Source organism: Telluria sp. LT1R51-2, assembly GCF_059685775.1.
Map to the genome: position 1 here is coordinate 3,669,360 of NZ_JCASIM010000001.1, position 56,115 is coordinate 3,725,474.

Annotated in this window: 54 protein-coding genes (2 of these 54 running past the window's edge); 21 read left to right on the forward strand and 33 right to left on the reverse strand. The window is 64.8% G+C overall.

The window, feature by feature from the left end:
* The 5 genes from AC56LH_RS16120 to AC56LH_RS16140 form a co-directional block, all read right to left on the reverse strand.
* A protein-coding gene (locus tag AC56LH_RS16120) for a methyl-accepting chemotaxis protein (protein ID WP_499647662.1) crosses the window boundary here: on the reverse strand, nt 1-1,727 show its 5' portion. The gene continues 529 nt to the left of window position 1, outside the view; the window shows 1,727 of its 2,256 coding nt (coding positions 1-1,727); the start codon lies at nt 1,725-1,727; its stop codon lies beyond the left edge, outside the window.
* A gap of 57 nt (nt 1,728-1,784) precedes the next feature.
* Nucleotides 1,785-2,330, reverse strand: a complete 546-nt coding sequence (locus tag AC56LH_RS16125; RefSeq protein ID WP_499647664.1) for a chemotaxis protein CheW — start codon at nt 2,328-2,330, stop codon at nt 1,785-1,787.
* Entirely contained in the window at nt 2,327-2,725 is a 399-nt protein-coding gene (locus AC56LH_RS16130; protein ID WP_499647666.1) for a response regulator, read from the reverse strand. The genes AC56LH_RS16125 and AC56LH_RS16130 overlap by 4 nt, the downstream gene beginning before the upstream one ends.
* Before the next feature lie 26 nt (nt 2,726-2,751).
* Nucleotides 2,752-3,147 carry a response regulator gene (locus AC56LH_RS16135; RefSeq protein ID WP_482896215.1) on the reverse strand — a complete coding sequence of 132 codons (396 nt, stop codon included), beginning with the start codon at nt 3,145-3,147 and terminating at the stop codon, nt 2,752-2,754.
* A 138-nt stretch (nt 3,148-3,285) separates the two neighbouring features.
* The gene (locus AC56LH_RS16140; RefSeq protein WP_036170087.1) at nt 3,286-3,438 is read right to left on the reverse strand and encodes a rubredoxin; all 153 of its coding nucleotides are present in this window, start codon (nt 3,436-3,438) and stop codon (nt 3,286-3,288) included.
* A 98-nt stretch (nt 3,439-3,536) separates the two neighbouring features.
* Here AC56LH_RS16140 and thiD point away from each other — a divergent pair, with 98 nt between their 5' ends.
* Both thiD and hemL read left to right on the forward strand, forming a co-directional pair.
* The gene (gene thiD / locus AC56LH_RS16145) at nt 3,537-4,346 is read left to right on the forward strand and encodes a bifunctional hydroxymethylpyrimidine kinase/phosphomethylpyrimidine kinase (RefSeq protein ID WP_258835643.1); all 810 of its coding nucleotides are present in this window, start codon (nt 3,537-3,539) and stop codon (nt 4,344-4,346) included.
* Between the two features lie 50 nt (nt 4,347-4,396).
* The gene (hemL, locus tag AC56LH_RS16150; RefSeq protein WP_499647668.1) at nt 4,397-5,695 is read left to right on the forward strand and encodes a glutamate-1-semialdehyde 2,1-aminomutase; all 1,299 of its coding nucleotides are present in this window, start codon (nt 4,397-4,399) and stop codon (nt 5,693-5,695) included.
* Nucleotides 5,696-5,713: 18 nt separating this feature from the next.
* Here the strand turns inward: hemL and corA are convergent, their stop codons facing one another.
* From corA to mpl, 8 genes are all read right to left on the reverse strand, one after another.
* Nucleotides 5,714-6,679 carry a magnesium/cobalt transporter CorA gene (corA, locus tag AC56LH_RS16155; protein ID WP_183556314.1) on the reverse strand — a complete coding sequence of 322 codons (966 nt, stop codon included), beginning with the start codon at nt 6,677-6,679 and terminating at the stop codon, nt 5,714-5,716.
* Between the two features lie 96 nt (nt 6,680-6,775).
* Nucleotides 6,776-7,534 (reverse strand): monofunctional biosynthetic peptidoglycan transglycosylase, encoded by a 759-nt coding sequence (mtgA, locus tag AC56LH_RS16160; RefSeq protein ID WP_499647670.1) that lies wholly within the window; start codon nt 7,532-7,534, stop codon nt 6,776-6,778.
* 12 nt (nt 7,535-7,546) lie between these two features.
* The gene (gene aroE / locus AC56LH_RS16165; RefSeq protein WP_499647672.1) at nt 7,547-8,362 is read right to left on the reverse strand and encodes a shikimate dehydrogenase; all 816 of its coding nucleotides are present in this window, start codon (nt 8,360-8,362) and stop codon (nt 7,547-7,549) included.
* Nucleotides 8,359-9,243 (reverse strand): energy transducer TonB, encoded by an 885-nt coding sequence (locus AC56LH_RS16170; protein WP_499581303.1) that lies wholly within the window; start codon nt 9,241-9,243, stop codon nt 8,359-8,361. The genes aroE and AC56LH_RS16170 overlap by 4 nt, the downstream gene beginning before the upstream one ends.
* A 177-nt stretch (nt 9,244-9,420) precedes the next feature.
* Complete coding sequence (locus AC56LH_RS16175) at nt 9,421-11,466, reverse strand: ribonuclease catalytic domain-containing protein (RefSeq protein ID WP_499647674.1); 2,046 nt, start codon at nt 11,464-11,466, stop codon at nt 9,421-9,423.
* A gap of 2 nt (nt 11,467-11,468) precedes the next feature.
* Nucleotides 11,469-12,056 (reverse strand): chorismate--pyruvate lyase family protein, encoded by a 588-nt coding sequence (locus AC56LH_RS16180; protein WP_499647676.1) that lies wholly within the window; start codon nt 12,054-12,056, stop codon nt 11,469-11,471.
* On the reverse strand, nt 12,053-12,670 hold the full coding sequence (locus tag AC56LH_RS16185; RefSeq protein ID WP_499647678.1) for a YqiA/YcfP family alpha/beta fold hydrolase: 618 nt from the start codon (nt 12,668-12,670) through the stop codon (nt 12,053-12,055). The genes AC56LH_RS16180 and AC56LH_RS16185 overlap by 4 nt, the downstream gene beginning before the upstream one ends.
* The gene (gene mpl, locus AC56LH_RS16190) at nt 12,667-14,085 is read right to left on the reverse strand and encodes a UDP-N-acetylmuramate:L-alanyl-gamma-D-glutamyl-meso-diaminopimelate ligase (protein WP_499648497.1); all 1,419 of its coding nucleotides are present in this window, start codon (nt 14,083-14,085) and stop codon (nt 12,667-12,669) included. The genes AC56LH_RS16185 and mpl overlap by 4 nt, the downstream gene beginning before the upstream one ends.
* Before the next feature lie 47 nt (nt 14,086-14,132).
* Between mpl and AC56LH_RS16195 the strand changes: the two genes are divergently transcribed.
* From AC56LH_RS16195 to AC56LH_RS16230, 8 genes are all read left to right on the forward strand, one after another.
* Entirely contained in the window at nt 14,133-14,765 is a 633-nt protein-coding gene (locus AC56LH_RS16195) for a hypothetical protein (RefSeq protein ID WP_499647680.1), read from the forward strand.
* Complete coding sequence (locus AC56LH_RS16200) at nt 14,762-15,328, forward strand: TlpA family protein disulfide reductase (protein WP_499647682.1); 567 nt, start codon at nt 14,762-14,764, stop codon at nt 15,326-15,328. The genes AC56LH_RS16195 and AC56LH_RS16200 overlap by 4 nt, the downstream gene beginning before the upstream one ends.
* A gap of 132 nt (nt 15,329-15,460) precedes the next feature.
* Nucleotides 15,461-15,892, forward strand: coding sequence for a type II 3-dehydroquinate dehydratase (gene aroQ, locus AC56LH_RS16205; protein ID WP_499647684.1), 432 nt, complete (start codon nt 15,461-15,463; stop codon nt 15,890-15,892).
* Nucleotides 15,893-15,986: 94 nt separating this feature from the next.
* Entirely contained in the window at nt 15,987-16,445 is a 459-nt protein-coding gene (gene accB / locus AC56LH_RS16210) for an acetyl-CoA carboxylase biotin carboxyl carrier protein (protein WP_499647686.1), read from the forward strand.
* Nucleotides 16,446-16,548: 103 nt separating this feature from the next.
* On the forward strand, nt 16,549-17,949 hold the full coding sequence (accC, locus tag AC56LH_RS16215) for an acetyl-CoA carboxylase biotin carboxylase subunit (RefSeq protein ID WP_499647688.1): 1,401 nt from the start codon (nt 16,549-16,551) through the stop codon (nt 17,947-17,949).
* Complete coding sequence (gene prmA, locus AC56LH_RS16220) at nt 17,946-18,905, forward strand: 50S ribosomal protein L11 methyltransferase (protein WP_499647690.1); 960 nt, start codon at nt 17,946-17,948, stop codon at nt 18,903-18,905. Before accC ends, prmA begins: the two co-directional genes overlap by 4 nt.
* 4 nt (nt 18,906-18,909) lie before the next feature.
* Nucleotides 18,910-19,986: a DUF3426 domain-containing protein gene (locus AC56LH_RS16225; protein ID WP_499647692.1), complete on the forward strand. Its 1,077-nt coding sequence runs from the start codon at nt 18,910-18,912 to the stop codon at nt 19,984-19,986.
* A 10-nt stretch (nt 19,987-19,996) separates the two neighbouring features.
* Entirely contained in the window at nt 19,997-20,938 is a 942-nt protein-coding gene (locus tag AC56LH_RS16230) for a carbohydrate kinase family protein (RefSeq protein WP_499647694.1), read from the forward strand.
* A gap of 78 nt (nt 20,939-21,016) precedes the next feature.
* On the opposite strand, the gene AC56LH_RS16235 is transcribed toward AC56LH_RS16230, so the two are convergent.
* Nucleotides 21,017-21,547 carry a YggT family protein gene (locus AC56LH_RS16235; RefSeq protein ID WP_499647696.1) on the reverse strand — a complete coding sequence of 177 codons (531 nt, stop codon included), beginning with the start codon at nt 21,545-21,547 and terminating at the stop codon, nt 21,017-21,019.
* Between the two features lie 116 nt (nt 21,548-21,663).
* Nucleotides 21,664-22,146: a histone gene (locus AC56LH_RS16240; protein ID WP_499647698.1), complete on the reverse strand. Its 483-nt coding sequence runs from the start codon at nt 22,144-22,146 to the stop codon at nt 21,664-21,666.
* Here AC56LH_RS16240 and AC56LH_RS16245 point away from each other — a divergent pair.
* On the forward strand, nt 22,127-23,206 hold the full coding sequence (locus AC56LH_RS16245) for a hypothetical protein (protein WP_499647700.1): 1,080 nt from the start codon (nt 22,127-22,129) through the stop codon (nt 23,204-23,206). The genes AC56LH_RS16240 and AC56LH_RS16245 overlap by 20 nt on opposite strands.
* 674 nt (nt 23,207-23,880) lie before the next feature.
* Here AC56LH_RS16245 and AC56LH_RS16250 read toward each other — a convergent pair.
* Both AC56LH_RS16250 and AC56LH_RS16255 read right to left on the reverse strand, forming a co-directional pair.
* Nucleotides 23,881-25,596 carry a PQQ-dependent sugar dehydrogenase gene (locus AC56LH_RS16250; protein ID WP_499647702.1) on the reverse strand — a complete coding sequence of 572 codons (1,716 nt, stop codon included), beginning with the start codon at nt 25,594-25,596 and terminating at the stop codon, nt 23,881-23,883.
* A gap of 52 nt (nt 25,597-25,648) precedes the next feature.
* On the reverse strand, nt 25,649-26,332 hold the full coding sequence (locus AC56LH_RS16255) for a helix-turn-helix transcriptional regulator (protein WP_499647704.1): 684 nt from the start codon (nt 26,330-26,332) through the stop codon (nt 25,649-25,651).
* 74 nt (nt 26,333-26,406) lie between these two features.
* On the opposite strand from AC56LH_RS16255, the gene AC56LH_RS16260 reads away from it, so the two are divergent.
* On the forward strand, nt 26,407-26,832 hold the full coding sequence (locus AC56LH_RS16260) for a VOC family protein (RefSeq protein ID WP_499647706.1): 426 nt from the start codon (nt 26,407-26,409) through the stop codon (nt 26,830-26,832).
* An 82-nt stretch (nt 26,833-26,914) separates the two neighbouring features.
* Here the strand turns inward: AC56LH_RS16260 and AC56LH_RS16265 are convergent, their stop codons facing one another.
* The 9 genes from AC56LH_RS16265 to AC56LH_RS16305 all read right to left on the reverse strand — a co-directional run bounded on the left by AC56LH_RS16265 (nt 26,915) and on the right by AC56LH_RS16305 (nt 38,670).
* The gene (locus tag AC56LH_RS16265) at nt 26,915-28,021 is read right to left on the reverse strand and encodes a ribonucleotide-diphosphate reductase subunit beta (protein ID WP_482896238.1); all 1,107 of its coding nucleotides are present in this window, start codon (nt 28,019-28,021) and stop codon (nt 26,915-26,917) included.
* A gap of 156 nt (nt 28,022-28,177) precedes the next feature.
* Nucleotides 28,178-31,123, reverse strand: a complete 2,946-nt coding sequence (locus AC56LH_RS16270) for a ribonucleoside-diphosphate reductase subunit alpha (RefSeq protein ID WP_499647708.1) — start codon at nt 31,121-31,123, stop codon at nt 28,178-28,180.
* A 497-nt stretch (nt 31,124-31,620) separates the two neighbouring features.
* Nucleotides 31,621-33,081 (reverse strand): sigma-54-dependent transcriptional regulator, encoded by a 1,461-nt coding sequence (locus tag AC56LH_RS16275; RefSeq protein WP_499647709.1) that lies wholly within the window; start codon nt 33,079-33,081, stop codon nt 31,621-31,623.
* An 18-nt stretch (nt 33,082-33,099) separates the two neighbouring features.
* A complete protein-coding gene (locus tag AC56LH_RS16280; protein WP_499647711.1) occupies nt 33,100-34,785 on the reverse strand; it encodes a sensor histidine kinase in 1,686 nt (561 codons plus the stop codon).
* Nucleotides 34,786-34,798: 13 nt separating this feature from the next.
* Nucleotides 34,799-35,047 (reverse strand): PP0621 family protein, encoded by a 249-nt coding sequence (locus AC56LH_RS16285; protein ID WP_499647713.1) that lies wholly within the window; start codon nt 35,045-35,047, stop codon nt 34,799-34,801.
* A complete protein-coding gene (locus AC56LH_RS16290) occupies nt 35,047-35,850 on the reverse strand; it encodes a cytochrome C assembly family protein (protein ID WP_499647715.1) in 804 nt (267 codons plus the stop codon). The genes AC56LH_RS16285 and AC56LH_RS16290 overlap by 1 nt, the downstream gene beginning before the upstream one ends.
* A gap of 160 nt (nt 35,851-36,010) precedes the next feature.
* On the reverse strand, nt 36,011-36,808 hold the full coding sequence (locus AC56LH_RS16295; protein WP_499647717.1) for an ABC transporter ATP-binding protein: 798 nt from the start codon (nt 36,806-36,808) through the stop codon (nt 36,011-36,013).
* 1 nt (nt 36,809) lies between these two features.
* Entirely contained in the window at nt 36,810-37,679 is an 870-nt protein-coding gene (locus AC56LH_RS16300; RefSeq protein ID WP_499647719.1) for an ABC transporter permease, read from the reverse strand.
* Between the two features lie 13 nt (nt 37,680-37,692).
* Nucleotides 37,693-38,670 (reverse strand): ABC transporter substrate-binding protein, encoded by a 978-nt coding sequence (locus tag AC56LH_RS16305; protein WP_499647721.1) that lies wholly within the window; start codon nt 38,668-38,670, stop codon nt 37,693-37,695.
* Nucleotides 38,671-38,959: 289 nt separating this feature from the next.
* Here AC56LH_RS16305 and ffh point away from each other — a divergent pair, with 289 nt between their 5' ends.
* Entirely contained in the window at nt 38,960-40,327 is a 1,368-nt protein-coding gene (ffh, locus tag AC56LH_RS16310) for a signal recognition particle protein (protein ID WP_482896243.1), read from the forward strand.
* A 233-nt stretch (nt 40,328-40,560) separates the two neighbouring features.
* Nucleotides 40,561-40,977 carry an SWIB/MDM2 domain-containing protein gene (locus AC56LH_RS16315; protein WP_183556557.1) on the forward strand — a complete coding sequence of 139 codons (417 nt, stop codon included), beginning with the start codon at nt 40,561-40,563 and terminating at the stop codon, nt 40,975-40,977.
* Nucleotides 40,978-41,076: 99 nt separating this feature from the next.
* Here the strand turns inward: AC56LH_RS16315 and AC56LH_RS16320 are convergent, their stop codons facing one another.
* The 4 genes from AC56LH_RS16320 to AC56LH_RS16335 all read right to left on the reverse strand — a co-directional run bounded on the left by AC56LH_RS16320 (nt 41,077) and on the right by AC56LH_RS16335 (nt 46,353).
* Nucleotides 41,077-42,450 carry an alkaline phosphatase gene (locus AC56LH_RS16320; RefSeq protein WP_499647723.1) on the reverse strand — a complete coding sequence of 458 codons (1,374 nt, stop codon included), beginning with the start codon at nt 42,448-42,450 and terminating at the stop codon, nt 41,077-41,079.
* A gap of 16 nt (nt 42,451-42,466) precedes the next feature.
* A complete protein-coding gene (locus AC56LH_RS16325) occupies nt 42,467-43,918 on the reverse strand; it encodes an alkaline phosphatase (RefSeq protein WP_499647725.1) in 1,452 nt (483 codons plus the stop codon).
* A gap of 93 nt (nt 43,919-44,011) precedes the next feature.
* Nucleotides 44,012-44,635 (reverse strand): lytic transglycosylase domain-containing protein, encoded by a 624-nt coding sequence (locus tag AC56LH_RS16330; protein WP_499647727.1) that lies wholly within the window; start codon nt 44,633-44,635, stop codon nt 44,012-44,014.
* The gene (locus tag AC56LH_RS16335; protein ID WP_499647729.1) at nt 44,635-46,353 is read right to left on the reverse strand and encodes a proline--tRNA ligase; all 1,719 of its coding nucleotides are present in this window, start codon (nt 46,351-46,353) and stop codon (nt 44,635-44,637) included. The genes AC56LH_RS16330 and AC56LH_RS16335 overlap by 1 nt, the downstream gene beginning before the upstream one ends.
* A gap of 226 nt (nt 46,354-46,579) precedes the next feature.
* Between AC56LH_RS16335 and AC56LH_RS16340 the strand changes: the two genes are divergently transcribed.
* From AC56LH_RS16340 to AC56LH_RS16350, 3 genes are all read left to right on the forward strand, one after another.
* Nucleotides 46,580-47,215, forward strand: a complete 636-nt coding sequence (locus AC56LH_RS16340; protein WP_499647731.1) for an RNA pyrophosphohydrolase — start codon at nt 46,580-46,582, stop codon at nt 47,213-47,215.
* Between the two features lie 72 nt (nt 47,216-47,287).
* A complete protein-coding gene (locus tag AC56LH_RS16345; protein WP_499647733.1) occupies nt 47,288-48,793 on the forward strand; it encodes an aspartyl protease family protein in 1,506 nt (501 codons plus the stop codon).
* Nucleotides 48,794-48,873: 80 nt separating this feature from the next.
* A complete protein-coding gene (locus AC56LH_RS16350) occupies nt 48,874-49,302 on the forward strand; it encodes a DUF1841 family protein (protein WP_183556282.1) in 429 nt (142 codons plus the stop codon).
* A gap of 23 nt (nt 49,303-49,325) precedes the next feature.
* Here the strand turns inward: AC56LH_RS16350 and AC56LH_RS16355 are convergent, their stop codons facing one another.
* The 3 genes from AC56LH_RS16355 to AC56LH_RS16365 form a co-directional block, all read right to left on the reverse strand.
* The gene (locus AC56LH_RS16355; RefSeq protein WP_499647735.1) at nt 49,326-50,846 is read right to left on the reverse strand and encodes a SulP family inorganic anion transporter; all 1,521 of its coding nucleotides are present in this window, start codon (nt 50,844-50,846) and stop codon (nt 49,326-49,328) included.
* Nucleotides 50,847-50,920: 74 nt separating this feature from the next.
* Nucleotides 50,921-51,259: a c-type cytochrome gene (locus tag AC56LH_RS16360; RefSeq protein ID WP_499647736.1), complete on the reverse strand. Its 339-nt coding sequence runs from the start codon at nt 51,257-51,259 to the stop codon at nt 50,921-50,923.
* A gap of 8 nt (nt 51,260-51,267) precedes the next feature.
* Complete coding sequence (locus AC56LH_RS16365; RefSeq protein WP_499647738.1) at nt 51,268-51,618, reverse strand: c-type cytochrome; 351 nt, start codon at nt 51,616-51,618, stop codon at nt 51,268-51,270.
* Between the two features lie 177 nt (nt 51,619-51,795).
* On the opposite strand from AC56LH_RS16365, the gene AC56LH_RS16370 reads away from it, so the two are divergent.
* The 4 genes from AC56LH_RS16370 to AC56LH_RS16385 all read left to right on the forward strand — a co-directional run.
* Nucleotides 51,796-52,653, forward strand: coding sequence for an AAA family ATPase (locus tag AC56LH_RS16370; protein ID WP_499647740.1), 858 nt, complete (start codon nt 51,796-51,798; stop codon nt 52,651-52,653).
* A 25-nt stretch (nt 52,654-52,678) separates the two neighbouring features.
* Nucleotides 52,679-53,848 (forward strand): vWA domain-containing protein, encoded by a 1,170-nt coding sequence (locus tag AC56LH_RS16375; RefSeq protein WP_499647742.1) that lies wholly within the window; start codon nt 52,679-52,681, stop codon nt 53,846-53,848.
* A gap of 71 nt (nt 53,849-53,919) precedes the next feature.
* Nucleotides 53,920-55,110, forward strand: a complete 1,191-nt coding sequence (locus AC56LH_RS16380) for a cation:proton antiporter (RefSeq protein WP_499647744.1) — start codon at nt 53,920-53,922, stop codon at nt 55,108-55,110.
* Nucleotides 55,100-56,115, forward strand: partial view of a YbdK family carboxylate-amine ligase gene (locus AC56LH_RS16385; RefSeq protein ID WP_499647746.1) — the 5' portion only. It continues 112 nt past the right edge of the window; the window shows 1,016 of its 1,128 coding nt (coding positions 1-1,016); the start codon lies at nt 55,100-55,102; the stop codon falls past the right edge of the window. The genes AC56LH_RS16380 and AC56LH_RS16385 overlap by 11 nt, the downstream gene beginning before the upstream one ends.

Sequence of the window (56,115 nt, forward strand, 5' to 3'; positions counted from 1 at the left end):
GACGATTCGCCCAGGCGCTTGATGCGCTTGGAGGTTTCCTGGATCTGCTCGCGGATCTCCTGCATGCCCTCGATCGCATTCTGCACCGCGGTCGAGCCCTGCGCTGCCGCTGCCACCGACTGGCGCGCCACGTCGGCCGATTCCAGCGCTGAACGCGACACATCGGTAATCAGGCCGGCCAGGCGCAGCGTCGTGGTCGACGCATCCTGAATCTCGCGCGACTGCTGCTCGGCCGCGCCCAGCAGCTCGGTCGAGACGTCCTGCGCACCGTTCGATGCGCGCGCCACCTGCTCCGCCGTGCGGATGACCCGCACGACCAGCTCGCGCAGTTCTTCGACCGTGTAGTTGACCGAGTCGGCAATCGCGCCGGTGATGTCTTCCGACACCGTCGCCTGCACCGTCAGGTCGCCGTCGGCGACGTCCTGCAGCTCGTTCATCAGGCGCAAAATGGCGGCCTGGTTCTGTTCATTGGTGGCCTTGGCTTCTTCTTCCTTGGTCTGCGCCAGGTGGCGCATCGCTTCGGCTTCCTGGCGGCGCCCTTCGGCGGCCGCGGCGCGTTCACGCGACGCCTGCAGCATGGCGCGGGTGGTGCCCAGGGCGGCCAGCAGCGTGAATATGCCGGCGCCGATGGACAGCCAGAACCACGGGCTGATGTCGGCCTGGTCGCGCTGGTAATCCATGTGCAGCTTGGCGAGCATCACGCGCAGCGGCTCACTGTCGCGCGAAATCAGGCGCTCGGCGGCGCGTGCGCCGGCGTAGCTGGTCAGGTTGCCGATCAGCGGCGTGACGGTCTTGACGTACTCGCGTAGGCTGTCGCGGGTGCGCGACAGGCGCACGCGCAGCTCCAGGTCGGTCAGCGGCGCCAGGCCATAGCGGCCACCACCATCGAGCAGGCCGTCGACCAGCGCCTGGACCGAGGCGATGTCGCCCAGGATGTAGGTCACCGCGTTCTGGGTCGAACCCGGCGTGTTGAAGGTCTGGGCGCCGGCCGTCAGGCGCTGGGTCACCGACAGCAGGCTCAGTGCCGCCACCTGGCGCCGGGCGTCGGTGGATTCGTCGCGCTGCAGGCGTTCGGCAATGGCGATCAGCTCGGGGCCCACTTCTTCGTACTGGACCAGGCTCGCGCCGAACGCAATCAGGTTGCGCCGGTTGCCGAGAATGTTGGCGGCGGCCTTGGACGAGCGGTTCCACAGCACGATCGCCTTTTGCAGGTCGTCGGCGCGCGCGCCGCTGGCAGCGGGAATGCGGCCGGTGGGCGACTGGCCGCCACGGGCCAGCAGATCGAGCTCGCGACCCAGTTCGGCGCGGCTTTCCTCCACCTGGAAGAACGCCTGCGCATCGCCGCGCAGCGCGATCGGCGCCGCCTTGGCGAAACGCTGCGAGTGCATCACAGCGTCACCGGCCACCTGGCTTTGCCCGGCCAGGCGGGCGTCGCTGGCAGCGTTCTGCCACATCGCCAGCACGGTCAGCACCGCACCGGCGGCAACGGCCCCCAGCAGCAGGCGCAGGCGATTCGGCTGGAAGCTGCTGCCCATCAGCGTGGCGCGCATGTCGCCCGTGCCATCGGTGGCGGCGTCGTCACGGCCACGAAAGCCGCCCAGGCGGCGCGCCGCTGCGGCAGCCGACCCACTGGCTGCCGCGTCGGGCGCCGCAGCGTCGGCGACGGGGGCCGGCGTGACCGGCCGCACCGCGTCATCGGCTGCGCCACCCCTGGCGAAGACATTCATGGTCAATTTCGAGGCGAATCCCATTCCGGCTCCCTGTGCTGCAATAAGTGTGTTCGGTTAGCGTGCAATGTGCAGGAAGCGCTCTTCGCGCACCAGCGCCGCCAGCGACAGCGGCATCCATGTGTTGCCCTCAAGGTCGCGCAGGGCCTCGCCGTCGCGCGTCATCGTCCCCGCATGGCGCAAGCCATACACCGAGGACGCCAGCAGCGCGCAATTCAAGCCCAGGCTTGGGGCGAACACCAGCAGGCGCGGCGTGCTGCCAGCGGCTGCCGGCGTGGTGGCCACGTGCCCGTCATCGAGATAGCGGGCCAGGTCGATCACCCCCAGCAGGCTGCCGCGCACATTGGCCAGCCCCAGATACCAGGGGCGGGTCAGCGGCACGGGCGTGACCGGCACGGGCGCGACGATCTCGCCCACTTCGGCCAGGTCGACCAGGTAGCGCGCGCCGCCGATGGCCAGGCCAAGCTGCGCCACGCTGGCGCCGGCGCCGTTCTTCGCTGCCTGCATCCGTTCGAGCAGCTGCTCCTGGTACAGGCGCAGGCGGGTGCGCCGCGCCGCGGGATCGCGGCGGCCAGCACGTTCGTCCGCGCCGCCGGTGGTCATGCCTTCACGCTGCCGGCAGCGTCGGCCGGCACCGCCAGCGCGGCGATGGCAGCCAGCAGGCGCGCCGGATCGACCGGTTTGACCAGGTATTCCCTGGCGCCCTGGCGCATGCCCCAGATCCGGTCGGTTTCCTGGTCCTTGCTGCTGCAGATGATGATCGGCAGCGCTGCCAGTTCCGGATCGCGCGAAATGGCGCGCGTCACCTGGAAGCCGTTGGTGCCGGGCATGACCACGTCCATCAGGATCAGCTGCGGGCGCTCGGCGCGAATGCGCTCGATCGCTTCGTCGCCACTGACGGCGGTGCATACGGTAAAGCCGTTCTTGACCAGGATGTCGGTCAGGTACAGGCGTTCGGTCGGCGAATCGTCGACGATGAGAATCTTTTCAATGGCCACGCAGGGCTCCAGCGTTGGTTGAATCGTCAGCCTGCCGCCTGCGCATGCTCGCGCACGGCCGCCAGCAGGCTGTCTTTGGTAAAGGGTTTGGTCAGGTAGGCGCTGGCGCCGACCATCGCGCCGCGCGCGCGGTCGAACAGGCCGTCCTTGGACGAGAGCATCAGCACCGGAGTCGCGTGAAAACGCACGCTCTTCTTGATCAGCGCGCAGGTCTGGTAGCCGTCGAGACGCGGCATCAGGATGTCGCAAAACACGAGCGCAGGATGGTGGTCGTTGATCTTGGCGAGCGCGTCGAAGCCATCGTCGGCCAGCACCACGTGGTAGCCCGCCTGGGTCAGGAAAATCTCTGCTGACCGGCGGATCGTGCTGCTGTCATCGATCACCATGATGGTCAGGCTTGATGATTGCGGCGATGTCGTCATGGTCGTTTCACTTCGGCTTGAAGTGCCACGATAGCATAACGAATCTTTCTTGTGCGCAAAGTGTTGCAGGGAGTCAACTACACGTTTGCGATGGCATCCGGGGCTTGCCAAGATGCCATGCAAGCGCAACAACAGGTGTTATATCGCTGTCATTTCAAAGTCGTCCTTGCGTGCGCCGCACTCGGGACAGGTCCAGTTCATCGGTACGTCGGCCCAGCGGGTGCCGGGCGCAATGCCGTCCTCCGGTGCGCCGGCGGCTTCATCGTAGACCCAACCGCAGATCAGGCACATCCAGGTCAGGAACGGGGCGGTGGATTCAGTACTCACGGTGTTGATCCTTGTATCTAGTAAAATGTGGAATCAGAATCCGGCATCTTAATCTACCCGTCGTGCAAAACCAACCGTTACCCCTCATCCTGAGTTTTGGCGTCTGCGATCCCGTCGGCGCGCTGGGCGTGCAGTCGGACGTCGCCGCCTTCGCCGCCCTCGGGTGCCACGGGCTGTCGGCCATTGCAGGCCTGCTGGTATCCGACAGCGCCCGCGTCGAGCACATGTATGAGCTCGACAGCGACTGGATGGCCGAACAGGCGCGCGCGCTGCTCGAAGACATGCCGATCGCCGCCTTCAAGGTCGGCGCCGTGGGCACCGCGCTGCATTTGGCCGCCATTGCCGAGATCGTGTCCGACTACCCGGACGCGCCGCTGATCCTCGACCCGTTCCTGTCCGCCCTGCCCGACGCCGGTATGGGCGACGAAGAAATGCTGATGGCCCTGCGTTCCATTCTGGCGCCGCAAGCCACTGCCCTGATCCTGTCGCAGGCCGAACTGGGCCGCATGGCCGAGCTGTGGCGCGATGGCGGCGACGCCGATCCCGGCAACCTCGACGAAGACGTGGCCGAACTGACCTCGTCCGGCCTGCAGTACGTACTTGTAACGGGCACGCGCGACACGGCCGGTGCCTGCTCGAACCGCCTGTTCGACACCAGCGGCGAAGTCGCGCGGGTCGACTGGCAGCATCTGCCCGGCCCGTTCCTGGGCGCCGGCAATACCTATTCGGCCGCGTTCACCGCCCTGATGGCGCGCGGCATGGATGCGCCGACCGCGCTGGCCGTGGCGCAGGAATACACCACCGGCGCGCTCGAGAACGCACAACGCTTCGGGATGGGCAAATTCATTCCCGCCAAATTCTTCCGTCCCTGAGTTTCAAGCGCGCTGCGCGGGACGGTCTTTCCTCTTCTTGAAACGTCAACATGACCACTGAACAAGCCACCTCGCGCAACGACACCCTGTTTGCCCGTGCCCAACTGACCACGCCCGGCGGCGTCAATTCGCCGGTGCGCGCCTTCCGCTCGGTCGGCGGCACCCCGCGCTTCATCACGCGCGCCCTCGGCCCGCACTTCTGGGACGCCGACGGCAAGCGCTACATCGACTACATCGGCTCATGGGGCCCGGCCATCCTGGGCCACGCCCGCCCCGAAGTAGTGTCGGCCGTCCAGGCCGCCGCCGCCAACGGCCTGTCGTTCGGCGCGCCGACCGAAGGCGAAATCGAGATCGCCGAAGAAATCTGCCGCCTGCTGCCATCGATCGAGCAGGTGCGCCTGGTCTCGTCCGGCACCGAAGCGACGATGAGTGCGCTGCGCCTGGCGCGTGGCGCCACGGGCCGCGACAAGATCGTCAAGTTCGAAGGCTGCTACCACGGCCACGCCGATTCGCTGCTGGTCAAAGCCGGCAGCGGCCTGCTCACCTTCGGCAATCCGACCTCGGCCGGCGTGCCGGAAGACTTCGTCAAGCACACGCTCGTGCTCGACTACAACGACGTGGCGCAACTGGAAGACGCATTCGCGACGATGGGCGACGAGATCGCCTGCGTGATCGTCGAACCGGTGGCCGGCAACATGAACCTGATCCGCGCCACGCCTGCATTCCTGCAGAGCATGCGCGACCTGTGCACGAAGCACGGCGCCGTGCTGATCTTCGACGAAGTGATGTGCGGCTTCCGCGTGGGCCTGCAAGGCGCGCAGGGCATGTACGGCATCCAGCCCGACCTGACCGCACTGGGCAAGGTCATCGGCGGCGGCATGCCGGTGGCGGCCTTCGGCGGGCGCGCCGAGCTGATGCAGAAGATGGCGCCGATCGGCCCGGTGTACCAAGCCGGCACGCTGTCGGGCAATCCGGTGGCGGTGGCGGCGGGCATGACGACCCTGAAGCTGATCCAGGAAGCCGGGTTCTACGAGCGCCTGAGCGCCACGGCGAACCGCCTGGTGGCCGGCTTGAGCGACGCTGCGCGCGAAGCGGACATCGACTTCTGCGGCGACGCCGTGGGCGGCATGTTCGGCATGTACTTCTCGAAGGAAGTCCCGGGCAGCTACAGCGAAATGATGGCCGGCGACAAGGAGCGCTTCAACCGCTTCTTCCACGGCATGCTGGACGAAGGCGTGTACTTTGCCCCGGCGATGTTCGAGGCGGGCTTCGTGTCGATCCAGCACGACGACGCAGCGATCGACGAAACCATCGAAGCGGCGCGGCGCGTGTTCAAGCGGATCGGCTGACCCGCAGGGCTGGCTGGCTTACTTCAGCCAGCCACGCCTTCTGAAATACCACAGCGGCGCCACGCCGCAGCCGATCATCAACGCGATGGCGAACGGATAGCCGAAGCGCCATTGCAGCTCGGGCAGCACGGCGAAGTTCATGCCGTAGACGCTGGCGATCAGGGTCGGCGGCAGGAACGCGACCGAGGCCACCGAGAAGATCTTGATGATCTTGTTCTGGTTGATGTTGATGAAGCCGACCGTGGCGTCCATCAGGAAGTTCACCTTGTCGAACAGGAACGACGTGTGCCCGTCGAGCGACTCGATGTCGCGCAGGATCTGGCGCGCTTCCTCGAACTGGTCCGAGTTCAGCAGGCGCCCGCGCATCAGGAAGCTGACTGCGCGGCGCGTGTCCATCATGTTGCGGCGGATGCGGCCGTTCAAGTCTTCCTCGTGCGCGATCGCGTTCAGCGCGGCGGCCGCGTCCTGGTCGGTAAATTCCTTTTGCAGCACGCGGGTCGAGACTTCTTCGAGGCTTTCGTAGATGCCCTCGAGCGAGTCGGCCGAATACTCGGCGTCGGTCGCGTACAGGTCGAGCAGCACGTCCATGTAGTCTTCGATCGAGCCGGGCCGCGAACGGGCGCGCATGCGCACCAGGCGGAACACCGGCAAGTCGTCGTTGTGCACCGAAAACAGGATTTTGCCCGACAGGATGAACGCCACCGTGATCACGCGCGACGGCCCGTCTTCTTCTTCCAGCAAAAAGTCGGTGCGCAGGTGCAGGTCGCCATTTTCGGCTTCGTAGTAACGCGCCGATGCTTCGATGTCCTGGACTTCGTCTTCGCCCGGCAGGATCACGTTGTACTTGGCCTTGACCCAGACGCGCTCTTCTTCGCTCGGGTCGGTCAGGTCGACCCAGACCGGCGCCACGCTCTCGAGTTCCTCACGGGATTCGATCGTGACCTGGTTCAGGCGGCCGTTCTGTAGGACGAATACATTGATCATGCGCTGGGTCTCGCTATTCTTGGCCGGTCGACAAAAGTAGCGCAAGTGTAACCGTTTGCCCGCCGTGGAGCCAACTCCGGCGCCACAAACGCGCGTTTACGGCCGCTCGTCGGCACGCGGCACGTCAGCCGACGGGATCCGGCGCTGGATCGTGCTGGTGCGGCGCTCCAGATAGCGGGTCGAGCGGTTCTTGTCGTAGAAGCGCGGATTGGGCAGCATCACGGCCAGGCGCGCGGCTTGCGCCGTGCTCAGCTTGGCGGCGGACGTCTTGAAGTAATAGCGCGCCGCCGCTTCGGCGCCGAACACGCCACGGCCGAACTCGGCCACGTTGAGGTAGATTTCCAGGATGCGCTGCTTGCTCATCACGGTCTCGAGCATCAAGGCGATGATCGTTTCCTGGCCTTTGCGCAGATAGCTGCGCGAGCCGGACAGGAACAGGTTCTTGGCCAGTTGCTGCGTGATGGTCGAGCCGCCGCCGGCCAGCTTGCCCCGGCGTTCATTGCGCTCGTAGGCCCGCTCGATCGCTTTGATGTCCACACCATAGTGCTCGTTGAAATTGGCGTCTTCGGACGCCACCACCGCGCGTTTCAGGTTGTACGAAATCCGCTCGTACGGCACCCACTCGTGCTTGAGCGTGGCGTCGGGATTGGTTTCGCGCAGTACCGACAATTGCGCGCGCATGAAGCTGGTCGAGCCAGGATCGACCTGCGAATACCAGCACACCATCACGAAGAAATACAGCTGGACCAGCAGCACGAGCAGCAGCGGCCCCAGAAAAATCCACTTGATCCAGCGCCGCTTCGCTGATCCCTTCGCTGGTGCCTTCGTTGATCCCTTCGTGCGCGATGTAGCCACGGGTTACCCCTGTTATTGTGATTGACGCATCGATGCCAGCACGTGCGCCGTGCCCGGCCGCTTGCCTCGCCACAGCACGAACGCTTCGGCGGCCTGCTCTACCAGCATGCCCAGGCCGTCGCGCACGGCGGCGCCGTGACCGGCAGCGAACTCCATGAACACGGTTGGCTTGTTTCCATACATCATATCCAACGCGAGCGTGTCCGGGCCGAATACCGTCGCCGGCACCGGCGGCACGGCGGCGTCCAGGCTGGCCGACGTCGCATTGATGATCACGTCGAACGGGCCATCGACATCGGCAAAGCTGCTGACCGTCAGGCGCGCCCCGTGGTCGGCAAATTCCGCCACCAGCGCCTCGGCGGTGGCGAGCGTACGGTTGGCAATGACGATCTGGCGCGGGCCGGCATCGAGCAACGGCAGCAGCGCGCCGCGGGCCGCACCACCGGCACCCAGGAGCAGCACGCGCTTGCCGTCCAGCGACACCCCCGCATTGCGCACGATGTCGGCCACCAGGCCCACGCCGTCGGTGTTGTCGCCGACGATCTCGCCGCCATCGAACACCAGCGTATTGACGGCGCCGGCCGCCTGCGCGCGCGGGGTCAGCCGCGTGGCCAGGCGCGCGGCTTCGAGCTTGAAGGGCACGGTGACGTTGGCGCCCTTGTAGCCGTCATCGATCAAGCGCGCCACCGTGGCGGCAAAGCCATCGACGGGCGCCAGGCACTGTTCATACTGGAGATCATCGCCCAGCTCTGCAGCATATTGCGCGTGGATCCGGGGCGACTTGCTGTGCGCAATCGGGTTGCCGATAACGCAGTAACGGTCGGTCATGGCGAGGCATTTCCCAGGGTTGCACGCAGGCTGTCTTCGCGGGTGAACTGGAAGCGCGTAAACACTTCCCACAAATCGTCCTTGCCCTTGGTGCGCATATTGGCCGGGAACGCGCCGTATGGCGCCGAGCGGCGCACGATGTCGAGCGCCGCCTTGTCGAGCGCAGGATTGCCCGAGCTGCGCTCGACCTTCGGGCCGCCATCCTTCAGGTACAGCGTGCCGTCCTGATAGACGGGGATGTACACCACCAGCTCGCCATACAGCTTCTTGCCGGCCTGCTGCGGGAAGTTCAGCGTGCCGACTTCCTCGATCCGCTTCTGCATCGCCTTGTAGTACAGCGCATACCCGGCCTCGCGCGTGCTCGGCGTGATCTTCGTGCGTTTCGGGCGGCGGTTTTCTTCTTCGATGCGCTCGAAGATTTCGGCGGCGCTGCGCGAGATGGCGCGCGACGTGTCGAGGTTGTCCTCGCCCGTGCGCGACGGGTCCGGCTTTTCCCGTTCGGTGACCGGTGGCGCGGTGAAGCTCGACGTGCGGGCGCGCGTGACCACGTTCTGCTGGATCTGCTCGAGCGCGGCGATGCGGCGCTGCAGGGCCTTGATGCTGTCGCCGTCCTCGACCTTGCGCAGGTCGGGCAGCGGCGACTTGGCGCGGCCGGCTTCTGCGGTACCACCACCGTCCAGATTGGCCTGGGCCAGTGCATCGGCCTTGGCCGGTGCCCGGTCGTGCTTGGCGTTGACCAGGATGACTTCGAGGCCCGGGTCGGCCGGTGTCTGGCGGAACGTTTCAGGCGCAGCAAAGCGCACCGCCAGCAGCGCCGCGTGGGCTGCCACCGATACGGCCAGGGCAATGATCAGGGGACGGTTATGTAGGAGAGACTTCACGCGCTGCGGGTGAGAATTGAATCGGAGAATTGATTCATTCTAACCTGAGGCGAACCCATAGGGGGAGGTGGAATTGGCGTGCGACACAACGTGGTGTGTTCGACAATATCAGCCGAATAACAGGGGTTGTCATGCAGTTACGCATGGCAGCGACTGCATGCCATGCGTAACACGCGATCAAGGCGCAGGTTGCGCAGTCTCGCCCGCGTCGCCCGTATCCACCACGGCAACCGCGCCTTCGGCTTCCACCGCTTCGGCCGCTGCCGCTTCGCCGGTGTCGGCTTCCGTGTCCTCTTCATCAGCGACGGCCGCATCTGGCGCCGTGCTCGCCACTTCCAGCAAACGCGCCTCGAGATTCAGTTCGATCTCGTCCCAGCGCACGATGTCGAGCGTGACCTGCGCGCCACGCGCCACCTGCGACATGCCCGGCAAACGCACCACCAGCGGCACGTCGGTCAGGCGCACGAGCTCGTCCTTGAGCACGACGGCATCGACCATCTTGACGCCCTCCTGCCCCAGCCAGCGCAGGCACCAGTAGCGCTCCATATTCTGCTGGAACTCGTTGTAGGCCGCGTACGCCGCGTCGAAGCTCGACACGATCGAGAACAGCGTCGCATCGCGGTGCTTGAACGGCGCGACGAGCGGCGCGGTGACGCCGTTTTCGGCGGCCGCGATGATCTGCCACTGGTTGACCAGGTCGGTATAGCGGCGCAGCGGCGACGTGCTCCATGCGTACTGGTCCACGCCCAGGCCCTGGTGCGGCGCGGCGTGCGTGACCATGCGCACCTGCATCTTGGCGGCCCAGCCGCCGGCGCCCGGCCCTTGCGAGCGGTAGATGCCCGGCACGCCCGAGTCGTGCAGCAGCTTGCCCCAGGTGCTGTTGGCAAAGATCATCAGCTCGGCGACGATCTTGTCGAGCGGCGCGCCGCGCTTGCGGCGCACGATCGAGACCACGTCGTCTTCGACGTAGAAATTGAAGTCCATGCGGTTGGCTTGCTCGGGCTTCAGGCCAAAGGCTTCGCGCTTTGCCATGCGGCCGGCTTCGAGCTGCAAGGCCCACTGCCACAACTGGCCCAGTTCTTCCTTGTGCGGATACTCGCCCTCGCCGCTCTGGAGGGTTTCCTCATTCACCAGGTCATCCAGGTCGTTATGACGCAGATTGCTCTTGATCGGCACCAGCTCGGCGCGCGTCGTCGTCGAGATGACGCTCCAGTCTTCGGGATTGAGCACGGCGTACAGCGACAGCGCCGGGCAATCGTTGCCCTCGGCCAGCGTGAACGCGTTGACCACCTCGTCCGGCAGCATCGTGATCTTGTCGCCCGGCATATACACGGTCGACATGCGCGCGCGGGCGATCTTGTCGATCGCATCGTCCGGCCGCACGGCCAGGCCCGGCGCAGCGATATGGATACCCACGCGCACCGTGCCATCGTCGAGCTTGACGACAGAGAACGCATCGTCGATCTCGGTCGTGGTCACGTCGTCGATCGAGAATGCAGCGACGTCGGCGCGCGGCAGGTCGGTCGGCGCTTTTGGTACGTCCACCGGCGCAAAGCCGGCGCCGCGCGGGAAGTTCTCGAACAGGAAGCGGCCCATGTGCAGGTCTTTGGGCGAGGCCAGGCCGCCGACGTCCAGCATCAGGCGCGCCGCACTCACCTTCAAATCATCGGCCGCGGCCTCGAACGCCTTGTATTCGATCGTGTTCTTGTCCGGCTTGAACAGCAGCTGGTGCACGAGCGGCTGCATCGATTCGGGCAGCTTGCCGGCTTTCAGCTCATCGACATAGCCGGCCTGGATGATGGCCTGCTGTTTTTTCTTTTCGATGCCGGCCAGCGCAGCCTTGAGCGACGCTTCCGGCGCGGCCTTGTAGCGGCCACGGCCCTTCTTGTAGAAGTAGATCGGCGAGCCGTGCAGCGTCAGCACGAGGCCGGCCGCTTCGTGCGGCAGCGGCGCGTGGCCGAAGTATTCGGCGCCCAGCTCGGCAAAGCCGAATTCTTCTTCGCCCGCGACTTCCCACAGGAACTCGAGGTCTACGTCGGCCGCCACGGCCTTGGCCGCGTCCATCAGCTCTTGCGGGCCGGGCTTTTCAAATTGCAGCAGGACGTCGCGCGTCTTGACCTTGGTGCGCTTGCCGCTGGCCAGTTCGACCTGGTATGCCTCGCCGGCTTGCGACAGGATGGCGCCGACCTTGAAGTCGCCCGATTCCTCAAAAAATACATTCATGATTATTCTGTGTTGTTCGTGGTTGCGCCCGCTCCCAGACTGAGCACCGCCGGCAAGAATACCTCGGTGACCAGGAGCAGGCCTTGACGGCGGCGATAGACGCAGCGCCGCGCATGGTAAATCAGCTGTTGGACGCCTGCGCCGCCGATGGCCGCGTGCGCGCGGCGCACCAGCGGATGGTCGGCGCCCAGGCGCGCAAATTCAAGTGATCCGCGCCGCACGAGCGGATCGTAAAACAGGGTCGAGCCGAGCGAGCGCTCACCCAGCGCCGAAAACAGCGGCCAGTCGCTCGCGTCGGCGTCTAGCGGCACGACCGTGTGGGCAAAGACCACCGGCGTGCCGTCGCAGACGAGCAGCACTTCGCGTTCCCATACCCGTTGTGGCCGCGCCAGGCCAATCGCCGCCGCTTCGTCGGCCAGGCACACGGCACTGTGCTGGTGCAGGCGCCGCACGCGAAACGCGTCGCTGCTGGCGACCAGGCGCGCGGTCAGCGAGCCGGGCGTGATGAGCCAGTCGTGCATTGGTGGAGAAGCACGCACGGCGCGCGCATGCGGCTGCCAGGCGGCCAGGCGCAGCGAACGGTTCCTCACTGCGTCGGGTCTCCACCTGCGGGGCCGTCGACGTCCATGCCGCAGAACGCCAGCACCTCGTCGACGTAGATGGGGAATTCCGACACCGCATGGTCGCTGCCGTAGATCACGTGCTGGCGCGCGCCTGCGTAGTGCGCCACCATGTCGCGGTAGTCGAGCACTTCGTCGCCGGTGGCGGCCAGCAAGAGATACCGCTCGGGCTGCGTGATGGCCGCGACGCGCAGCGCCTTGAGTTCATCGATGTACTCGGGGCGAAACTCGAACGGTTCGTCCGAATGCCAGTTGGTCGTCACGCCGATATGGTGTTCGAGGTTGCGGGTCGGGTCGACCGACGGATTGATCACGACGGCCGGCACGCCAAGGCGCTCGGCCAGCGCGCACGCGTAAAAGCCACCGAGCGACGAGCCGACGATGGCGAGATTGCCCGGTGCATGCTGCGCGGCCAGCTCCAGCGCCAGCGCGAACGCGGCCTTTGGCGACGCCGGCAACTGCGGGCAGATCAGGCGGTCGAGCAGGCCACGCTCTTCGAGCGCCGCCTGTACGACCTGCGCCTTCATCGATTTGGGCGACGAGCGAAAGCCGTGCAGATAAAGAAGGTACGGTGCCGACGTCATGGCGCCAGCGCGTCCAGCAGCTTCTGGTGCACGCCGCCGAAGCCGCCGTTGCTCATGACCAGGATATGGTCGCCCGGCTGCGCCTGCTGCACGATGGCCTGCACCATATAGTCGATCTGGTCGAAGCTGTGCGCGATCATGCCCATCGGCTTGAAGGCATCGGCCAGCGACCAGCCCAGCGCCTGCTGGCTGCCGAAGCCGAACACCAGGTCGGCATCCTTCAGGCTGCCCGGCAGCGCATCCTTCATCGCGCCCAGCTTCATCGTGTTCGAGCGCGGCTCGAGCACGGCCAGGATCCGGCCCGAACCTTGCGCGCCCAGCTTCTGGCGCAGGCCGCCGACCGTGGTGGCGATCGCCGTCGGGTGGTGCGCGAAGTCGTCGTAGACGGTGATGTTATTGACCACGCCGCGCACTTCCATGCGGCGCTTGACGTTCTCGAAGCGGGACAGCGATTCGATGGCCTGCGCGACCGGCACGCCGACGTGGCGCGCCGCAGCGATGGCGGCCAGCGCGTTCGAGCGGTTGTGCTTGCCAGTCAGGTCCCAGTGCACGGTGCCTTGCGGCGCGCCCTTGAAGATGACATCGAAGCTGGCGCCGCCCGGATGCTCGACCATCGTCCAGTCGACGCCATCGGCGCCGCCAAAGCTTTCCTTGTCGCTCCAGCAACCGCGCTTGAGCACGCGCCCGATCGATGCTTCGTCGCCATTGACGACCAGGCGGCCCACGCCCGGCACGGTGCGCACCAGGTGGTGGAACTGGGTTTCGATGGCGCCGATATCCGGGAAGATGTCGGCGTGGTCGTATTCCAGGTTGTTCAGCACGGCCGTTTTGGCGTGGTAGTGCACGAACTTGCTGCGCTTGTCGAAGAATGCGGTGTCGTACTCATCGGCTTCGATGACGAAGAAGTTCGATGGCTTGTCGCCATGCAGGCGCGCCGAGACGCCGAAGTTCATCGGCACGCCGCCGATCAGGAAGCCTGGCGCATAGCCGGCATCTTCCAGGATCCAGGCCAGCATCGACGTCGTGGTGGTCTTGCCGTGCGTGCCGGCCACGGCCAGCACCCATTTTTCGCGCAGGATATGCTCGCCGATCCACTGCGGGCCCGACATATAGGGCAGGCCGCGGTTCAGGATTTCCTCGATCAGCGGATTTCCGCGCGTCATCACATTACCGATCACATACAGATCGGGATTCAGCGACACCTGCTCCGGGCCATAGCCCTGGATCAACTCGATGCCTTGCGCCTGCAACTGGGTGCTCATCGGCGGATAGACGTTGGCGTCGCAACCGGTCACGCGATGACCGGCTTCCTTGGCCAGGACCGCCAGGCCACCCATGAAGGTGCCGCAAATGCCGAGAATATGAATGTGCATGGGAAGGTGCGCTGGTGCGATGTAAATGGACGAAACCGGGATTCTACCCGAGGCGCTGCCAAATTAAGGTTCAGAGTATGATCTGGATCATGATGCCGAACTTGAACAACGATCTTATTCAATTGCGCGCAGAGATCGCCCTCGTGGCTGCGCGCATGGTTGCCCAGGATGGCGCCGACATCGATACCGCGCGCCGCAAGGCGGCCCGCCAGGTGCTCGGCGTGAACCAGCCTGTCCCCAATATGATGCCCGACGACATCCAGGTCGAAGACGAAGTGCGCAAGTACCTGGCGCTGTTCGGCGGCCCGGACCACAGCAAGCGCCTGGCGCAATTGCGCACCACGGCGCTGCAGGTGATGGAGGCGCTGGCCGACTTCAATCCGTACGTCACCGGCCCGGTGCTGCAAGGCACCGCCGGCGAGCACGACGATATCCATCTGCAATTGTTCGCCGACAGCGCGAAAGAAGTGCAGATCTATCTGCTGAATCGCAATGTTAATATCGAGATCTCGGAAACCCCGCATTTCAAGGGGGGGCGCCATGCGCCCGTCGAGACCGTCAGTTTCCCGTGGATGAAGGAAACTGTGCATGCGCAATTGTTTGAATACCAAGACCTGCGCGGCGCGCTCAAGCCGCGCGCGGATGGCCGCCCGCAGCGTCTCGACGCTGCCGGCCTGCGTGCGCTGATCGCTGCCGACTCAACACTGGAACAGAACGAATGAACAAGAAACATCTGGCCACCTATGTGGCAGTGGCCGCGCTGTTTGGCGTGATGGGCGCTGTCGTTGCGCTCTATAAGAAGGCGCCGGCCCCCGTCTCCCCGCAGATCAGTACGACTGCCGGCGCTGGTGCGGTGACCAATGCCGTCACCAATCTGTATGGGCAATCGCTCAACAACCTGGCGGGCGAACCGCAGCCGCTGGCGCAGTGGAAGGGCAAGCCCCTGCTGGTGAATTTCTGGGCCACCTGGTGCGGCCCTTGCGTGCAGGAAATGCCGGAGCTGTCGCACCTGGCAGGCGAAGACAAGGGCAAGCATTTCAATGTGATCGGGATCGGCATCGATTCGCCGACCAATATGAGCGAATTCGCTGCCAAGCACCAGATCGCTTATCCACTCTACGTGGCCGGCATGGGCGGGACCGAGCTGTCGAAGGAATTGGGCAACACGATGGGCGGCTTGCCGTACACTGTGCTGATCGGCGCCGATGGACAGGTACTCAAGACGTATATTGGCAAGCTCAAGTTCGACGAATTGCGCGCTGACCTGGCAAAATTGAACGGTTGATTGTGCGTTTAACGAACGATCGTACGATTTGCAATTGCGGCCAATTTCGGCTAATCACCAGCAATTTTACCGCTTGCCAACAGCCGAGCTAGGCGGCACAATGCCTGACTTTCGGGCTACCAGACTCTCATTATGGCGAAAAAGCTACTGCTTCTCAACGGCCCCAACCTCAATTTATTGGGGACGCGCGAGCCTGCAGTCTACGGCACGACGACACTGGCCGACATCGAGAACGCAGCAGTTGAACAAGCCATGCATGCCGGCGCAGCACTGGAGCATTTCCAGAGCAACCATGAGGGCGCCCTGATCGATCGCATCCACGCCGCACGTAATGAAGGCGTGGATTTTATCGTGATCAATCCTGGTGGCTTGACCCACACCAGCGTAGCACTGCGCGATGCGTTCGCGTCGGTGGCCATTCCATTCGTCGAGGTGCACGTGTCGAACGTGCATGCCCGCGAATCGTTCCGGCAGCATTCCTACCTCTCCGGCATCGCGCGCGGCGTGATCTGCGGACTGGGGGCGCACGGATACAGGTTTGCCATCGACTTCGCACTTAAATAGCGTTAATCTACGTCAACTTCATGTATCAGCGGCCGTGCGGCGTGTTTGACGCGCCGGCCTGCTCTCTAAAACGAATAATTCCAAGGGGTTTCACATGGATCTACGAAAACTCAAGACCTTGATCGACCTGGTCGCTGAATCGGACATCGCCGAACTCGAAGTGACCGAAGGCGAAAGCAAGGTCCGCATCGTCAAGTCGTCCGCTGTTGGCCAGGGTCAGATGATGATGATGCCGCAACAAGGCGTGCAACAATTCGCGGCGCCAGCCCCGGCTGCTGCGCCTGTCGCTGCAGCGCCGGTCGTGGCTCCCGAGCCAACCGGCCACGTCGTCAAGTCGCCGATGGTCGGTACCTTCTACCGTTCGTCCGCACCGGGCGCTGCCGCGTTTGTCGAAGTGGGCGCGAACATCAAGGAAGGCGAAACGCTGTGCATCATCGAAGCGATGAAGCTCCTGAACGAAATCGACGCCGATGTCTCGGGCGTTGTCACCAAGATCCTCGTGGAAAACGGCCAGCCGGTCGAATTCGGCCAGCCGCTGTTCGTGATTGGCTAAAGCCTCAAGCTGGGCGGCAGTCCTGCCACCAGCTCACCCATGACGTGTCCGGCGCCGCTTGTCTTTCAGCTGCGCCGGTTTTCACTGAACCACCGGACCAACCATGTTTGAAAAAATCCTCATCGCCAACCGTGGTGAAATCGCGCTGCGTATCCAGCGCGCCTGCCGCGAGCTGGGCATCAAGACGGTCGTCGTGCACTCCGAGGCCGACAAGGACGCCAAGTACGTGAAACTGGCGGACGAGTCGGTCTGCATCGGCCCGGCGCAGTCGAGCCTCAGCTATCTGAACATGCCCGCGATCATCAGCGCGGCCGAAGTGACCGACGCCGAAGCGATCCACCCGGGCTACGGCTTCCTGTCCGAAAACGCCGACTTCGCCGAGCGCGTCGAGAAATCGGGCTTCGTCTTCATCGGCCCGCGTTCCGAATCGATCCGCCTGATGGGCGACAAGGTCTCGGCCAAACAGGCCATGATCCGCGCCGGCGTGCCGTGCGTGCCAGGCTCGGACGGCGCCCTGCCGGACGACCCGAAAGAAATCGTGCAGACGGCGCGCCGCGTTGGCTACCCGGTCATCATCAAGGCTGCCGGCGGCGGCGGCGGACGCGGCATGCGCGTGGTGCACACCGAAGCGGCCCTGATCAACGCCGTGGCGATGACCAAGGCCGAAGCCGGCGCTGCATTCGGCAATCCGGAAGTCTATATGGAGAAGTATCTGGAAAATCCGCGTCACGTGGAAATCCAGATCCTGGCCGACGAACACAAAAACGCCGTCTGGCTCGGCGAGCGCGATTGCTCGATGCAGCGCCGCCACCAGAAGGTCATCGAAGAAGCGCCGGCACCGGGCATCCCGCGCAAGCTGATCGAAAAGATCGGTGACCGCTGCGCCGAAGCGTGCCGCAAGATCGGCTATCGCGGCGCCGGCACCTTCGAATTCCTGTACGAGAATGGCGAGTTCTACTTCATCGAAATGAACACGCGTATCCAGGTCGAGCATCCGGTGACCGAAATGATCACCGGGATCGACATCGTCCAGGAACAGATCCGCATTGCCTGCGGCGAAAAGCTGCGGTTCCGCCAGCGTGACATCATGCTGTCGGGTCACTCGATCGAGTGCCGCATCAATGCCGAAGACCCGTTCAAGTTCACGCCGTCGCCGGGCCGCATCACCAGCTGGCATCCGCCGGGTGGCCCTGGTATCCGCGTCGACTCGCACTCGTACGCCGGCTACTACGTGCCGCCGCACTACGACTCGATGATCGGCAAGGTCATCGCGTATGGCGCCACGCGCGAGCAGGCGATTCGCCGCATGCAGATCGCGCTGTCCGAAATGGTGGTCGAGGGTATCCTGACCAATATTCCGCTGCACCGCGAACTGATGGTCGACGCCCGCTTCATCGAAGGCGGCACCAACATCCACTACCTGGAGCAGAAACTGGCTGCCAAGCCCGACCTGCCGAAGGAAACCGCGCTGTCGGCCAAATCGGAAGTCAAGGTGAACGAATGAGCTGGACTGAAGTCGTCATCGAACTGGCACGCGAACACGCCGAAGCGCTGTCGGACGCCCTGATGGAAGCCGGCGCGCTGTCGGTGTCGGTGGAAGACGCCGACGAAGGCACCGAAGACGAAAAACCGCTGTTCGGCGAGCCGGGCATGGAGCCGACCGAAGCGGCCTGGGACCATAGCCGTGTTGTCGCGTTGACGGATGCCGATGCCGACCAGCTGGCGATCGTCACCGAGGCCGCGCAAGCGATCAATCTGCCCGTCGTGCCGGCGTTCACCACCCGCAAGGTGGAAGACGCCGACTGGGTGCGCCTGACGCAATCGCAGTTCGAACCGATCCACATCGGCACCAATATCTGGGTCGTGCCGAGCTGGCACGTGGCACCAGACCCGAACGGCCTGATTCTCGAGCTGGACCCGGGCCTGGCGTTCGGCACCGGCAGCCATCCGACGACGCGCCTGTGCATGGAGTGGCTCGAAGCCCATCCTGCGCCGGGCAAGTCGGTGCTGGACTACGGCTGCGGCTCGGGCATCCTGGCGATGGTGGCCAAGAAACTGGGCGCGCAGGACGTGGCCGGTGTCGACATCGATCCGCAGGCGATCGAATCGGCCCGCGCCAACGCCGAGCGCAACAACGTCGCCATCGACTTCTACCTGCCTGACACGTTTGCCGCTTCCGGCAATGCGCGCCATGCAAGCGGCAAGTTCGACATCGTCGTGGCCAACATCCTGTCGAGCCCATTGAAGCTGATGGCGCCGATGCTGGCTGGCCGCGTGGCCGATGGCGGTTCGCTCGTGCTGTCGGGCGTGCTGGCACGCCAGGCCGACGAAGTGGCTGCCGCCTACGCGCCATTCATCAAGCTGGGCGTCTGGGCCGAGCAGGATGGCTGGGTGGCCCTGCACGGCACGCTGGGCCAGGACACACCGCCGGCACGCATTGCCACTGCCACTGCCGGCTAAAGGCATGGCGCTCGCCACACAATGCCCCCACTGCGGCACGCAGTTCCGCGTCGCCGCGGACCAGCTCAAGCTGCGTGGGGGCATCGTGCGTTGTGGCGCATGCCAGCAGATTTTTGACGGGAACAGCGCGCTGATCGATCTGGCGACCGGGCCTGCACCGGTTGTTACGGCGCCTGCCGATGCAGCGGCTGACGACTCTCCCACTACTTCTTCCCCTCCCGTTGACGAGACGCCCGCCGAGACACTTGCGCCGGTGAGTGAGCCGGTTGCGCAGCAGGAACCGGCGCCGACGCCGGCATCAACGCCCGAACCGGACACCCTCCCCGTCCCCGAACCAAGCCGCGAACACACGGCAGACTCGATCGGCCCGCCGACCCTGCTGCTGCGTGAATCGTCGGGCGGCTCGCCGCCGATCGTATCGAACGTGCCCGCCTCGCCGCGCAACCGCGCCGCCGAAGCGCGCGCGCGCCGCGTGAAGGCCGCACCACCGCGCATCGACGAGGCGCCCAAACCACCACCACCGCCGCCAAAGCCAAAGCCGACGCCGAAGCCGGACATCGATGAACCCGAGTTCGTGCGCAGCACGCGCCAGCGCGAAGCCTCCGGCAAGACGACGCGCATCGCGCTGGCCGTCGGCAGCGTGCTGCTGCTGATTGCGCTGGTCGTGCAGGCGGCCGTGAGCTTTCGCGACGTGCTGGCGGCGCGCCATCCGGGCATCCGACCGGCCTTGGTCTCGACCTGCGCCCTGTTCGGCTGCAGCGTGAACCTGCCGGCGCGGCCCGAGCAGCTGGTCATCGAGACCGGTGAACTCATCACGCTGGGCGGCAACGCCTATACCTTCAGCACCGTGCTGCGCAACCAGGGCGACATGGCGCTGGCCTGGCCCAGCCTCGAACTGACGCTGAACGACCTTGACGACAAGCCGCTGGTGCGCCGCGTGTTCGCCCCGCGCGATTACGCAGGCGCCGCGGCTGCCGCGCCCACGGGGTTTGCCGCACGCGGCGAGCAGCAGGTGCGCATCCATTTCAGGCTGGAGGGCGCAGAGCCATCCGGCTACCACATCGCAGTGTTCTATCCATGAAAGCCACACCATGACCAAAACCGCCCTAATCTGCGGCTCGCTCGCGTTCGACAAAATCATGCAGTACCACGGCCGCTTCGGCGACACGCTGCTGGCCGACCAGCTGCACCGCGTGAACGTGTCGTTCCTGGTGCCGACACTGCGCACCGAATACGGCGGCTGCGCGGCCAACATCGCGTACAACCTCAAGCAGCTGGGCGGCGAGCCGTTGATGATGGGCACGCTGGGCCAGGACGGCAGCGACTACCTCAAGCGCATGCAGGAACAGGGGCTTGAGACGCGCGGCATCCGCACGATCCCCGAGGCCTACACCGCGCAGTGCTTCGTCACGGCCGACCAGGACAACAACCAGATCAACGCCTTCCACCCGGGCGCGATGGAATACTCGAACCAGAACAACGTGGCCGACCAGGGCGCGATTCGCGTGGCGATCATCTCGCCGGACGGCCGCGACGGCATGATCAAGCACGCGCGCGACTGCGCCGAACAGAAGGTCCCGTTCATGTTCGACCCGGGCCAGCAACTGCCGATGTTCTCGGGCGAAGAGCTGATCACGTTCATCGACCAGGCCAGCTACCTGGCGTGCAACGACTATGAATTCGAAATGGTCATGGACCGCACGGGCCTGAGCCAGGCCGACATCGCGGCGCGCCTGGAGGCGTTGATCATCACGCGCGGCGAAGCCGGTTCGGACATCTACGCGGGCGGCGAGCACTTCAAGATTCCAGCCGTGACGGCAACGACCGTGGTCGACCCGACCGGCTGCGGCGACGCCTACCGCGCGGGTCTGCTGTTCGGCATCACCAATGACCTGGACTGGGCCACCAGCGGGCGCATCGCCAGCCTGCTGGGCGCAATCAAGATCGCCTCGGCCGGTGGCCAGAACCACCGGTTCACGGCGCAGGAATTCGACGCGCAGTTCGAGCAGGCGTTTGGCAGCAAGTTCCGTTAAGGCGAAGGCGCCGCTGGCGCCGCGCATGACATAAAAAAAGGCCTCTGCATGCAGAGGCCTTTTTTGCGATCAGGTGGTTCAAACGTACCCGAACACCTGCCGCAGCACGAACAGCAGGATCTGGATCAGCACGAGCGCCACCAGCACCGACAGGTCCATGCCGCCGATCGGCTTGACGACACGCCGGATGGGCCGCAGCAACGGCTGATTGAGCGCGTGCACGAACGGCGCCAGCGGCGCGTTCGGATTGACCCAGCTGAAGATCGCTTCGATGATCAACAGCGCCATGAAGCCGTACAGAATCCAGGTCAGGAAGCGGTGCAGCGCGTACAGCAACATCGTCTCGCCGCTGGCGCCGGCCAGCAGCAGCACCGTGCTGGCCACCAGGACCACCAGGAAGGCGCCGATGAAGCTTGCCCAGTCGTAGCCGCGGGTGCCGGGCACCACGCGCCGCAGCGGCATCACCAGCCAGTCGGTGATGGTGTGGACGAACTGGCGAATCTGGTCGGGAAGACGCACGCGGATGGCATTCGTCCAGAAGCGCAACAACAGCACCCCACCCAGCAGGCCTGCAACGATATCGACGATAAACTGAAGAATGGGCAGCACGGACTCTCCTCAAAAAAAAACCGCTGTGCGAAGGATCACACAGCGGCATTGTGCCTGAAGCGCGCCCTGCTTGCCATGCTGCACGAGGCGCATGGCAAGCAGGGCGACGTTGGCGATTACGGACGGCTGCTGGTCGGGAACGGCCAGGCGGTTGGCGCGATCACGCTTTTTGCTGGCGTGGTCGCAGCTGCTGCCGGTGCGGCGGCAGGCGTGTCGCCCGCTTTCGCATCAGCCGCTGCCGGCTTGGTGGCTGCCTTCTTGGCGGCTGGCTTTTTCGCTTCCGGCTTGGCGTCGGCTTTCACGTCCGCTTTGACGTCGGCTTTCGCGTCGGCTTTGGTGTCAGCTTTCATGTCCGCTTTGACGTCCGGCGTCGTGTCGACCTTGACGTCGGCCTTGGCGGCGACTGGCTTGGTGACAGCTGGCTTGGCCGCGACGGTCTTGGTAGCGACGGTCTTGGTAGCAGCTGGCTTGGCAGCGACAGTCTTCGTCGCAGCAGTCTTGGCAACAGCAGGCTTGGCGGCAGCGGTCGTGGTGGCAGCAGCCTTGGTCACGGCTGGCGTGGCTTTTTTCACGACCGGTTTGGCCGCAGCGCTGGTCACGGTTGCTTTTTTCGCAACCGCCTTGGTCGCCGTCGTTTTACTGGCTACTGGCTTGGCGGCGGCTTTGGTCACGGTCGCTTTTTGCGCCGCAGGTTTTGCCGTTGCTTTGGTCGTGGCGGCTTTTTTGGTCACCGGTTTGGCGGCGGTCTTGCTGGTACTCGCTGTTTTAGCGACCGGCTTGGCTGCTGCTTTGGTGGTGCTTTTCTTTACTGCCGTTTTGGTTGCTGGCTTGGCTGCTGATTTGGCGGTCGATTTAACCGGCGATTTAGCAGTCGACTTGGTGGTCGATTTAGCCGTCGACTTGGTCGTGGCCTTGGCCGTCGTTTTCTTGGCTGCAGGTTTGGCCGCTGGCTTGGCTGCGGCTTTCTTTGCTGCTGGCTTGGCCGCTGGTTTGGCTGCAGCTTTCTTTGCTGCCGGCTTGGCGGCTGGCTTGGCTGCCGCTTTCTTCGCTGCCGGCTTGGCCGCTGGTTTGGCTGCTGCCTTCTTTGCTGCTGGCTTGGCGGCCGTCTTGGTGACTGACTTGGTCGCCGATTTAGTCGCTGACTTGGTTGCCGAGTTAGTTGCCGACTTGGTGGCTGACTTGGTGGCCGTCTTGGTGGCCGGCTTTGCTGTCGATTTCGAAGCAGTTTTCTTTACGGTCGGCTTGGCTGCAGTTTTAGCGGCGGTTTTCTTTACCGTCGTCTTGGCTGCAGTTTTAGGAGCGGCTTTCTTTACTGCTGGCTTTGCTGCAGTCTTGGCGGTTGATTTAACCGTTGCCTTGGCGGCAGTCGTTTTGGTGGCCGTGGTTTTGGTCGCGGCAGTTTTGGTTGCAGTGGTTTTCTTTGCAACAGGTTTTGCCGTGGTTTTTGCTGCTGGCTTGCTCACTGCCCGGGTTGCCGGCTTGGCTGCCGCCTTGGCGGTGGTCTTGGCCGTGGTGGTGGTCGCGGCTTTTTTCGCGACTGGTTTCTCTGCTGCAGCCTTTGCGGTCGACTTCGTCGTGGACGAAGGCGCGCTCTTCACTGCTGCCTTTACAACTGTTTTTTTAGCGGTTGCCATTTTAATTCTCCTTCATCTGCGATGAGAAATACGCTCAGGGTTTAAAACCCGCCAGGTCGTTGTTGACCGGCGAGTTATTCATCGGCGCAAACCGTTTTCGATATGCGCCAATGAATCCGGCACCGGCTGAACTGCTGCAACTCCTCACAGTTGCAGCGCTTCAGCCAACGTCGACAGGTTACTGTTCCAGCGTCGTCACATCGCTACCCTTGCGGGTGCGAAAAGAAAAAGCCGCCTTGCCTGAGCAATTGGTCAGGCAAGGCGGCTTGTTCTTTTCGCTTCGCGTCCGTGCATACTGTTTGGTTCAGCGCTCTATTATTCGATCGATTTGCCCGATGCCCGCGACAATATCACATCTTCTCGATTTGACAAATTCAATCGCGTAAAGTACGTGGATTCTTTGTGTGCGCGCAACCGTGAATCGGAAACAAGTCGCGCTCCACGATCAAGCAAATAAGCAAGCGCGCCTGAATTGACGGGGATTCTGCAAATGACCTTTGATTAACGCGCGCGTTTCAACCCGGCGTTGAATCGACTCAGAAATCGAACGGTCGGAACCAATAGATACTGTCGCTGACGCTGCCGCGTTCGGCAATATAGCCGGCCGGGTTCGGCAATTGACGAATACCGAATGGAACCGATCGTTCAGTTGTCGCGCCAGGCCGTCCAGAGCAAGGCATGCCGCGTGTGCGCTTCACATCAGCGTCGCGGCGCCACGCGCCACAGCGTGCCGCCGGCATCGTCGACCACCAGCAGCGCGCCATCGCGCGCGACTTCGACTGCGGCCGGCCGCCCCCACACATCGCGGTCGCTGACCACCATGCCGCTCATGAAGTCCTGGTACTGCCCGGTGGGCACCCCGTTCTTCATGAACACGCGCACGACCTTGTAGCCGGTGCGCACGCCACGGTTCCACGAGCCGTGCAGCGCCACGAACACATCGCCCTCGTACTCTTTCGGGAACGCACTCGTCGCACCCTTGGGCGCGTGGTACACCACCATGCCCAGCGGCGCCGAGTGCGCCTGCAGCAGCACGTCGGGCGTGATCGTCTTGCCCTTCAGGTCGGGCCGGTGACCCGCCAGGCGCGGGTCTTCGTTGTCGCCGATGTAGTACCACGGCCAGCCATAGAAGCCGCCCTGCTTCACGCGCGTGAGGTAGTCCGGCGGCAGGTTGTCGCCCAGCGCATCGCGCTCGTTCACATTGCACATGACGTCGCCCGTGGCCGGCAGCACCAGAAAGCCCACGCAGTTGCGCAGGCCGGTTGCGAAGGTGCGGCGGTTCTTGCCATCCGGGTCGAACGCCATGACGGTGGCGCGGTCCGTCTCGACACCCCAGGCGCCCCCCACGCCGTGCTCGCGCTCCCACTGCGCCAGCGGCACGGGCGGCGTGCGCCCGATGTCGGCCGCGACGTTGGTGGCCGAGCCAATCGACAGCAGCAGCGTCTTGCCGTCCTTCGAGAACGCCAGCGTGCGCGTCGTGTGCCCGCCGCTGGTCTCGGACAGTTCGGCAATCACGGTTTCGGGCGCGGCGCGCGCCGTCAGGTCGCCGTTGCGGTACGGGATGCGCACGACCGAATTGACGCCGGCCACGTACAGATACTGCGGATTGGCGCCGCTCGGCCAGAACGCCATGCCGTATGGGCGCGCCAGGCCGGTGGCGAACACGCCGGCGCTGTCGGCCTTCTTGCCATCGCGCGAGCGCAGCACCTTGATCGCGCCCGCGCCGGTCGCGGCCAGGAACACGTCGCCATTCGGCGCGCGCAGGGCCACGCGCGGCTTGTCGGCGTCCTGCGCGAACACGCTGACCGTAAAGCCGGGCATCACGGCCGGCAGCGTGCCGTTCGGGCGCGCCTGCACGCGCGCGCTGTTGCCGGCGCTGTCCGTGGCAAACGGCGCGGCCAGGTCGGTCGGCTTGATGTGCCAGATCTTGCCGGGCTGGTTTTCGGCCCACGCGCCAGCGCGGGAGGCAGGTTGTGCATCGGCTTTCGCAAGGGCTGGCGCGGCGGCGGTAGTTGCAGCTGCAGCGCCCTGCAGGCTGGCCAGGTAATCTATCAGCGCGCCGCGCTGTTTTGCGTCCGGCACGCCGACAGGCATCATCGTGCCGGGCACGCGCTTGGCCGGGTCGAGCAGGAACACGTCGAGTTCGTCGCGCGTCCACACGGTGCCGCCCGCGCCGGCCTTGGCCAGCGCCGCCGAATAATTGAACCCGGCGACACCCGCCGCCTTGCGCCCGACAACGCCGAATAGGCCGGGACCCGCCAGCTGCGACATCCCGGTATCGACCGTGTGGCAGCTGGCGCAGTTGTTCTGGAAAATGGTGCGGCCGGCGGCCACCTGGGGCGCAGCGTGGGCGACTGAAACCGTCGCCAGGCCAGCGAGCATGAGGGCGGGCAGCAGCGTGGTGTGGGCGTTCAAGGGTTTCTCCTGGTCAGGCTTGAAAGATCGCCATCATAGGGTATGCGCGCCGTTACGTCGCGTCGAGAATCGCCTGGTAGTCGCGCAACAACGCTGCCCGCCGCGGCCGGAAACTGGCGCCCGTTGGCGCGAGCTTCGCGATGCGCTCGGCGCGGAACATGCGAAAGTCCTCGCGCAGGCAGCATCGCGCCAGCACGACCAGCGTCCCGTCCAGATACACGATGGCCAGCGGCCAGATGGTGCGCTTGCTGGCCGCGCCGTGGCGGTCGCGGTAATCGATCGCCAGCGCCTCTTCGCGCCAGCAGCAGGCGCGGATCGTGGCCATGTCGGGCAGGCTGGAAAAGCGCTGGCCGAAACGGTGGACCTGCGACACCGCATGCAGCAGATGCTGCTGGCCGAGCGAAGGCAGGGTTGCCGCCACCTTGGCCAGCACCGCGTCGGCCGCACTGGCCAGCGCCGGGTCGCCCATCTGCCGTACTTCGGCCAGGCCGAGTGTCAGCGCTTCGATCTCGATGCGGCTGAACGTGTGCGGGCGCAGCGTGCCGTCGTCGACCAGCGTGTAGCCAAAACCGCGCTCGCCGCCAATCTCGGCACCGCCCGCGCGCAGGGTCTCGATGTCACGGTAGACCGAGCGCACCGAGACGCCGGTGTCGTGCGAGAGCTGCGCTGCCGTGACGGGGGGCGGCAGGCGGCGAAGTGCATCGAGCAGGCGAAACAGGCGCTGTGGACGGGACATCGGCAACTGACAAAAAGTGGCAGGAGGGATTGCTATCGTAGCACCTGTCTTCCAACCCTCATCAGGAGTTCTTCATGTCCGTTCAGGCAGTCACCCATCTCAACTTCCAAGGCCAGGCGCGCGCCGCGCTGGCCTTCTATCAACAGGTCTTTGGCGGCCAGCTGATGCAGTTCACTTACCGGGATGCGGGCCGCACCGCGAATGAGGCAGACCTGGACCTGATCGTCTGGGGCCAGGTCGAGGCGCCCAACGGCTTTCGCATCATGGCCTTCGATGTGGCGGTGGACAAGCCATGGCACCAGGGAGAAAACGCGTTCTACGTCTCGCTGCGCGGGGACACGCAGGAAGAAATCCAGGCCCTGTGGAACAAGCTGGTCGATGGCGCGGCGATCGTACAGGGACTCGCGCCCTCCAGCTGGTCACCGATGTACGGCATGGTGAAGGACCGGTTTGGCATCGCGTGGGTCGTCGATGTGGTGGAACACGCCCGCGTCGCCTGACGCGCAAACAACAAAAAAGCCCGGCTGATCCAACGCCGGGCTGTTTGTTTGTGGCTGACGCAGGGCGATCGACGCCCCCGCATCAATCCCAGCTCAGCGTGCCGCCAGTCTGGTACTCGGTCACGCGCGTCTCGAAGAAGTTACGCTCTTTCTTCAGGTCGATCATTTCGCTCATCCACGGGAACGGGTTTTCTTCGTTCGGGAACAGCGGCTCGAGGCCGATCTGCACCGCGCGGCGGTTGGCGATGAAGCGCAGGTAACCCTTGAACATCGGGGCGTTCAGGCCCAGGACGCCGCGTGGCATCGTGTCTTCGGCGTAGCGGTATTCGAGGTCGACGGCTTCGATGAACAGGGCCTTGATCTCTTCGCGGAATTCCGGCGTCCACAGCTGCGGGTTTTCCATCTTGATCGTGTTGATCACGTCGATGCCGAAGTTCACGTGCATCGATTCGTCGCGCAGGATGTACTGGTACTGCTCGGCCGCGCCGGTCATCTTGTTCTGGCGGCCCAGCGCCAGGATCTGCGTGAAGCCGACGTAGAAGAACAGGCCTTCCATCAGGCAGGCGAAGACGATGATCGACTTGAGCAGCTTCTGGTCGTTTTCGGTCGTGCCGGTCTTGAACTCAGGGTCGGTCAGCGTGTCGATGAACGGGATCAGGAACTGGTCCTTGTCGTGGATCGACTTGACTTCGTTGTAGGCGTTGAAGATCTCGGCTTCGTCCAGGCCCAGCGACTCGACGATGTACTGGTAAGCGTGCGTGTGGATCGCTTCCTCGAACGCCTGGCGCAGCAGGTACTGGCGGCATTCGGGGGCCGTGATGTGGCGGTAGGTGCCCAGCACGATATTGTTCGCGGCGAGCGAGTCGGCCGTGACAAAGAAGCCCAGGTTGCGCTTGACCAGGCGGCGCTCGTCTTCCGACAGGCCGTTCGGGCTCTTCCACAGTTCGATGTCGCGCTGCATGTTCACTTCTTGCGGCATCCAGTGGTTCGCGCAGCCGGCCAGGTACTTGTCCCATGCCCATTTGTACTTGAATGGCACGAGCTGGTTCACATCGGTCTGACCGTTGATGATGCGCTTGTCGTCGGCATTGACGCGCTTTGCCACTTCGGCGGCAGGCACGATGGCGAGGTTGGTGTCGGCTTGCGGAGCGCTTGGTGCGCTGGTTGGTTCGTCGTCCCAGTTAAGCATGGTGGTCCCTTCTGTGGTGCGCTGGCGCAGAGGCTGCGGCCCGGGCACGTTGATGCATTGGTTATTCGTGTTGTCGGCGACTGACGCCGTGGTACTTGCCGGAGAGCGAGCCGGCCTTGCAGGCGGCTCGCCTCCTTTACTCAGTGACTGCGAGGATTACTGGCAGGCTTCGCATTCCTCGAAACCGTCGTCGCCCGGACGCAGATAGCAGGCGGCGCCGTCTTCTTCGGTCGCTGCTGCCGTGTTGGCCGCCGGTGCTGGTGCCGGAGCAACCGGCGCTTTCTCGCCAGCCGACAGGCCGCCGGACAGGCCGCCCGAGACCGACACGGCGTTCAGCGCGCCGGTGCGGGTGGTCGATTTTTCCAGGTGCGTCGCGGCGATCGTGCGCAGGTAGTACGTGGTCTTCAGACCGCGCAGCCACGCCAGCTTGTAGGTTTCGTCCAGCTTCTTGCCCGATGCGCCGGCCATGTAGATGTTCAGCGACTGGGCCTGGTCGATCCACTTCTGGCGGCGCGACGCAGCGTCGACCAGCCACTTCGGCTCGACCTCGAATGCGGTTGCGTACAGGTCGCGCAGGTCTTGCGGTACGCGGTCGATTTTCGACAGCGAGCCGTCGAAGTACTTCAGGTCGGCGATCATGACTTCGTCCCACAGATCACGCGCCTTCAGGTCGCGCACCAGGTACGAGTTGATCTCGGTGAATTCACCCGACAGGTTCGACTTCACGTACAGGTTCTGGAACGTCGGCTCGATACAGGCCGAGACGCCGATGATGTTCGAGATCGTCGCGGTCGGGGCAATCGCCACGCAGTTCGAGTTGCGCATGCCGAACTGCTTGATGCGCTCGCGCACCGGCGTCCAGTCCATCTTCGACGACGTGTCCTGCTCCAGGTACTGGCTGCCACGCTCGTCGGCCAGCAGCTGGATCGAGTCCTGCGGCAGGATGCCGCGGTCCCACAGCGAACCGGTGTAGGTCTCGTAACGGCCACGCTCTTCGGCCAGTTCGGTCGAGGCCAGGTAGGCGTAGTAGCAGACCGCTTCCATCGACGTGTCGGCGAACTGCACGGCCTTGTCGGACGAGAACGGGATGCGCATCATGTGCAGGCAATCCTGGTGACCCATCACGCCCATGCCGACCGGACGGTGACGCAGGTTCGAGTTGCGCGCTTTTTCGACCGCGTAGTAGTTGATGTCGATGACGTTGTCGAGCATGCGCATCGCGGTGCGGATCGTCTTTTGCAGCTTGACGTGATCCAGGCCATCGCCCTTCATGTGCTGCGGCAGATTGACCGAGCCCAGGTTGCAGACGGCGATTTCATCGGCGCTGGTGTTCAGCGTGATCTCGGTGCACAGGTTCGACGAGTGCACGACGCCCACGTGCTGCTGTGGCGAGCGGATGTTGCACGGGTCCTTGAACGTGATCCATGGGTGGCCGGTTTCGAACAGCATCGACAGCATCTTGCGCCACAGGTCGAGCGACTCGATCTTTTTGAAGACGGCCATTTCGCCGCGCTCGGCCTTCGCTTCGTACGCCAGGTAGGCTTGTTCGAAGGCCTTGCCGGTCAGGTCGTGCAGGTCGGGCGTCTCGGATGGCGAGAACAGCGTCCAGTGCGACTTTTCCATCACGCGCTTCATGAACAGGTCGGGAATCCAGTTCGCCGTGTTCATGTCGTGGGTGCGGCGGCGATCGTCGCCCGTGTTCTTGCGCAGGTCGAGGAATTCTTCGATGTCGAGGTGCCAGGTTTCCAGGTAGGCGCAGACCGCCCCCTTGCGCTTGCCGCCCTGGTTGACCGCGACGGCCGTGTCGTTGACCACTTTCAGGAACGGCACCACGCCCTGCGAGCGGCCGTTGGTGCCCTTGATGCGCGAACCCAGTGCGCGCACTGGCGTCCAGTCGTTGCCCAGACCGCCGGCGAACTTCGACAGCAGCGCATTCTCTTTGATGGCGTCGTAGATATCTTCCAGGTCGTCGCCGACGGTGGTCAGGTAGCACGACGACAGCTGTGAACGACGGGTGCCCGAGTTGAACAGCGTCGGCGTCGAGCTCATGAAGTCGAACGATGACAGCAGGCTGTAGAACTCGATGGCGCGCGCTTCGCGGTCGTCTTCACGCAGGGCCAGGCCCATTGCGACGCGCATGTAGAACGCCTGCGGCATTTCGATGCGCACGTCGCGCACGTGCAGGAAGTAGCGGTCGTACAGCGTTTGCAGGCCGATGTAGCCGAACTGCAGGTCGCGGTCGGCGACGATGGCCTTGGCCAGGCGCTCGAGGTCGTACTTGCCCAGTTCTTCGTCGAGCAGCTCGTTGGCGATGCCCTTGGCGATGTATTGCGGGAAGTAGGTCAGGTATTCGGCGGCGGCGCCGGCTTGCGCCACTTCGCGGCCGAAGACTTCCTTGCGGATCGTGTGCAGCAGGATGCGGGCGGTGACCTGGCTGTAGGCCGGGTCTTTTTCCATCAGCGCGCGCGCAGCCAGGATGGCCGACTTGTGCAGTTCTTCGACCGGCACGCCGTCGTACAGGTTCTTCATGGTCTCGGCCAGGATCGCGTCGGCATCGACGTGCTTTTCGAGGCCGGCGCAGGCGGCGCCGATCAGACCGATGACGGTGTTGATGTCCAGCAGGCGACGCTCACCGCCATCGACAACATGGATCTGCGGCGCGACGACGGCGCCACCGCCACCGGCGGCTTCTTTCGCGGCGCGACGCTCTTCCATGCGCTTGGCGCGGTACAGCACGTATTCACGCGCGACATCGTGTTCGCCCGAACGCATCAGCGACAGCTCGACCTGATCCTGCACGTCCTCGATGTGGAACGTGCCGCCGTTCGGCTGGCGACGCACCAGCGCGGTGACGACGTTGTTGGTCATCTGCTCGACCAGCTCGCGGATGCGCGCCGACACGGCGCCCTGGCCGCCGGCGATTGCCAGAAAGGCCTTGGTCATCGCGACCGAGATCTTGTGCGGCTCGAACGCCACGACCGAACCGTTGCGGCGGATGACGCGGTAGTCGCCGCGGGCGACGATGTCGGCCGCGGTGGCGCCGGCAGGCGTCGATCCTGGGGTAACGTGTTGATTGATGGAACTATTCTGTGCTGTTTGCATTGCGCCTCCAGGAGCGGTCGGACCGCCGTTGTCTACGTGGCAACCGTCTTGCCGTATTGCGCAAACCCGGTCCGTCAACAAATTAAAAAACGATGCCCTGCCAGCCGGTGGCCTGTGGTGGCAAACCAGAGAAGCAGGGTAAGAACTAGTAAATAATGCGTGTCGACAAGTGCTTAATTAACCGATTGATGGATAAGTTTGTGTGCAACTTGTGGACAACGTATGAACAACTCGCCGCAGCCCGCAATCCTGGTGCTTTTTTAGTCTCTACCACTATATCTAGTGCCGGGCGTTGATATCAGACTAATTGTAGTACCTCATTTGCGGTACAGGCAAGCAAATAAATGCCCAAAATTTTCAGTTTTATCGCGTGCGAGCCTTGACATTCGAGAGTCGCCATCAGGACGGGCAGCGCGCGGTAAGCGACCACTAACGTCAACAAAACTGTGGAGAAATAACCGGGCGCGCGGGACCGCCGCCCGGCTGCAGACAGGCTGTCAATCGTCCGGCGCGCTGATGTCCAGCTTCTGCATCTGGTAGCGCAACTGGCGCACACTGATGCCCAGCAGGCTGGCCGCCTGGGTCCGGTTGAACTGGGTTTGCTGCAGGGCGCGGCCGATGATGTCGCGTTCGACCTGCTCCAGGTATTCGGGCAGGTTGCCCGGCAATTCGGCAGGGCCGACGCCCGGCGGCGCCGATACCGTCGGCGCGACCGGCGCAATCGGTGCGGCCGGTGCAACCGGTGCAACCGGTGCAACGATAGCGGGCGGCGTGACCGCCGGCGGCGCCAGTTCCGCCCGCGCCGGTTCGATCGGCCGCGCCATCTTGAGCGATAAATCGCCCACTTCGATCACGCCATCGTTGGCAAACGCCAGCGCCCGCTCCAGCACGTTTTCCAGCTCGCGCACATTGCCGGGGAACGAATATGCCCGCAGCGCATCCAGCACCCCGGCCCCGAGGGTGGCCTGCCCTGCCCCGGCCAGGCGCTGCAGAATGCCGCCCACCAGCGGCGGCAAGTCGTCCAGCCGCTCGCGCAGCGGCGGCAACCCCAGCTCGATCACGTTCAGCCGGTAGAACAGGTCTTGCCTGAACTTGCCCGTTTCGACGCAGCGCGCCAGATCCTGGTGCGTCGCGCTGATGATGCGCACGTCGACCGGTTCCTCGACCGTTGCACCGATCTTGCGCACGCGCCGCTCCTGGATCGCGCGCAGCAGCTTGACCTGCATCGCCAGCGGCAGGTCGGCCACCTCGTCGAGCATCAGCGTGCCGCCGTTGGCTGCCTGGAAGAAGCCGTCGCGTTCATCGGACGCGCCCGTAAACGCCCCCTTGCGGTAGCCGAAGAACTCGGCCTCCATCAGCGTTTCGGGAATCGCGCCGCAGTTCACGGCGATGAACGGTTTGGCGGCGCGCGAACTCTGCGCGTGAATCTCGCGCGCGGCCAGTTCCTTGCCGCTGCCGGATTCACCCGTGATCGAGATCGGCGCCATCGAGCGCGCCAGGCGGGCGATCTGGGCCCGCAAGGCCGCCATCGCCGGCGAGCTGCCGATCATGCGCGAGTCGGATCCAGCGCCGTCGCCGGGCGCGGCGCTTTCCGATTGCTTGAGCGCCGCGCGCACCATCACGCGCAGCGCGTCCAGCGCCACGGGCTTGGCAATGTAGTCGAATGCGCCGGCTTTCAGCGCCACCACCGCGTTCTCGGCGCTGCCGTAGGCGGTGATCACGGCCACCGGCGTGCCTTTGCCGGAGGCGCCGATTTCGCGCACCAGTTCGAGGCCCAGGCCGTCCGGCAGACGCATGTCGGTCAGCACCAGCGCGTAATCGCGCTCGTCGAACAGCGCGCGCGCCTCGCGCAGCGTGGCGGCGCTGTCGACGTCCAGGCCCATCTTGAGCAGCGTGATCTCGAGCAGCTCGCGCAGGTCGGCCTCGTCGTCGAGCACCAGGACGCGCGGCGCGCTCATGCCGGCTCCCCGGCCACGTCAGGCAAGAGCAAAGGTGATGACAAAGCGGCCGCTGGCTTTGCGCGGGCCCAGCGCGGACGGGTCGAACCGGTATTCATAATCGAGTTTCGCATCGTTGTTGAGGCACAGTTCGCGCGCCAGGTAGAGTCCAAGGCCGGTGCCCTTGCTCGAGGTGGTATAGAACGGCTCGAACAGGTGGTCGCGCACTTCGGGCGTGATGCCGGGGCCGTCGTCCTGCACGTGCAGCTCGCGCCGCCCGGCCGCATCGCGCGCCGGGAAGATACGGATGCTGGCCGGCCGGCGGCTGGCGTAGCGCACCGCGTTGTTGAGTAAATTGAGCAGGACTTCGTGCAGGTGCAGCGGGTCAAAGCGCACCGCGCTGCCGCCCGGATCGCCGATATAGACTATATCACCGGCCAGGCCGTGGATTTCGCAGAACTCGGCTTTGAGCTGTTCGAGAAACGCGCCCAGCGGCACCGGCTCGCCGTTGGGCTGGGCCTTGCGCGACAGCTGCAGGATATCTTCGACCATGCGGTTCACGCGCGCCACATTGTCGCCGACGATTTTCAGCAGCCGCACTTCGGCGGGGCCGTGCAGGTCTTCGGCCAGCAGCGCCGTCGCGTGGCCGATGGCCGACAAGGGGTTGCGCACCTCGTGCGCGATGCTGGCGGTCAGGCGCCCCATCGAGGCCAGCTTGAGTTGCTGCGCCTGGTTTTCGATGGCGCTCACGTCCTGCATGAAGATCACGCTGCGCCCACCTGCCTCGCCCACGGCATCGCCCACCGCCTCCCCCACTGCATCGGCTGGCGCGGCGACACGGGCAAAGCGCAGCTTGACGTGCACCGGCTGGTCGCGCCGGCCACGCACGTCGCCCGCGCCATCCCCCTCGCGGTACGGCTTGACGGTGACGAAGGCGGTATCGTTCTCGGGCGCGGCGAGCCAGGCATCGAAGGCTTCGGCGAGCGGCTCGAACGCTGGCGCCGCGTGCAGCAGGAAGCCGGACGTATCGGCCTGCAGCCCGAGCATGCGGCGCGCGGCCGGGTTACCGGTAAACACCGCGCCGTCGGCGCCCACCACCAGGATGCCGTCGCCCACGTCGGCAATCACGATTTCATTGATCGCCTGCTGGATGCGCAGGTCGGCGCCGCGCTGGGCCGCCAGTTCTTCCTGTCCCAGCAGGCGCGCGGCCATGCGGTTGGCCACCAGCACGGCGGCAAAGAACGCTGCGCCGAACAGGCCCGCCTGCATCAGCGGCGGATCGAACCCTTCGACCAGCTGCCACACGCTCAGACAAAGCAAAAACAGCGTGGCCATCGCCGCCGCGAACAACGCCAGCAGCAGGGGCGCCAGGATCGCGGCGCCCGCCAGCGGAAACAGATACAGGATGCCCAGGCCGCTGCGCATGCCGCCGGCGGCCAGGTACAGCAGCGAAATCACCAACAGGTCAAGCGCGACCTGCACCCCGAGCTGCACCAGGAAGCGGCGCTGGCGGCGCGCGGCGAACGAGAACACCAGCGCCATGATCGCGTAGCCCAGGCAGATCTGGGCGACCTGCTGCGTGATGCGCAGCGCGCCGTTCTCGAAATCGACGCCGAAGTACAGCAGCAGCACCAGCGCGATGACGATGCGCGTGAGCGTAAAGGTCTGCAGCGAGCGCCACAGGGCGACGCGCGCTTCGGGCGACAGGATGCGGCGTGGCGTCAAGGCCGGCCTGCGCCTACGGCGGCGGCAGGCGCACGTGGCCTGGCGAACAGTAGTCGTGACCGTCGGCGCGCACCGATTCGGACGCCGGGAAGTACATGCCGCAGTGGGTACATTGGGCCATCGCTTCGATCTGCATCGGCGCCTTGGCCGCGCCGGGACGCGCCTGCGGCGGTACGGCCGCACGTTTGCTCATGGCGCGCAGCTTGTTGCGCACGGCAAAGACGACGAGGGCGATGAAGGCAATCCAGAATAATAGTCGCATCAGATGACTCCACGGTGCAGGATAACTTCGAGCACGAAACGGCTGCCCACATAGGCCAGCGCCAGCGTGGCAAACCCGGCCAGCGTGAAGCGCAGCGCGGTCTTGCCGCGCCAGCCCCGCCAGCGGCGTCCGGCCAGCAGCGCGGCAAACAGCGCCCACGACAGCAGTGCGAACACGCTCTTGTGGTCGAGCAGCAGCGGCCTGCCGAACACCTGTTCGGAGAACACGAAGCCCGACAGCACCGTCAGACTGAGCAGGATGAAGCCGATCCAGATTACACGGAACAGCAGTTTTTCCATGGTGAGCAGTGCCGGCAGCTGATCGAGCGCGGCACTGAAACGGCCGCCGCCCGCGGTACGGGTGTGCAGCCGCGCTTCCTGCAATGCCATCAGCACGGCGTGGAAGGCGGCAATGGTCAGCGTGCTGTAGGCCAGCACCGCGACCGCGATATGCCAGCCAAACGCCGGCGACTTGCCGGCCAGCGGCGTCAGGGTGCCGGGAAACAGCAGCGGCAGCAGCGCGGCCACGGCGGCAAACGGCATCACCAGGCGGCGCATGCCGTCGAGGGCAAAATTGCGGTTCTCGAACCAGTAGGCAGCCACGGACACCCACAGTGCGGAGGACAGCATGACGGCAAACCCGACGCGCAGCCGGCCCGGCACCATCACGTCCATGCCAAGCGAAACGCCATGCAGCACCCACGCGCCAGCCGTCACGGCCGAGATGGCCGGGGCACGTCGCGATGGCAGCAGGGCGCATACCGCGTACAGGAATGCCGCGGCAAGGAAGAGGAAATTCTGCATGACGGGAGTCTACACCATTGCATGATGTCGCCGTGGGGTCGACGGTTTTTCCACCCACCTGGCGATGTCGACGCACGGTGGGCGGGTTTGATCAGTTTCCCGACCACGCGGCGATGGTTGGCAGCCAGATCATCCGGAGCGCGCGCGGCGCCGCCATCGTTCAATCAAGCGCCGCCACGCGCAGCGCATCGTCCCGGTGCCGCTGCTGCTCTTCCATCACCAGCAGGCCCAGTTCGCGCTTGAGCGCATTGAATGCCGGCGCCGACGGATCGCGCGGGCGCGCCAGTGCCACGGTCATGTCGCACTTGACCGTGCCGGGCCGGTACGTCATCACCACGATGCGGTCGGCCAGATACAGCGCCTCTTCGATGCTGTGCGTGACGAACAGGATGGTCTTCTGCAGCGTGGTCCACAGGCGCAGCAGTTCGTCCTGCAGATTGCGCCGCGTGAGCGCGTCGAGCGCGCCGAAGGGTTCGTCCATCAACAGGATCGGCGAGTCGAGCGCCAGCACGCGCGCGATCGCCACGCGCTGGCGCATGCCGCCGGACAGGTCTTTCGGATAGCGGTGGCGAAAGTCGGCCAACGACAGCAGTTGCAGCAGCTCGTCGACCCGGCGCGTGCTCTCGGCCCGGGGCAGGCGCTTGATGTCCAGACCAAAGCGGATGTTCTGCGCCACTGTCATCCACGGAAACAGCGCGTACTCCTGAAACACCATGCCGCGCTGCGGACCGGGCCCCGTCACGTTCTGGCCGTCGACCGTGATCGTGCCGGACGAGGGCGTGGCAAAGCCCGCCACGGCGTTCAGCAAGGTTGATTTGCCGCAGCCGGATGGCCCCAGCAGGCACATGAACTGCCCGTGCGGGATGGCCAGGTCAATCGCCTCGAGCGCCACCACGCTGTTCTCCTGCGCGCCGAATACTTTACCGACGCCGTCGATGCGGATATGCACGTCGTCCATGTCACTGCTCCAGGCCGCGGTGCCAGCGCAGCAGGTACCTGGTCAACCGGCTCATGCCGAAGTCGATCGCCAGGCCAAGCAGCCCGATGCTGATCATGCCGGCGATGATCTTGTCCGACCAGAAGTACTCGCGCGCTTCCAGGATGCGGTAGCCCAGGCCGTCGTTCACGGCAATCATCTCCGAGACGATCACGACGATGAACGCGGTGCCGATCCCGATGCGCACACCCGCCAGGATGTACGGCATGGCGGCCGGCAGGATCACGCGCACGAACATGGTCACGCGCCCTGCCCCCAGATTGCGCGCCGCGCGCAGATAGATGCCGTCGACCTGGCGCACGCCGGCCACGGTATTCATCAACACCGGAAAGAACGCGCCGAGCGCGATCAGGAACACGGCCGGCGGATCGCCCAGCCCGAACCACAGGATCGCCAGCGGAATGTAGGCAATCGGCGGAATCGGCCGCAGTAGCTGCACCAGGGGATTCATCCACGCATGCACGATGCGGCTCGTCCCCATCGCCAGGCCCAGCGGCAGCGCGAGGCCGGCGCCCAGCGCAAACCCGACCGCCACCCGGTACAGGCTGGCGGCAATGTCGCGCGGCAGCTCGCCTGACATGGCCCATCTGAGCCAGCCGTCACGGCCAGCGCCGGCATACGGCGCCAGCGGCAGCAGATAGTCGACCCACTTGTTCCAGACCGCCAGTGGCGCCGGCAGCAGATGCGGATTGACCCAGCCATGCGACGCCACCCACTGCCACACGGCCAGCGCCAGCAGCGGCACCACCAGGCCGGCCAGGCTGTCGGTCCAGCGCCGGCCGTTCAGGCGTGGCAGGTGCTGGCGCCTGATGCGTCGTTCGATACGGTCCATATCGATGTCCTCTTCATTGGATGTTCAGGCTGCGCTTGGCCGCAGCCAGCAGATCGGTGCGCACCCAGTCCTGCGCCAGCGGCGGGCGGCCCAGGCGGCCAACGCCCGTGCTGACCATGACGTCGGTCGTGATCTGGATGTGGCCGGGCGTGATGTCGTACGCGTACGGCGCATTGGCGATCGCGGCGCGAAAGTCCGCGCCCGAGAGCTGGCCCTTGAACATCGTGCCGCGCACATAATCCTCGGCCAGCGCGGGGCGCGCGATGAAGGTGCTGGTGGCCTGCACGAAGCAGCGCATGAACTTTTCAGCCAGCGGGCGCTGCTCGCGATAGAAGCGTTCGGTCATGACCAGCGTGCGTACCGGCTCGCCGATCGGGGTGGCGTAGGGCTTGAGCACCTCCACCCCGAAACCCCCGTTGATCGCCTGCGACGATTGCGGCTCGGACTGCATCATGGCGTCGATCTGCTTGCCCAGCAGCGCGCCGTTCAGGTCGGGATACGCGAGGTACACGAGGTGCACGTCCTTGCGCCCCGTCGCATCCGCGCTTAAACCGTGGCGCGCCAGTTCGGCCATCAGCAGCACTTCCTGGATGCTGCCGCGCGTGACGCCCACTTGTTTACCTTTGAGCTGCGCCACGCCGGTGATGTGCAAGCCGGGCCGCGCCACCAGCCGCGCCCCGCCCCGTGCGAAGCCCGCCACCACGATGATCGGCGCGCCGCCGGCCCGTCCCTGGATCGCCGCTTCGGACGCCGTCGCGCCCACGTCCAGCTCCCCGGCGATAATGGCCTGCATCACGTCCAGTCCCTTGGCGAACAGTTTTTCTTCGACCCGGATGCCGCAGGTTGGCGCGATTTCCTTGATGTATGCCACGGCGCCGAAGTGGGCCAGCTTCAGGTTGCCGAGCCGTACCACGTCTCCGCCAGCGGCCCCGGCGCCGCTGCCGATGCCGACGGCCAGCAGCGCGATTGGGATGCATGTCTTGCTGTTCATGACCATCCGATCCCCCTTGCCACGCGACGCGCTGGAGCGCCAGTGCGCCCAGTCACACGTCAAGATAAATGCCTTCCGGAAATATCGACCGGGGATACAACAAGTGAGGGCGTGCTGTTTCTTTGCGCCACCACAAAACGGTCCGGTTTGCTGAAAAAATGTGCGCCGGCCGCGCAGCGGCGGAACAAGCAGCACCTGCACGATGTAAAATGCCGCTTTGGCGGCGCTCGCCCACCGGCATTTTGCTCGGGACCGCGCGTCCGATGTGCTCTTACTGATTAGGTTGAACATGCTAGATAACCTCACCCAACGCCTTGCCAAGGTCGTCAAGACCATGCGCGGCGAGGCTCGCCTGACCGAGGCGAACACTGCCGAGATGCTGCGCGAAGTGCGCATGGCCCTGCTCGAGGCCGACGTGGCGCTGCCGGCAGTGCGTGAATTCATCGCCAAGGTCAAGGAAAAAGCGCTCGGCGAAGAAGTCGTCGGCTCGCTCAGCCCGGGCCAGGCGCTCGTTGGCGTGGTGCAGAAGGAACTGGCGGCCCTGATGGGTGCCGACCTCGGCCCCGAAGCCAGCCAGCTGTCGTTTGCCCAGCAACCGCCGGCGATCATCCTGATGGCGGGTCTGCAAGGTGTCGGTAAAACCACCACCACCGGCAAGCTGGCCAAGTACCTGAAGGAACAGAAAAAGAAGAAGGTCCTGACCGTCTCGGCCGACGTGTATCGCCCGGCTGCAATCGCGCAGCTCGAATCGGTGACCAAGCAGGTCGGCGCCGACTTCTTCCCGTCGACCGCGAACGACAAGCCGGTCGACATCGCCCTGGCCGCGCTCGACTGGGCCAAGAAGCATTACCACGATGTCCTGATCATCGATACCGCGGGTCGCCTCGGTATCGATGAAGCGATGATGCAAGAGATCGCAGCGGTGCATGCCGCCGTCAATCCGATCGAGACGCTGTTCGTCGTCGACGCGATGCTGGGCCAGGATGCGATCAACACCGCCAAGGCGTTCAATGACGCCCTGCCCCTGACCGGCATCGTGCTGACCAAGCTCGATGGCGACTCGCGCGGCGGTGCGGCGCTGTCGGTGCGGCACGTGACGGGCAAGCCGATCAAGTTTGCCGGTGTCTCCGAAAAACTCGATGGCCTCGAAGCCTTCGATCCGGCCCGCATGGCCAACCGCGTGCTGGGCATGGGCGACATCCTGGCGCTGGTCGAAGAAGCGCGCAAGGGTGTCGACGCCGAAGCGGCAGCCGAACTGGCCAACAAGATCAAGGTCGGCGGCCGCTTCGACATGAACGACTTCAAGTCGCAGCTGACGCAAATGAAAAAGATGGGCGGCATGGCCGGCCTGATGGACAAGCTGCCGGCCCAGTTCCAGCAAGCCGCGGCAGGCGCCAACATGGGCCAGGCCGAGAAATCGGTGCAGCGCATGGTCGGTATCATCGACTCAATGACGCCGCTCGAGCGCGCTAAACCCGAACTGATCAAGGCCAACCGCAAGCGCCGCATCGCGGCCGGCGCCGGCGTGCAGGTGCAGGAAGTCAATCGCATGCTCAATCAGTATGACCAGATGCAGACGATGATGAAAAAGCTCAAGGGCGGCGGCCTGATGAAGATGATGCGCGGGATGAAGGGCATGATGCCCGGCATGCGCTAATCGGTTGTTTTCTGCTCGAAGAACCGCGCAAGGTATCGCTTTGCGCGGTTTTTTTACGCCGCTTGTCAGCGTTTTATCGTTCCCGTACGTTGTTGTGTGCGATAGCGCCCATTTAGCGGCTTATCAGAGTGAAAAAGTTTGGAAAAAGACTTGCACGAACAGTAAAACGCTACCAATATAGGCGTGCGATAAATTACGCATTTTTCCATGTGTTCGTTTTAGGAGGCTCGAAGATGGCAACAGCCAAAAAAACCACTGCAGCACCAGCAAAAAAAGCAGCTGCCAAGCCTGCTGCAGCGGCCAAGCCCGCAGCAAAAAAGGCAGCAGCACCAGCGAAAGCAGCCGCTAAAACGGCTGATAAATCAGCTGACAAATCGGCCGACAAGCCAGCAGTTGCACGCAAGCCAAACGCCGCGTTCATGAAAGCCATGACCCCGTCGGCCACGCTGGCTGCAGTCGTTGGCGACAAGCCGCTGCCACGCACCGAAGTGACCAAAAAGGTCTGGGATTACATCAAGTCGAAAGACCTGCAAGATCCGGCAAACCGTCGCATGATCAATGGCGACGACAAGCTCAAAGCAGTCTTCGGCGGCAAAGAGCAAGTCTCGATGTTTGAAATGACCAAACTGATTTCGGATCATCTGAAATAAGTTCAGGTTATATTCAGCCGACGTCTCGCTGATTAAAAAAGCCCCGGATTCAAACCCGGGGCTTTTTGTTATTCAGGTGTAAATAACCTGAATCTGCACTTACAAGCCGCCGGCAGCCTTCATCAGTTCGAACACGCGGGTATTCTCCATCGTGCCTTTGAATGACGCCGAGCCGGCGCCGGTCGCATACAGTTTCACGTCGCCGCCGCCATGGGTTTCGGACGACTTGTGCACGCCCGTCTCCTGGTGGTAATCGTCGCTCTGCGCGACCATGCCATCGACATCGGCGCGCGCGTCCGGCCGGTTCGGGCCATTGCCAAACACCAGCGTGGTAAACGTCTTGCCGTCCGCATCCTTCTTCGGCTCGCCGGTCGTGTAGTCGCGCACGATATCGAGGATCGGGTTGCCGCGCTTCGGGTAGCCGTTGATCTGCATCGTGTGGTCATGGTCGGCGGTGAGCACGATCAGCGTGTTCTGCAGGCCCGGATCGATCGCGCGCATACGCTCGACCGCCAGTTGCAAGGCGTCGTCGAACGCCACCGTTTCTTCCAGCGCGTGCCTGGCGCGGGTGTCGTGCAGCGCATGGTCGATCTTGCCGCCTTCGACCATCAGGAAAAACCCGTTCGGATTCGTCGACAGCAGGTCGATCGCCTTGCCCGTCATCTCGGCCAGCGTTGGCTGCTCGGGACGGCGCTGGTACGCGTAATCGAGGTGGCTGGCCGCGCTGTAGATGCCGACGAACTTGCGCCCCGCCTTGGCCGACATCATGCCGGCGCGGGTGCCGGCCACGTAATAGCCGGCGCCGGCAAATTCGGCCATCAGGTCGCGTCCATCGGGGCGGCCCTTCGGATTGAGCGCTGCGTCGCGCGGCGTGAAGTGATTGCGCCCGCCGCCCATCAGCACATCGACGCCATCACCCAGCGCCGCGTTGTAGCCGGCGCCGCCTGGCACGAGCTGCTGCGCGATCGTGTAGGCCGCATCGCGGCTGCAGGTGTGCGCGAAGGTCGACGCCGGTGTGGCGTGCGTCAGTTCGGTCGTGGTGATGGCGCCGGTGGCGCGGCCCCGGGCCTTGGCCAGCTCCAGGATCGTCACGGCAGGCGTGCCGTTGTTCGCGCCGCACTGGTCGACGCCGTCTTTGGTCGGGTTGATCGTGCGTGCACCGGCCTGCGAGATGACGTCGTTGTTCAGCTTCATGCCGGTCATGTACGACCCCATCGACGGCGCGCTGTCGGTGGTCTGGTAATCGAGCGAATAGGTCTTGATGCGCGCGGTGCGCTCCATCAGGCGCTCGAAGTGCAGCAGGCTGTCTTCGCCGCCGCGGTAGATGCGGGCGGCAGTGGTAACGGACGGGCCCATGCCGTCACCGAGGAAGAAGATGATGTTCTTGGCTTTTTGCTGGGCCGAAGCCGTTGCCGGCAGCGCTGCGCCAAAGGCGGCGGCCAGCAGCAGCGGGAGAATGCGTCGTGAAGTCATGGTGGATTTCTCGTGCTTACAGACCGGCTGCGGTCTTGATCAGATTGAAGACGCGCGTGTTGTCGATGGTCCCGCGAAACAGCTCCGCGTTCGCGCCGGCTGCGCCCAGGTAGACGTCGCTGCCGCCATGCGTTTCGGCGCCCGCGCGCGTGCGCACGACCGCTTGCTGGTGGTAGTCGTCGGCCGTCACGATGGCATCGGTCAGCGGCGCGCTGCGCTCGCCCTGGTGGCGATTCTCGCCGGTGCCGAAACCGATGATCGTGTACGGCATGCCCTGGCTGTCGAGCGTCGGCTTGCCGTCGGCCGTGCGCACCAGCCCTAGTACGCCCGGATTGGCGGGCGTGGTCTTGCCGGTGCGCGCTGCATAGCCGTTCAGCAGCAGCGTGTGGTCATGGTCGGCGGTGGCGACGATCAGCGTGTTTTTCAGGCCCGGGTCGAGCGCTTCCATGCGCTCGAGCGCGGCCTGCAGCGCGGCGTTGTAGGTCACGGTCTCTTGCAGCGCGCGTTTGCCGAGCGTGGCGTGCAGCGCATGGTCGATCAGACCGCCCTCGACCATCAGGAAGAAACCACCGCGGTGCGGCGCCAGCAGGTCGATCGCCTTGGTCGTCATCGCCGGCAGGGCCGGTTGGCGGGCGGCGTCGCGGATCGCGTCGAAGTCCATGTGGTTGGCGGCGAACAGGCCCACGACCGGCGCGCCCGGCGCCAGGGCGTTGAACGCGGCGGTGTCGTTCACGACCCGGAAACCCTTCGCCTTGAACTCGGCCTGCAGATCGCGGTTGTCGGCGCGCTTGCCGCCACGCGCAAATGGCGTGAATTGCTGCGCGCCGCCGCCGAACAGGACGTCCAGGCCATTGGCGCCCAGCGCCGCGTTGTAGCCGGCGCCGCCGGGCACCAGGCTGGCGGCGATGTCGGTTTCCAGCTTGCGATGGCAGGCGTGGGCATAGGTCGCGGCCGGCGTGGCGTCGGTGACGCTGGTATTGGTGACCACGCCCACGGCCATGCCGCGCTTGCGGGCCAGTTCGAGCAGCGTGACGGCCGCTTCGCCATTTTCGCAGCGGCTCACCAGGCTGTTGCCGTTGGCGTCCTTGGCGGGCGCGATCGAGCGCGTGCCGGCCGACATCGAGATCACGCCGTTGTTCTGCTTCACACCCGTCATGTAGGCGGCCATCGAGGCGGCGCTGTCGGTGACCTGCGCATCGTTGGAGAAGGTCTTCACGAACGCCGATTCAGGCAGGCGGTCAATCGCCAGTGCGCCCTCTTCGCCGACGGCAAAGATGCGTGCCGCGGTCAGCGTGTTGACGCCCATGCCGTCGCCCAGGAAGAAGATGATGTTCTTTGCGCGCTGGTCGACCGGGTTGGCCGCCAGGGCGGGAGTTGCGGTTGGGGTCGTGGTCGAAACTGGCGGCGTGGCCGCGCAGCCGGTGAGCGCCGCCAGCAGTGCGCCAGCGGTGAAAAGAATGGGTCGCATGCAGTCCTCACTGGGGAAAGCGGGAAGTCTACACTGCGTCGATGACGGCGTGGTGGATTGCTATGTTAGGGTTTTGTACAACGCCGGAACGCATCACGCCCCCGGTTTGAACTCCCAGTTCTTCCAGGCGGCCAGCACCGCGTTCGGGTACTTCGGCTTGCCCCGGCTGCCGTTGTAGCGGCCCAGCGCCAGGTACAGGTCACCGCGCTCCATGTCGATATACATGCGCAGGATCGCGCAGCCATAGCGCAGATTGGTCTGCATGTGGAACAGGCGGCGACGGTCGCCGTCGCCGATCGCCTTGGTCCAGAACGGCATCACCTGCATGTAGCCGCGTGCACCGGCAATCGAGATCGCGTACTTGCGGTAGGCCGACTCCACCTGGATCAGGCCCAGCACCAGCCCCGGATCGAGGCCCGCGCGGGTCGCTTCATACCACGCGGTCTCGAGGAACTCGGTGCGGGTCTGGACGTCGGGCAGGCGCCTGGCCAGGCGCGGCGACATCTGGTCGAACCACGCCTGGTAGCGCGCCCGCCCCGCCTCGGTGCGGAAGGTCGGGCGCGGCGGGCGCGCGTCGGCGATGGCGTTGGCCAGCGCCAGGCGCACCGAATCCGACAGCGCCTCTTCTTTCTGGTTGCCGGCATGCGCCGGCGCCGCCAGACCGAAGGCCAGCGCCAGCAGCACGCCTGTGGACCAGGAGGCCAGGCGCAACGCCATCACTTGCCCAGCTTGGCCTTGATGAAGCCGACCATCTCGCCCACGGCGACGCTGCTCGCTTCGGCATCGCGGCGGCCCTGGTATTCGAGGTTGCCCTCTTTCAGGCCACGCTCGCCGATCACGACGCGGTGCGGCACGCCGATCAGTTCCCAGTCGGCGAACATCGCACCCGGCCGCAGGCCGCGGTCGTCGACGATGACGTCGATGCCCATGGCCGACAGCGACGCATACAGCTGCTCGGTCGCGTCCTTGACCATCTCGCTGCGGTCCATGCCCATCGGGCACAGCACCACTTCGAACGGCGCCAGCGCGTCCGGCCAGACGATGCCCTTGTCATCGAAGTTCTGCTCGATCGCCGCGCCCAGGATGCGGGTCACGCCGATGCCGTAGCAGCCCATCTGCAGCGGCGCAGGCCGGCCGCCGTCGTCAAGGAACGTCGCGCCCATCGCCTGCGAGTACGCAGTGCCGAGCTGGAACACGTGGCCCACTTCGATGCCGCGCTCGATCGCCAGCACGCCCTTGCCGTCCGGCGACGGGTCGCCTTCGACGACATTGCGCAGGTCGGCCACGACCGGCTCGGGCAGGTCACGGCCCCAGTTCACGCCGATGTGGTGGAAGTCTTCTTCGTTCGCGCCGCACACGAAGTCGGCCATGTTGGCGACCGTACGGTCGGCCACGACGGTGACCGGCACTTTCGTGCCGACCGGACCGAGATAGCCCGGCACGGTGCCGAACACCTCGAGGATCTCGGCTTCGGTCGAGAAGCGGTGGCCGGCCAGGCCTTCCACCTTGCCGACCTTGATCTCGTTGAGCTCATGGTCGCCGCGCAGCAGCAGTACCCAGTAGCTTTTCTTGCCATCGTTCTCGACCGTCAGGGCGATGGTCTTGACGGTCTGCGCCAGGTTCACACCCAGCAGCGCCGCAACGGTCTCGCACTTGGTCGTGCCCGGGGTTGGCGTCTTGGTCAGCGTTTGCGTGGCGGCGGCGCGCTCGCCGCTGGCGACGGCTTCGGCCGCTTCCATATTGGCCGCGAAATCGGACGTCGGGCAGTAGACCAGTGCATCTTCACCGGTGCTGGCGATGACGTGGAATTCGTGCGAACCGGTGCCGCCGATGGCGCCGTTGTCGGCCGCCACTGCGCGGAACTTCAGGCCGAAGCGCGTGAAGATGCGGGTGTAGGCGTCGAACATGGTCTGGTACGACGTCTGCATGCCGGCGACGTCGCGGTCGAACGAATACGCATCCTTCATCGTGAATTCGCGGCCGCGCATCAGGCCGAAGCGCGGACGGCGCTCGTCGCGGAACTTGGTCTGGATGTGATAGAAGTTCACCGGCAGCTGGCGGTACGACTTGATCTCGCTGCGCACGACGTCGGTGATGACTTCTTCGGACGTCGGCTGGATCGCGAAGTCGCGGCCATGGCGGTCTTTCACGCGCATCAGCTCGTCGCCCATCTTGTCCCAGCGACCTGTCTCTTGCCACAGTTCGGCCGGCTGCACCAGCGGCATCAGGAGTTCGATACCACCAGCGCGATTCATTTCTTCACGGACGATCGCTTCGACCTTGCGGATGACGCGCAGCCCGACCGGCATATACGTATAGATGCCGGAACCCAGGCGCTTGATCATCCCGGCGCGCATCATCAGCTTGTGGCTGACGATCTCGGCATCGGAAGGCGCTTCTTTCAGAGTTGAAATAAAAAATCGTGAGGCACGCATATCTGTGAATTCTTTTTAAAAAGAGAGGGTTATAATCGACCTAATTTTAAAGGATTAGCCGGCTGATGCGTCCAATCTTTCTACAAACAGGGTCCGGAACCAGCATCATCGACCGCGCAAGCGGTGCGGAAACCCCTTGGGCATGAAAATACGTAAGTAAAAACACAAGGGTACCGAGTGCCCGCAAGAGGGAACGTCCGCCGGCAGAAAGTATCGAGGTGCACTTATGCTCGACCGTGAAGGGTTTCGGCCCAACGTCGGCATCATCCTGCTGAACGCTAACAACGAGGTCTGGTGGGGCAAGCGGGTGCGAGAGCACTCATGGCAATTTCCTCAAGGGGGAATCAAGTACGGCGAAACACCCGAGCAGGCAATGTACCGCGAGCTCGAGGAAGAAATCGGTTTGCGTCAGGAGCACGTCAAGATCGTGGGTCGCACCCGCGATTGGCTGCGCTATGAAGTGCCCGATCATTTCATCAAGCGTGAAATTCGCGGGCATTACCGTGGCCAGAAGCAGATCTGGTTTCTGCTGCGCATGGTCGCGCGCGACAACGAAGTCAATCTGCGCCTGACTGACCACCCCGAGTTCGACGCCTGGCGCTGGCACGACTACTGGGTGCCGCTCGACGTCGTGATCGAGTTCAAGCGCGACGTCTACCAGCGCGCGCTGCAGGAGCTGTCGCGCTTTCTGAACTGGCCCGCCAAGGGCCAGCACGGCGAGCGGCGCCACAGCGCCCGCTACCTGCGCCAGCCGCATGGGCGCGCGCAGCCTGGCGCCAAGCCGGGGCAGGAGATGCTCGGGGCGGCCGGGCCGGGCAATCCGGCGACGCCCGATGCACTGGTGCTGGCGCCGAACAAGTAGTCATCGCGCAGCCCTCGGGGGACGCCTGCTTTCAAGGCATGCCCCCGGGCGGTGATCCGCTACAATTGCCGGATGCCTTTCTCCCTTGTGCGCACCGCCCTGCCCCTGCTGGCCGCGGCGACACTCTGGTTGCCCGTGCAGGCCGCCCCCCAGGCCACGTCCTGCCAGTTCATGCAGGTGGCCCAGGTGCCGCTGCACTATGCGGGCAACGGGCTGGGCTTGACGATGACTGGCGAGATCAACGGCAAACCCGCCACCATGCTGCCCGATACCGGCGCCGGCGTGACCTACCTGACCCGCACCGGCATCGAGCGCCACGGCCTGAGCACGCGCGCCGCGGGCGGGTACGTGCAGGGCGTGGCGGGCAAGTCGCGGCTGTATGATGCCAAGGTTGCGGAGTTTGCCGTCGGCCCGGTGCGTGCGCGCGACCTGTACCTGGGGGTGATTGGCGAGACGACGTTCACACCGTCCTTCGACGCTATCGCCGGCGCCGCCTTTCTGCTGCAAAGCGACCTCGAATTCTCGCTTGCCACCAAGGAGCTGCGCTTCTTTCGCCCGCAGAACTGCGGCACGACCTGGCTGGCCTACTGGGACCAGAACGCGAGCGTGATCCCGTTTCGCGGGCACGACGAGCTGACGCCCAATCCGCACTTCTTCGTGCACATCAACGGCCAGCGCCTGATCGCCATGATCGACAGCGGTGCCTCCGTTACCACCATCACCAGGAGTGCGGCGCGACGCGCCGGTATCGATCTCGATGGCCCGCAAGCGCAGCGCATGGCAGCAGCGCACGGCGTCGGTCGCCAGTCGGTGGCCAGCTGGATCGTCACGACCGATACCTTCAAGGTGGGCGACGCCACTGTCCACAATCCCGAATTCGACGTCATTGACGCCCAATTGGGCGTTGACGTGCTGCTCGGCGCCGATTTCCTGCGCGCGCACCGCGTGCTGTTCGCCATGAGTCAGAGCAAGCTGTACGTATCCTATCTGGGCGGCGCGCCATTCGATGCGCGGCGCGAGGTCAGGCCGTGGATGCGCCAGGAGGCAGACGCCGGCAATGCCGACGCCTGGCTCACGATGGCGGGCATGGCGACGTCCGGGCGCAGCTTGCGCCGCGATCCGGTCGCCGCGATCGGCCACCTGGAACGGGCGGCGGCGCTGGGCCAGCGCGAAGCCAGCCTGACACTGGGCGTGCGCGCACTGGTGCAGGGCACGCCGGTGCAGGCGGTCCCGCACCTGCGCGCCACGCTCGGCCAGGATCACACTGGCCGCAATGGCGCCCTGTGGCTGTATCTGGCCCAGCTGCGCACAGGCGAACCGCAGGCCGGGCCCGATCTGGCAACACGTTTCGCGGGGCACGACGCATGGCCGCGGCCCGTGGTCGATTATTTTCTTGGCAAGACCGATGGCGTCAGGGCGCTGGCTGCTGCCGACACGCCGGGGCGCGCCTGCTTTGCTGCCAACCTGATCCGGCTGCACGAGGAAGCACTGGGCAAAGCGGCGGCGACCGGCCTGCCAAAGGATTGTGCGTCGTTGCGCGATCAGTACGCCAGCCCGGGAGCCAGCGTAGCCCTGTGAGGCAGTGTGAGGCCCGATCCGCGCCGGATCGGCGGCTGCGCTACAATGCCCGCTCTCCCCTTTTTTCGCCCCCTCCTGCCATGTTCACTCCGTCCTCGCACGACGTGCGCCGCTTTTTCTGCGACGCCTATCGCAAGCAACGCAATGGCGAGATCCTGACGCCGATGGACGCCATCGCGGCCGACTGGATCGTGCAGCATCCCGAATACCACGACCAGTTCGAGGACATCGAGGCGGCGATCGCGCGCGACTATTCGGTCGAAGGCGGCAAGCCCAATCCGTTTTTGCACCTGTCGATGCACCTGTCGATCGCCGAGCAGATCTCGATCGACCAGCCGCGCGGCATCCGCGCCGCGCACGACATGCTGGTGGCCAAACGGGGCGAGCACGATGCCCACCACGAGATCATGGAATGCCTGGGCGAGATGATCTGGGCCTCGCAGCGGGGTGGCGTGCCGCCCGATACCGAGGCCTATATCGAGTGCGTGCGGCGCCGTGCGTTTGCCTGAATGCGACGTGACTTGCGCGTGATTTACGCCAGCTTGTCGTCCGCGACCCGGTAACGCGGGTCCTCCACCAGATTCACCTCGATCATGTCCTGCGCCTTTTCCAGCAGCTCGCGGCAGTCGGGGCTCAGGTGGCGCAGATGCAGGCGTTTGCCCAGCAGGCGGTAACGCTCGGCCAGCGCGTCGATCGCCTGGATCGCCGAATGGTCCACCACGCGCGCGTGCAAAAAGTCGATCACGACATCCTGCGGATCGTCCTTCGGCGTGAAGATGCCCTGAAACGCACTCACTGACGCGAAGAACAGCGTGCCGTCCAGCGCGTACACCTTCCAGCCTTGATCATCGACCGCGACCGCCGCCTTCACCTGGCGCGCGTGCTGCCACGCGAACACCAGCGCCGAGACGATCACGCCGGTGAGCACCGCCACCGCCAGGTCGACCAGCAGCGTGATTGCCGCCACCAGCACGACCACGAACAGATCCGCGCGCGGCACACGGCCGGCCAGGCGGAACGTGCCCCATTCGAAGGTCTTTTCACAGACGACGAACATCACGCCAATCAGCGCCGCTAGCGGAATCGCCTCGATCCAGCTGGAGCCGAACAGGATGAAGCACAGCAGGATCACCGCTGCCGCGATGCCCGACAGGCGCCCGGTCGCGCCGCTGTTCACGTTGATCATGCTCTGGCCGATCAGCGCGCAGCCGCCCATGCCGCCAAACACGCCACTGACCACGTTGGCCGCGCCCAGCGCCAGCGATTCGCGGTTCGGCTGGCCGCGCGTGTCGGTGATTTCGTCGATGAGCGTGAGCGTCAGGAGCGACTCGATCAGGCCCACACCCGCCATCACGAGCGCGTACGGGAACACGATGCGCAGCGTGTCCCACGTCATTGGCACGTCGGGCAGCGCGAAGCTGGGCAAGCCGCCGGCGATGGAACCCAGGTCGCCCACGGTGCGCGTCTCGACGCCCAGCAGCGCGCAACCGACGCTGGCCACCAGGATGCCCACCAGCGTGGACGGCACGGCCTTGGTGAGGCGCGGCGTCAGGTAGATCACCGCCATCGTGATGACGATGATGACGCCCATCGTGACCAGCTGCGCGGCGGGCATCCATTCTGGCGTGCCATCCGGGCCCGCCACCTTGAAGTGCCCGAACTGGGCCAGAAAAATCACCAGCGCCAGCCCGTTGACGAAGCCGAGCATCACCGGATGCGGCACCATGCGGATGAATTTGCCGAGCCGCGCGGCGGCAAACAGCAGTTGCAGCACGCCCATGAGCACCACCGCCGCCAGCAGGTATTGCGCGCCATGCTGTACCACGAGCGCGATCATCACGACGGCCAGCGAGCCGGCGGCGGCCGAGATCATGCCGGGCCGCCCGCCGAATGCGGACGTGATGAAGGCGACCAGCACGGCGGCGTACAGGCCGGTAAGTGGCGACAGGTGGGCAACCAGGGCGAAGGCAATCGCCTCGGGCACGAGGGCCAGGGCGACCGTCAGGCCGCTGAGCAGGTTGGTTTTGAGGTAGGCAGGCGAAAGAGGTAACACGAAGAGCTCCGGCGGGTGACGCGGCAAGGGGCTGGCATGTTACCAGCAAGCGCCTTGCACGCACCCGGCGCGGGCTATTTTTTGGTCACCAGCTGGCCCGGCAGACTGCCCAGGTACGCGCCCAGATCGGCCATGTCGCGGTTCGACAGCGGCTGCACCAGCGCCGCCATGATCGGGTTCACGCGCCCGTTCGGACCGGCCCCGCGCTTGTAGGCACGCAGCGCCGTCGTCAGGTAGTCGGCGTGCTGGCCGGCCAGCTTGGGGTAGCTCGGGTCGATCGGCTTGTTGAAGTCGGCGCCGTGGCACGAGGCGCAGTTGTGCGTCCTGGCCAGCGCCGCGCCGCGCGCGATGTCGGCGGCCGATGCGCTCGCGCCCAGCGCGCCCAGGACCAGTGAGAAGACAATCCGTTGCATGGCGTGGTTCATCGCGTGGCCACCGTCTGTTGGGAGTAATAGGCCGCCACGTCGGCGATGTCCTGGTCGCTCAGCGACTTGGCGATATTGACCATCGACGGATGCTTGCGGTCGCCCTTGCGGTAGGCCTTGAGGGCGGATTCGAGATACCTGGCCGACTGGCCGCCGATCATCGGCACCCGGTAGACTTCGGGGAAGGCCGTCTTGTAGCCGCCCTGGATGCCATGGCAACCGATGCACATCTCGATCTTGGCGACGGCCGCCTTGGGATTGCCGACGACTTCTGCGGCCGTGGCGACGGCGCTGCCGGCGGTACAGGCGCAAGCTGCCAGTACCAGTGGTGCCAAACTTGTTTTCATGGGCGTCTCGTTAGTTGTAATTCGAAAACCGCAACCGCATAAAAAGTTAGCAAAGGTCTACCAACGGGCCGATTCTATCTGAAGACTTGACACCAGTCTACAAACCGGACGGCGGCGGCGCGGCCAAGGTTATGGCGTATACTTCCTGCCACCGACCGACTCGACAAAGCACCCGCCATGCATGCTGCTCCCCGCTTCGAAGGCAGCGACAACTACGTCGCCACCGCCGACCTGAAACTGGCCGTCAACGCGGCCCTGACGCTGGGCCGACCGCTCCTGATCAAGGGCGAGCCGGGCACCGGCAAGACCATGCTGGCCGAAGAAGTCGCGGCCAGCCTGAACATGCCGCTGCTGCAGTGGCACGTCAAATCGACCACCAAGGCCCAGCAGGGCCTGTACGAATACGACGCCGTCTCGCGCCTGCGCGACTCGCAGCTGGGCGACGAGCGCGTGCGCGACATCCAGAACTACATCGTCAAGGGCGTGCTGTGGCAAGCCTTCACGGCGCCCGAACCCGTCGTGCTCCTGATCGACGAAGTCGACAAGGCCGACATCGAGTTTCCGAACGACCTGCTGCGCGAACTCGATCGCATGGAGTTCTATGTGTATGAGACGCGCGAGATGGTCGTGGCCACCCACCGCCCGCTCGTGATCATCACGTCGAACAACGAGAAGGAATTGCCGGACGCGTTCCTGCGCCGCTGCTTCTTCCACTATATCCAGTTCCCGGACCGCGAGACGATGGCCGACATCGTCGGCGTGCACTTCCCGAACCTGCGCCAGGACCTGCTGACCGCGGCGCTGCAAAGCTTTTATGCCATGCGCGACGTCCCCGGCATCAAGAAGAAGCCATCGACCTCGGAGTTTCTCGACTGGCTCAAGCTGCTGCTGGCCGAAGACGTGCCGGCCGAGGCCCTGCGCGCGAGCGGCGAAGCCAAGGCCGGCATCCCGCCGCTGCACGGGGCCCTGCTCAAGAACGAGCAGGACGTCGGCCTGTTCGAGCGCCTGATGTTCATGGCGCGGAACAACCGGTGATGGTGGCGCCAGCCCCCTCGATGCGATGCTGATCGATTTTTTCCGCGCCCTGCGCGAGGCCCGCATCCCGGTCTCGATCCGCGAATTCCTGACGCTGCTCGACGCGCTGCAACGCGGCGTAATCGCCCCGTCGCTGGACGACTTCTACTACCTCGCGCGCCTGACGCTGGTGAAGGATGAAGCCCACTTCGACAAGTTCGATCGCGTGTTCGGCGCCTGGTTCCGCGGCATCGATGCCGTGTTCGACGCAAAGGCCGAGATTCCACTCGACTGGCTGATCAAGCGCTTCGAGCGCGAACTCACGCCCGAGCAGAAAGCGCAGCTCGAAAAATTCGGCTACGACAAGCTGCAGGAGCGCCTGCAGGAACTCTTAAAAGAGCAGAAGGAACGCCACGCGGGCGGCAGCAAGTGGATCGGCACCGGTGGCACGTCGCCGTTCGGCCATGGCGGCACCAACCCCGAAGGCATCCGCATCGGCGGCGAGAGTCGCAACCGGACCGCCGTCAAGGTATGGGACCAGCGTACCTACCGCGACTACGACGGCGAACGCGAACTGGGCACGCGCAACCTGAAGGTGGCGCTGCGCCGCCTGCGCCGCTTCGCGCGCCAGGGCGCAGCAGACGAACTGGCGCTGGACGACACGATCCGCGCCACCGCCAGCAATGCCGGCTGGCTCGACATCCGCATGCGGCCCGAGCGCAAGAACCGGATCAAGGTGGTGATGCTGTTCGATGTCGGCGGCTCGATGGACGACCATATCGAACGCACCGAAGAACTGTTCTCGGCCGCGAGCAGCGAATTCAAGAACATGGAGTTCTACTACTTTCACAACTGCGTCTACGACTACCTGTGGAAGAACAACGCACGCCGCCGCAGCGAGCGCTTTGCCACCTGGGACGTGCTGCGTAAATATCCGGCCGATACGCGTGTGCTGTTCGTCGGCGACGCGACCATGAGTCCGTACGAAGTCATGGCGCCGGGCGGCTCGGTCGAATACAACAACGACGAAGCCGGCGCGGTGTGGCTGGCGCGCTTCATGACGGCGTTTCCAAAATGCGCCTGGCTCAATCCCGAGCCCGAGCACCTGTGGCAGTACCGCCAGTCGATCGCGCTGATCCGCCAGATCATGAGCAACCGGATGTTCCCGATCACGCTGGAGGGCCTGGAACGGGCCATGCGCCTGTTGAGCAAGTAGTGTTAGCACGGGCACGGACGCGAGCATCCACGCGCACTAGAATCGCGCAACGATAAGAAGAAGGAGACCGCATGCCTGATCTGTTGTCCGTATTGACGAGCCTTGCCTGGCCGCTGGCGATTGCGCTGGCGTGGCTGGCCGGTGAATTTGGCCAGCGCTGGACCGGCCTGCCCCGCATCAGCTTCTACGGCCTGGTCGGTTTTGCACTGGGCAGCTCGCAGATCGGCGTGCTGCCCGCCGCCGATCTGGGCCCGGTCGCGCTGCTGGCCAATATCGCCTTCGGCCTGGTCCTGTTCGAACTGGGCAACCGCATCAACCTGCGCTGGCTCGTCAACAATCCGTGGATTGGCGTGGCCGGCCTGGTCGAGTCCAGCCTGACGTTCGTGGCCGTCTACCTCGTCGCCATCGCGTTTGGCGCGGCCCAGATCACGGCGCTGCTGATGGCGGCGCTCTCCATGGCCACCTCGCCCGCCACCGTCGTGCGGGTCATCAACGAACAGAAAAGCTCGGGCCAGATGACCGAGCGCGTGCTGCACCTGTCGGCCCAGAACTGCGTGCTGGCCGTGTTCGCGTTCAACGCCATCATCGGCATCTGGCTGTTCCGCACACAGGACGCCGTCGGCGAAGCAGTGTGGCAAAGCCTGGTCATGCTTGCCGCGTCGATCGTGGCCGGCGCCGTGTTCGGCCTGCTGGTGCCGGCGCTGCTGCGCGCAATCGGCAACGCACAGCAGGACACCACCGTCGCATTTGCGCTGGCCGTGATCCTGCTCGTGTCGATATGCGATGTTGGCGGCCTGTCGCCGGTCGTGGCGGCGCTGGCCTTCGGCCTGACCGTGCGCTCGCGCCGCGTGACCTTTACCCAGACCCAGCGCAATTTCGGCGCGCTGGGCGAAGTGCTCACCGTGCTGCTGTTCGTGTACGCCGCCTCGACGCTCGACTGGCGCCTGGTGGCGGCCAGCGGCATGATGGCGGTGGTCGTGGTGCTGGTGCGGCTGCTGGCCAAGACCGCCGGCGTGGCCGCGTTCTCGCACCTGTCGGGCGTCACCTGGCGCAAGGGCGCGCTCACGGGCCTGGGCCTGGCGCCGCTGGCCGTGTTCGTGATCCTGATGCTTGAACATGCGCGCTATGCCGGCCTGAAAGTGGTCGACGAGCTGCACACGATGGCTGCCGTCGCGATGCTGCTCGAAGTGTTCGGCCCGATCATCATCCAGCGCGCCCTGATCTGGGCGCGCGAAGCACCGGAGTCGCACCATGCCCCTTGACGCCTTCAACCCGTCCGCGCCGCTTACCTTCGGGGTCGAGCTCGAACTGCAACTGGTGAACCTGTCGGACTTCAACCTGACCGCCGCCAGCCCCGACCTGATGCATCTGCTGGAGCGCAAGCCGTTCCCCGGCAACGTCACGCCCGAGATCACCGAGAGCATGATCGAGATTAATTCGAGCGTGCACACGGCGTATGGTCCCTTGCTGGCCGAGCTGACCGAGATCCGCGACACGCTCGTCGCGGCCAGTGACACGCTCAATATCGGGATTGCCGGCGGTGGCACGCACCCGTTCCAGCACTGGTCCGACCAGCGCATTTCAGCCAAGCCGCGCTACGAATACCTGTCGCAGCTGTACGGCTACCTGGCCAAGCAGTTCACGGTGTTCGGCCAGCACGTGCACATCGGCTGCGCCAATGGCGACGATGCGATGTACCTGCTGCACGCGCTGAACCGCTACCTGCCGCACTTCATCGCGCTGTCGGCCTCGTCGCCGTTCGTGCAGGGCCACGACAGCCTGTTCGAATCGGCACGCTTAAATTCCGTGTTTGCGTTTCCGATGAGCGGGCGCGCGCCCTTCACACTCAGCTGGCAGGAGTTCACCGACGTGTACTTCGCCAAGATGGAACGCACGAACATCATCAAGAGCATGAAGGACTTTTACTGGGATCTGCGCCCTAAACCCGAATTCGGCACGATCGAGCTGCGCGTCTGCGACACGCCGTTGACGGTGGAGCGGGCCGCGGCGCTGGCCGCCTACCTGCAGGCGCTGTGCCGCCATCTGCTCGATCACAAGGACGAGGCTCCTGCTGAAGATGACTACCTCGTCTACAACTACAACCGCTTCCAGGCTTGCCGCTTTGGCCTGGATGGCAGCATCACGCATCCGAAAACCTACGACAGCATCGTGATCCGCGACGATATCCTGGCCACGCTCGAACGGATGCTGCCGCACGCCGAAGCGCTGGGCAGCGTCGAGGCGCTGCAGCATCTGGCTGCCGCCGC

What these genes read in the sequence shown, in the direction of transcription:
- AC56LH_RS16260 (WP_499647706.1), top strand. Translation starts at nt 26,407, where the DNA reads ATGTCCGTTCAGGCAGTCACCCATCTCAACTTCCAAGGCCAGGCGCGC.
- AC56LH_RS16185 (WP_499647678.1), bottom strand. Translation starts at nt 12,670, where the DNA reads ATGACGTCGGCACCGTACCTTCTTTATCTGCACGGCTTTCGCTCGTCG.
- hemL (WP_499647668.1), top strand. Translation starts at nt 4,397, where the DNA reads ATGACCACTGAACAAGCCACCTCGCGCAACGACACCCTGTTTGCCCGT.
- AC56LH_RS16175 (WP_499647674.1), bottom strand. Translation starts at nt 11,466, where the DNA reads ATGAATGTATTTTTTGAGGAATCGGGCGACTTCAAGGTCGGCGCCATC.
- AC56LH_RS16140 (WP_036170087.1), bottom strand. Translation starts at nt 3,438, where the DNA reads ATGTGCCTGATCTGCGGTTGGGTCTACGATGAAGCCGCCGGCGCACCG.
- accC (WP_499647688.1), top strand. Translation starts at nt 16,549, where the DNA reads ATGTTTGAAAAAATCCTCATCGCCAACCGTGGTGAAATCGCGCTGCGT.
- AC56LH_RS16305 (WP_499647721.1), bottom strand. Translation starts at nt 38,670, where the DNA reads ATGAACAGCAAGACATGCATCCCAATCGCGCTGCTGGCCGTCGGCATC.
- AC56LH_RS16330 (WP_499647727.1), bottom strand. Translation starts at nt 44,635, where the DNA reads ATGGCGTTGCGCCTGGCCTCCTGGTCCACAGGCGTGCTGCTGGCGCTG.
- AC56LH_RS16325 (WP_499647725.1), bottom strand. Translation starts at nt 43,918, where the DNA reads ATGCGACCCATTCTTTTCACCGCTGGCGCACTGCTGGCGGCGCTCACC.
- AC56LH_RS16135 (WP_482896215.1), bottom strand. Translation starts at nt 3,147, where the DNA reads ATGACGACATCGCCGCAATCATCAAGCCTGACCATCATGGTGATCGAT.
- AC56LH_RS16200 (WP_499647682.1), top strand. Translation starts at nt 14,762, where the DNA reads ATGAACAAGAAACATCTGGCCACCTATGTGGCAGTGGCCGCGCTGTTT.
- AC56LH_RS16345 (WP_499647733.1), top strand. Translation starts at nt 47,288, where the DNA reads ATGCCTTTCTCCCTTGTGCGCACCGCCCTGCCCCTGCTGGCCGCGGCG.
- AC56LH_RS16275 (WP_499647709.1), bottom strand. Translation starts at nt 33,081, where the DNA reads ATGAGCGCGCCGCGCGTCCTGGTGCTCGACGACGAGGCCGACCTGCGC.
- AC56LH_RS16195 (WP_499647680.1), top strand. Translation starts at nt 14,133, where the DNA reads ATGATGCCGAACTTGAACAACGATCTTATTCAATTGCGCGCAGAGATC.
- AC56LH_RS16300 (WP_499647719.1), bottom strand. Translation starts at nt 37,679, where the DNA reads ATGGACCGTATCGAACGACGCATCAGGCGCCAGCACCTGCCACGCCTG.
- AC56LH_RS16360 (WP_499647736.1), bottom strand. Translation starts at nt 51,259, where the DNA reads ATGCAACGGATTGTCTTCTCACTGGTCCTGGGCGCGCTGGGCGCGAGC.
- prmA (WP_499647690.1), top strand. Translation starts at nt 17,946, where the DNA reads ATGAGCTGGACTGAAGTCGTCATCGAACTGGCACGCGAACACGCCGAA.
- accB (WP_499647686.1), top strand. Translation starts at nt 15,987, where the DNA reads ATGGATCTACGAAAACTCAAGACCTTGATCGACCTGGTCGCTGAATCG.
- ffh (WP_482896243.1), top strand. Translation starts at nt 38,960, where the DNA reads ATGCTAGATAACCTCACCCAACGCCTTGCCAAGGTCGTCAAGACCATG.
- AC56LH_RS16290 (WP_499647715.1), bottom strand. Translation starts at nt 35,850, where the DNA reads ATGCAGAATTTCCTCTTCCTTGCCGCGGCATTCCTGTACGCGGTATGC.
- corA (WP_183556314.1), bottom strand. Translation starts at nt 6,679, where the DNA reads ATGATCAATGTATTCGTCCTACAGAACGGCCGCCTGAACCAGGTCACG.
- AC56LH_RS16255 (WP_499647704.1), bottom strand. Translation starts at nt 26,332, where the DNA reads ATGTCCCGTCCACAGCGCCTGTTTCGCCTGCTCGATGCACTTCGCCGC.
- AC56LH_RS16340 (WP_499647731.1), top strand. Translation starts at nt 46,580, where the DNA reads ATGCTCGACCGTGAAGGGTTTCGGCCCAACGTCGGCATCATCCTGCTG.
- AC56LH_RS16350 (WP_183556282.1), top strand. Translation starts at nt 48,874, where the DNA reads ATGTTCACTCCGTCCTCGCACGACGTGCGCCGCTTTTTCTGCGACGCC.
- AC56LH_RS16295 (WP_499647717.1), bottom strand. Translation starts at nt 36,808, where the DNA reads ATGGACGACGTGCATATCCGCATCGACGGCGTCGGTAAAGTATTCGGC.
- AC56LH_RS16285 (WP_499647713.1), bottom strand. Translation starts at nt 35,047, where the DNA reads ATGCGACTATTATTCTGGATTGCCTTCATCGCCCTCGTCGTCTTTGCC.
- AC56LH_RS16320 (WP_499647723.1), bottom strand. Translation starts at nt 42,450, where the DNA reads ATGACTTCACGACGCATTCTCCCGCTGCTGCTGGCCGCCGCCTTTGGC.
- aroQ (WP_499647684.1), top strand. Translation starts at nt 15,461, where the DNA reads ATGGCGAAAAAGCTACTGCTTCTCAACGGCCCCAACCTCAATTTATTG.
- aroE (WP_499647672.1), bottom strand. Translation starts at nt 8,362, where the DNA reads ATGACCGACCGTTACTGCGTTATCGGCAACCCGATTGCGCACAGCAAG.
- AC56LH_RS16365 (WP_499647738.1), bottom strand. Translation starts at nt 51,618, where the DNA reads ATGAAAACAAGTTTGGCACCACTGGTACTGGCAGCTTGCGCCTGTACC.
- AC56LH_RS16335 (WP_499647729.1), bottom strand. Translation starts at nt 46,353, where the DNA reads ATGCGTGCCTCACGATTTTTTATTTCAACTCTGAAAGAAGCGCCTTCC.
- AC56LH_RS16265 (WP_482896238.1), bottom strand. Translation starts at nt 28,021, where the DNA reads ATGCTTAACTGGGACGACGAACCAACCAGCGCACCAAGCGCTCCGCAA.
- AC56LH_RS16225 (WP_499647692.1), top strand. Translation starts at nt 18,910, where the DNA reads ATGGCGCTCGCCACACAATGCCCCCACTGCGGCACGCAGTTCCGCGTC.
- AC56LH_RS16380 (WP_499647744.1), top strand. Translation starts at nt 53,920, where the DNA reads ATGCCTGATCTGTTGTCCGTATTGACGAGCCTTGCCTGGCCGCTGGCG.
- AC56LH_RS16270 (WP_499647708.1), bottom strand. Translation starts at nt 31,123, where the DNA reads ATGCAAACAGCACAGAATAGTTCCATCAATCAACACGTTACCCCAGGA.
- AC56LH_RS16370 (WP_499647740.1), top strand. Translation starts at nt 51,796, where the DNA reads ATGCATGCTGCTCCCCGCTTCGAAGGCAGCGACAACTACGTCGCCACC.
- AC56LH_RS16315 (WP_183556557.1), top strand. Translation starts at nt 40,561, where the DNA reads ATGGCAACAGCCAAAAAAACCACTGCAGCACCAGCAAAAAAAGCAGCT.
- AC56LH_RS16230 (WP_499647694.1), top strand. Translation starts at nt 19,997, where the DNA reads ATGACCAAAACCGCCCTAATCTGCGGCTCGCTCGCGTTCGACAAAATC.
- AC56LH_RS16125 (WP_499647664.1), bottom strand. Translation starts at nt 2,330, where the DNA reads ATGACCACCGGCGGCGCGGACGAACGTGCTGGCCGCCGCGATCCCGCG.
- AC56LH_RS16375 (WP_499647742.1), top strand. Translation starts at nt 52,679, where the DNA reads ATGCTGATCGATTTTTTCCGCGCCCTGCGCGAGGCCCGCATCCCGGTC.